Origin of the sequence: Streptomyces sp. NPDC015346, from assembly GCF_043078785.1 — a bacterium.
GTDB lineage: Bacteria > Actinomycetota > Actinomycetes > Streptomycetales > Streptomycetaceae > Streptomyces.
In genome coordinates, this window is the sequence record NZ_JBIBTW010000002.1 from 169646 (window position 1) to 226118 (window position 56473).

Sequence of the window (56473 nt, forward strand, 5' to 3'; positions counted from 1 at the left end):
TCCATCACGCCCACTCCTGGACCCGAATCACTTCGCCGGTTGGCACAGCGTTCCTCCTGCCTTGATGAGATGACGTCTCCACGTCACGTCAGAGTGAGGCGACGATGTCGCCGACCCTGTCCTTGGCGTCGCCGAAGAGCATCTGCGTGTTCTCGCGGAAGAACAGGGGGTTCTGCACGCCGGCGTAACCGGCGGACATCGACCGCTTGAAGACGATGACGTCCTTGGCGTTCCAGACCTCCAGGACCGGCATCCCCGCGATCGGGGAGGACGGGTCCTCGGCCGCGGCCGGGTTGACCGTGTCGTTCGCGCCGATGACCAGGACGACGTCGGTCTGACCGAAGTCGTCGTTGATCTCGTCCATCTCGAGCACGATGTCGTAGGGCACCTTGGCCTCGGCCAGCAGCACGTTCATGTGGCCGGGGAGGCGACCCGCGACCGGGTGGATGCCGAACCGGACGTCGACGCCCTTGGCCCGCAGCTTCGCCGTGAGGTCCGCCACCGGGTACTGCGCCTGTGCCACCGCCATGCCGTAGCCGGGCGCGATGACCACTGACGAGGCGTTGGCCAGCAGCTCGGCGGCCGCGTCGGCCTGGATCTCGCGGTGCTCGCCGTAGTCCCTGTCGTCCAGAGCGACGCTCGCCTGGCCGAAACCGCCGGCGATGACCGAGACGAACGAGCGGTTCATCGCCTTGCACATGATGTAGCTCAGGATCGCACCGGACGAGCCGACGAGCGCGCCGGTGATGATCAGCAGGTCGTTGCCGAGCAGGAACCCGGCGGCGGCCGCGGCCCACCCCGAGTAGCTGTTGAGCATCGAGACGACGACGGGCATGTCGCCGCCGCCGATGGCGGAGACCAGGTGGAAGCCGAGCACGAGCGCGAGGGCGGTCATGGCGAGCAGCGGAAGCAGGCCGATGCCGTCACCGTGGTCGTTCTGGACCAGCGAGAACCACATGCCGAGGCCGACCGACACGAGGACGATCGCCAGGTTCAGCAGGTGCCGGCCCGGCAGGGTCAGCGGCGCGGACTTCATCTTCGCGCTGAGCTTCAGGTTCGCCACGATCGACCCGGTGAAGGTCACGGCGCCGATGAACACGCCGACGAAGACCTCGATGTCGTGGACGGTGTCATGGCCGGCGCCGTGCTGCAGATACGAATTGATGCCGACCAGCACCGCGGCCAGACCGACGAAGCTGTGCAGCAGCGCGATCAGCTCGGGCATCCCGGTCATCTCGACTGTCCGGGACCGCCAGGCGCCGATCATGGCGCCTGTGGCCATCATCGTCAGAACGACGAAGACGGCGACCCCCAGGTGAGGCACGTCGGCATTGCTGAGTTCGTTCTGCTGTGCCATGAGCAGGACGGTCGCGACGAGGGCGAGCGCCATGCCGACCATGCCCAGGATGTTGCCCTGTTTAGCGGTCTCGTGCTTCGACAGGCCCGCCAGCGCACCTATGAAGCACAGACCGGCGATGATGTAGCAGCCGGTGATGAGGCCGTGCAGGTGCGGTGAGGTGAGGAACTCGTTCATTGTCGATCAGGCCTTCCGGAACATGTGGAGCATGCGCAGAGTCACCAGGAAGCCGCCGAAGATGTTGATGCTCGCGATCAGAACGGCGATCGCGGCGAGGATCAGGATCAACGCGTTGCCGGCCGTGCCGACCTGGATGATGCCTCCGACGAGGATGACGCCCGAGATCGCGTTCGTCTCGGCCATCAGCGGGGTGTGCAGGGCGTGGGCCACGTTCGAGATGACGTAGTAGCCCGCCACGACCGCCAGCGCGAGCACGGTGAAGTGCGAGAGGAACTGGAACGGGGAGAACGCCGCGAGCAGCGCGAACAGCACACCCGCCAATCCGACGGCGTACCACGTGCGACGGGGGTCGGCAGGCTTCTTCTCCTCCTTGACCGGAGCGGCTACGGCCGGCCCGGCGGCCGGCGCGGCCGACACCTGCACGGCCGGCGGCGGCCAGGTGAGCTCGCCCTCCTTGACCACGGTGATGCCGCGCTGCACCACGTCGTCGAAGTCGAGCGTGAGCACGCCGTCCTTCTGCGGGGTCAGCAGCTTGAGCAGGTTGACGATGTTGGTGCCGTACAGCTGCGAGGTCTGCGCGGCCAGGCGACCGGCCAGATCGGTGTACCCCAGGATGACCACGCCGTTATCGGTGACGACCTTCTGGTCGGCGATCGTGCCGGCGACGTTGCCTCCGTTGGCGGCGGCCATGTCCACGATGACCGAGCCGTTCCGCATCCCCGCCACGGTCTCGGCGGTGATCAGGCTCGGCGCCGGGCGGCCCGGGATCAGCGCGGTGGTGATCACGATGTCGGCGGCACGCGCCTCCTCGTCGTACAGCGCCGCGGTCGCGGCCTGCTGCTCCGCGGTCATCGCCTTGGCGTAGCCGTCGGAGGACACCTCGGACTCGAAGTCGACCTGGACGAACTGGGCGCCCATCGACGCGACTTGTTCGGCCACCTCCGGACGTACGTCGAAAGCGCGCACGATGGCGCCCATCGCGGAAGCCGCACCGATGGCGGCCAGACCGGCGACGCCGGCGCCGACGACGAACACGCGGGCCGGGGGGATCTTGCCGGCGGCCGTCACCTGGCCGGTGAACATCCGGCCGAACTCGTGGGCGGCTTCGACCACGGCGCGGTAACCCGCCACGTTGGCCATGGAGGACAGCACGTCCATCGACTGGGCACGGGAGATCCGCGGGACGGCGTCCATCGCGAGCGCGGTGATCGGACGGCGCGACAGGTCGGCGACGAGTTCCTCGTCCAGCCGCGGATTGAGCATCGCGATGAGGGTGGCGCCGGGCTTCAGCCGGTCTCGCTGAGCGAGGGTCGGCGCGTTGACTCCGACGACCACGTCGGCCGCCAGCGGGTCGCCGAGTGTGGCGCCCGCCTCGGCGTACTCCTGGTCGGAGACGCGAGCCAGTTCGCCGGCACCGGGCTCGACGACGACCTCGTAGCCGAGCTTCAGCAGCTGCGTCACGGTCGCCGGCGTCGCGGCGACTCGTGTTTCGCCGGACCGCTCTTCTTTGAGGATTCCAATGATCACCGGGCCTCCCCCAGACCCTGTCCGCCGTGACCTTCGGGGAAGGCTGCCACCTGCTCGATCATGTCGCTCATGCCTGTGCCTTCCGCCTCGCTGCCTGGCGCCGGAGCTCGCTCTTCGCGAGGGCGTTCTTGTGGACCTCGTCCGGGCCGTCGGCGAACCGCAGGGTCCGGATGTGGGCGTACATGCCGGCCAGCAGGAAGTCCTGGGACAGCCCGCCGGCGCCGTGGACCTGGATCGCCTTGTCGAGGATCCACTGCACCGTGGCCGGGGTGGCGATCTTGATGGCCTGGATCTCGGTGTGCGCGCCCTTGTTGCCGACGGTGTCCATCAGCCAGGCCGTCTTGAGCACGAGGAGCCGGAGCTGCTCGATACGCACCCGGGACTCCGCTATCCAGTCGCGGATCACGCCCTGGTCGGCGAGGGGCCGGCCGAACGCGACCCGCTCCTCGGCGCGGGCGCACATCAGCTCGACGGCCCGCTCGGCGATCCCGATCGAGCGCATGCAGTGGTGGATCCGGCCCGGGCCGAGGCGGGCCTGCGCGATGCTGAACCCGTCGCCCTCCCCACCGATCAGGTTGGTCGCGGGAACCCGGACATCGGTGAAGGAGAGCTCGGCGTGCCCGCCGTGCTCGCGGTCGTCGTAACCGAAGACCTCCATGCCGCGGTGGATCTCGACGCCGGGGGTGTCCCGCTCGACGAGGATCATCGACTGCTGGCGGTGCCGGTCGGCGTCGGGGTCGGTCTTGCCCATGACGATGAAGATCTGCGCGTTGGGGTTCATCGCGCCGGTGATCCACCACTTGCGGCCGTTGAGCACGTAGTCATCGCCGTCGCGCACGATCGACGTGGCGATGTTGGTCGCGTCGGAGGAGGCGACGTCCGGCTCGGTCATCGCGAACGCCGACCGGATCTCGCCGTTCAGGAGTGGCTGGAGCCAGCGCTCCTTCTGCTCGGGGGTGCCGAACATGTGCAGCACCTCCATGTTCCCGGTGTCCGGCGCCGCGCAGTTCATCGCCGGGGGCGCGAGGTGCAGGCTGCGTCCGGAGATCTCCGCCAGCGGGGCGTACTGGAGGTTCGTCAGGCCGGCACCGTCCTTACCGGGGAGGAAGAGGTTCCACAGCCCGCGGGCGCGGGCCGCGTCCCTCAGCTCCTTCATGACCGGGACCGAGTCCCACGCCCACGGGTCGTCGAGCGCCGCCTGCTGCTCGTGGAAGACGGTCTCGGCCGGATGGACCTGGCTGTCCATGAAGTCGAGGAGGTTCTCGCGCAGCCTCTGGGTCCGCGCGTCATACCGGAAGTCCATCATCGGTACTCCTTGAGTGCGTTGAGGCCCGCGTCCAGCAACGGGTGGATCGCGTCGCCGATGCGGTCGAAGCCCGCCCCGACGGTCTGTCCGTTCAGATGGCGGTAGTGGATGCCTTCGAGGATCGCGGCGAGCTTGAACGCGGCGAGGCCGAGGTAGAAGCCGAATCCGGAGAGGTCCCGGTCACTGCCGCGCGAGTACTGCTCGATCACCTGGTGCTCGTCGAGGAACCCGGGTGCCGTGGAGACGTCGCTCAGGTCGCTGATGCCCGCGCTGCCGAGGCGGAAGTAGACGAGCATCAGCGCCAGGTCGGTCAGCGGGTCGCCCAGCGTGGCCATCTCCCAGTCGAGGACGGCGGTCACCTGGTCGGCTTCGTCGACGAGTACGTTGTCGAGCCGGTAGTCGCCGTGCACGATGCCGACGGCGGACTCGGCCGGAACGTTCGCGGACAGCAGCCGGTGGAGCTCGTCGGCTGCCGGCAGGTCACGGGTCCACGACGCGTCGAGCTGCTTCTTCCAGCGGCCGACCTGGCGTGCGAGGAAGCCCTGCGGCCGGCCGAAGTCGCCCAGTCCGACCGACGCCGGGTCGACCGCGTGCAGCGTGGCGAGCGTGTCCACGAGCCGCTCGGAGATGGCACGGGTGCGCGCCGGGCCGAGGGAGGCCAGCTCGGCGGCCTGCCGGTACGGTGTGCCGGCGCACCGCTCCATGACGTAGAAGTCGGCCCCCAGGACCGAGGCGTCGCCGCACAGGGAGTACGTCCGCGGGACGGGCACGCGGGTGTTCTGAAGCGCGGACATCACGCGGTACTCGCGGGCCATGTCGTGGGCCGTGGCCAGGACGTGTCCGAGCGGCGGTCGCCGGACGATCCACTCCTGCGCGCCGTCGGTCACGACGTAGGTGAGGTTGGACTTCCCGCCGGCGATCAGCGTCGCCCGCAGCCGGTCACCGGCGTCCGGGATCTCAGCCGCGAACCATGCGCCGAGGGCGTCGAGGTCGAGACCGGGGGGCATGTCGGTCGTCGCCATCACGGCACCACCACGGCAAGCATGTCGACGACGCACGCCGGCTTGTCGCCGCCGTCACGCTCGATCGTCACCCGGGTGGCTACCTGGTAACCGAGGGCGTTCGGCGTGACCGCCGTCAGCTCCACGCCGGCTCGGACGCGCGAGCCGACCGGCACCGGCGAGGGGAAGCGGAGCTTGTCGGCACCGTAGTTGACGCCCATCCGGACGCCTTCGACGGTGTACACCTGCCAGGTGAGCATCGGCACCAGGCTGAGGGTGAGGAAGCCGTGCGCGATGGTCGAGCCGAACGGCCCCTGGGCGGCCTTCTCGGGGTCGACGTGGATCCACTGGTGGTCGCCCGTCGCCGCGGCGAAGGCGTCGATCCGGTCCTGGGTGATCGTGTGCCAGTCCGAGTGGCCGAGATGCGTGCCGACGGCCTTCTCCAGCTCGGCGACGCCGTTGAAGACCTTCATGCCTGCGGCCCTCCGGCGACGTACAGCACCTGGCCGGAGACGAAGCCGGCGCTCTCGCCGGCGAAGAACGAGACCGCGTTCGCGATGTCGGCCGGGAGACCTCCGCGGCCGACCGGGATGTTCTTGACGATCGCGGCCCTGAAGTCCTCGAACGAGTAGCCCATGCGCTCCGCGGTGGCCTTGGTCATCTCGGTCTCGATGAACCCGGGGGCGATCGCGTTGGCGGTGACGCCGAACTTCCCGAGCTCGAGGGCGAGGGTCTTGGTGAAGCCCTGAACGCCGGCCTTGGCGGCCGAGTAGTTCGCCTGACCGCGGTTGCCCAGCGCGGAGGTGCTGGACAGGTTCACGATCCGGCCCCAGCCCGCCTTGGTCATGTACCCCTGGACCGCGCGCGTCATCAGGAACGCGCCGCGCAGGTGCACGTCCATCACCGCGTCCCACTCGTCGACGCTCATCTTGAACAGCAGGTTGTCGCGGATGATCCCGGCGTTGTTGACCAGAACGGTCGGCTCACCCAGCTGTGCCGCGATCCGCTCGACCGCGGCCTCGACGGCGCGCTCGTCAGCCACGTCGACGCCGACGGCGAGGCCACGGCCACCCGCCGTCTCGATCCCCTCCACGACCGCCTTGCAGGCGGTCTCGTCGAGGTCCAGTACGGCGACGGCGAACCCGTCGGCGGCGAGGCGGCGCGCGACCCCGGCGCCGATGCCGCGCGCGGCTCCGGTCACTATCGCGATCCGCGGCGTGGTGGGTGTGGTCATGTGATGTCTCCTGTCGAGTGAGGGTTGAGGTCCGGCACGAGGCCGGCGAGCGCGGCGCGCGTCGACGAGGCGTCGACGTGCAGCAGGCCGTGCAGGCCCACGCTTCGCGCACCGAGCACGTTGGGCTCGGCATCGTCGAGGAAGAGCACCCGGTCGGGGGGTACACCGAGCCGGTCCAGGGCCAGCTCGTAGATGGCGGCGTGGGGCTTGCGCAACCCCACTTCGCCGGAGATCACGACCGGGTCGAAGAACGCGTCGATCCACCGGCGCGGGTAGGTGTTGCCCCAGCTGTTGGAGAGCAGGCCGACCCGCACGTCGTGCCTGCGCAACTCCTCGGCCAGCGCGAACATCGCGGGATCCGGTCGCATGCCCGCGAAGAAGCGGCCGAGGATCCCGGAGGCGATGACGGGACGTCCGTCGGTGGTCCGCAGTTCGGCTGCGAACAGCGCCTCGAACTCCTCGACCGGGAGCTCTCCGGTCTCCAGCCGGTGGATCGGCGTACCGTCCGGGGCGTCGCGGGACAGCCACGCCCGAAGGGTGTGCGAGAAGGACTCGGGTGCGATCGCGTCCGCGACGAGCCAGTCGGCGATCGCACGCTTCACCGGGCCTGTGAGCACGCCTCCGTAGTCGAACAGGACGGCGTCGATCTCGCGCACCGGGTCACTCCCCGGCGCCGGTGAGGCTGACCCCACCGTCGATGAGTACGGTCTGGCCCGTGAGCCAGGCGGCCTCGTCGGAGAGCAGGAAGGCCACCACGCTGCCGATGTCCTCGGGCTCGCCGAGCCGCTTGAGGGGGTACGCCGCGGCGATCTCGTCCTCGCGTCCTTCGTAGAGCTTGGTCGCGAACTTCGTCTTCACCACGGCCGGCGCCACGCCGTTGATCCGGATGTCCGGCCCGAGTTCGACCGCCATCAGTTCGGTGAGCGAGTTCAGCATCGCCTTGCTCGCGCCGTAGAAGCCGATTCCCGGCGCCGTGCGGACGCTTGAAAGCGAGGAGACGTTGACGATCGCACCGCCGTGCTCCTTCATCCAGGCACGGTGGACCTGCTGCACCCACGAGACGGCGGCGATGCAGTTGACCTCGACGATCTTCCGCGCCACCGCGAGGTCGAGCTCGACGAGCGGTCCGTACACCGGATTGATGCCGGTGTTGTTGACCAGGAAGTCGATGCTGCCGAAGGTCTCGATCGTCTGCCGGATGACGTCGGCCTGGTGGTCGCCGTCGTCGGCGCGGCCCGCGACGGCGAGGGCCACGTCGGGCCCCCCGAGGTGGGCGACCGCCTCGTCCAGGGCGTCCTGCTTGCGGGCGGTGATGACGACACGGGCGCCGTCGGCGACCAGTCGCTCGGCGATGCCGAGACCGATGCCGCGGCTCGCTCCGGTGACGATCGCCGTCCTGCCCTCGAAACGCTTGCTCATGTCCGTTCCTCTCAGCTCAGCCGCTCGATGACCATGGCCATGCCCATGCCGCCACCGACGCACATGGACTCCACGCCGAACTGCTTGTCGTGCCACTGCAGGGAGTTGATGAGAGTGGAGGTGATACGGGCACCGGTCATCCCGAAGGGGTGGCCGACGGCGATCGCGCCGCCGTTGACGTTGAGCTTCTCCAGCGGAATGCCGAGCAGCTGGGCCGAGCCGAGCGACTGGACGGCGAACGCCTCGTTGATCTCGAACAGGTCGATGTCGTCCACGCCCAGGCCCGCGTTGCGCAGGGCGGCCGGGATGGCCTCGACCGGGCCGAGGCCCATGATCTCCGGCGACAGCCCGGTGACGGCCGTGGACACGATCCGAGCGAGCGGGGTGAGGCCCAGCTCCCTGGCCCGGACGTCGCTCATGATGACGAGCGCGGCAGCACCGTCGTTGAGCGGGCAGGCGTTGCCCGCGGTGACCGTGCCGTCGGGGCGGAAGACCGGCTTGAGCCCGCTGACGCCTTCGAGCGTGGTGCCGGGGCGGGGCCCGTCGTCGGTCGAGACGACGGAACCGTCGGGCAGGGTCACCGGGGTGATCTCGCGGGCCCAGAAGCCCTCCTCGATCCGCCGGCATGCGAGGTTCTGGCTGCGGACGGCGAACTCGTCCTGCTCCTTGCGCGACATGCCGATGGTCTGGGCGACGTTCTCCGCGGTCTGGCCCATCGCGATGTAGAGGTCCGGCAGCGCCCCGGTCGTCCGCGGGTCCACCCACGCGTCCGCTCCTCCGCTCGCACGCTTCTCGGTACGCGCCTGCGCCTCGGCGAAGGCCGGGTTGTGCCCCTCGGGGTTGTCCGCGAAACCGTTCGCGTAGCGGCTCACCGTCTCGACGCCGGCGGAGATGTACGCATGTCCCTCACCGGCCTTGATGGCGTGGAGCGCCATACGCGTGGTCTGCAGGCTGCTCGAGCAGTACCGGTTCACGGTGACGCCCGGGAGGCCGTCCATGCCGGCCAGCACGGCGACGGCGCGGCCGAGGTTGTTGCCCGACTCGCCCGCCGGCTGGCCCACGCCGAGGATCAGGTCGACGATCTCGGCAGGGTCCAGCTCGGGCACCTTGGCCAGCGCGGCCCGCACCATCTGGACGGCGAGCTCGTCGGGACGCATGTCCTTCAGGGAGCCCTTGCCGGCGCGTCCTATGGGGGACCGTGAGGTGGCGACGATGACTGCTTCAGGCATGCTTTCTCCAGGGATACTAAGCGGTTGGTCACCCGCCACTCTCGGCATCGGGACGCGGGGCGTCAACGGTCAGGCAACAGGAGTGACCCAGGTGGGGGATCCGCGCCGAGACGATGACGCTCATCCCGCGGACACGACCGGATCCATGGGGCATCAGTGACCATGCGCGTGTGACGCGAAGCACGGATCGCCGGAGAGCGACGAGGCGCCCGACCGGGGGAGGCGGAGGCAGCCCACGCGATTCCGGGCGCACGACGCGCGGACGGGCCCGCGACATGTGTCGCGGGCCCGTCCGCGAGCTTCGGATCAACGGCCCCTGGGCCTGGCGTCCGCCCCGGTCAGGAGCTTGTATTCGTCGCGCCGGAATTCGGCTTCGGACTGCCCTGACGACCTCATGCTGCCGAGCCACCCCAGCAGGAATGCCGTCGGTACGGAGATCAGGCCCGGGGTCAGGAAGGGATACCAGTTGAAACCGGCCTGCGGGAAGAGCGCGTCATCGGTCCCGGAGACGAAGGGTGAGCAGGCCATGAGGATGACGCAGGCCGACAGTCCCCCGTAGACACACCACAGCAGCCCTGTGCGATTGAACCCGCGCCAGAAGAAGGAGTAGATCAGCACGGGGAAGACGCACGACGCCGCAACGCTCATGGAGAACGTCATCAGGAACTCGAACGGATGGTGAACGGTGGCAGCGGACACCGACAGCGCCGCGGCGCACAGGATGACGACGGCCAGACGCAACGCCCACACCTCTCCGGTGCCGGAGCTTTTGGCCCGCGAGGTTTTCGCGTACACGTCGTGGGCGAAGGAGACGGCGGCAGCGAAGGCCACACTGGCCACGGTCGTCAGCACGGCCAGGAAGACCAGACACGCCATCACGGTGACCAGCACAATGCGCGCCGTCGGATGGTCTGGAAGTACGGCCGAAGCCAGCAGGATCGGGGACGACTGACCGTCGGCGTCGACCGCGCTGATGGCTCCGCTGCCCACGACGGCCGCCGCCGCGAAACCTGTTGCGATCAGCAGGACGGTGTAGACACCGCTCAGCCCCACGGCGGTGCTCATGGATCGCCGCGCCGAGCGCCCTGTGCGGGACGCGCTGATACGCAGGATCAAGTGAGGCGCCACGGCCGTACCGAGGATCACGACCAGGTGATCACCGATCAGGTTGAACGGTCCCAGGGCGGTCGCGTCGGACCATATTCCCCCGCTCAGATACTGCTGCGGCGCAACACTCTTGTTCACCGCGGCCGAGAGGACGCTTCCCGGGTCCCACTCGAACTGCTTGAGGGCCAGGAGGCTGACCACGGCAAGCGTCACCAAGGCAAGGGGGACCTTGATGACGTGCATGAAGCCAAGGCCTCTCAAGTCGGCCACCCCGGCGAAGCACGCGACGAGGAAGGCCATCAGAACCGTGCACACGATCTGGGCTCTCGGGGTCGACATCCCGACCAGGAAAGCCGTGGTGATGCCGGCGGCACGCAGCTGAATCGCGAGGATGGGAACCGTGACGATCAGCGTCACCAGGGATGCGGCGACGCGGGGCGCCACTCCTGACGCACGCAAGGAGAAGAGGCCGCCGAGAGTGTAACGGCCGCTGTTGCGGATCTTCTGAGCGAGGAGCAGCAGCACGCTGAAGGCGACAAGAATGTCGATGGCATAGAGGTAGCCGTCGTAGCCGAACAGAGCGATGCCCCCGGGGACCGCCAGCAGGGTGAGGACCGATATCTGCTCTCCGGCCACGGCGAACCCGTTGAACACCGGTGAGAGGGACCGGTCGGCGATGTAGAGCCGTTCCGGGTCGTCCTCCTGCGCTGACACGAGGACGAAAGCCCACAAGAGCGCCAGTCCCAGCAGGACCAGACAGGCGACGACAACGGTGGCCCGGACGTCGGCACCGAGCGGGGCGACCGCGCCCGACGCCAACGTGCGCAGGGTCACCACTTCACCGCCCCGTCGACGGGAGAGGCACCCGACGCCTCGGCCTGGCGTACTCCCTCGACCAGGGCCCGCTCGACGGGATCGCACAGACGCTCGGATCGCCTCTCGTACCACCAGGCCATGGCGACGAAGAGGCCGCATTGCGCGATGCCCCAGACGACGCCCAGGGTGAACTGACCGAACAGGGGCAGGCCGGGGAGGGTCGAGAAAGGGAACAGAACGACACCGACGGCGAGGGGAACGCCGTTGACGACGAGAAAGACGAGCTGGGAACGGTGGACGGCCTGGCGCAGGTGCTCGACGCGAGCCCGCTGTGGCGCATCCTGCGGCACGTACGGCCCCGGTCGGCTTCGCGACGGATGGTTGGGGAAGTGCACGGAAATCTCCGGCCTGTGAGGAGGGATGACTGCGCGACGCATCGGCGGAGTGCCGGCCTGTCGGTCGCGCAGGTCGCCCGCTGTCAGTTGGCGCCCGCCACCGGGGTGAATGCCGCGAAGAACTCCCGCACCGGAGCCTTGACGACCCAGGTGCTGGTGATCCCAGGGGTGAGATAGACGACGTCCCCGGCACCCACCTTCGAGGTGTGCCCGTCGGAGGTGATCGTCGCCGCACCCTCCAGCAGATGGATCACGGCCGCGTGATCGGCGCGGTAGTTGAACGTGCAGGGGTCGAAGAGCGCGACTCCCGACCAGACATGATCGTTCTCGCAGAGAGTGTGTATCCGAGCGTTCGCGTCGCCCTCGACCGGCTCCCAGCCGCCTTCCTCGGGCGCCAGGGGCACGAACTCGGCGTCGTCGATGCGGCCCGTCACAACGGGGAGGATCATGGCGTTCCCTTTCACTTGGCTTGGCGGCACGCTAGCGGTGCGCGCATGCGGGCTCGCGGGGAGCGAGGGCGTCCTGCCCGCATGGGGGATGCCCCGGCCCCAGCGAGCTTTCCAACTCATCCGACAAGCCAGCATGGTTGAGGGCCTGACTGCCGAACGGCACCGAGTTCTTCCGGGGCTCGACAAGTCCACGGGACTACAGCAGTGCTGCGTCCAGGTCCCGACAGAGCGACTCGCGTCGCGAGACGACGTCCAACCAGGCATGGATCTTGGGCAGTTCGTAGCCGAAGAAGTAACGCATCGCGGCGAGTTTGCCGGGAGCCTCAGCGTGGTCACTGGCCTGGGCGGACACGGCGACGTCCAGCCAGATCCAGGCCAGCACCACGTGGCCGAAGCCTTGCAGGAACAGGGTCGCGTTGGCGAGCGCCTCGGTCGGGTCGCCGCTCTCCCACGCTGACGAAGCTGCCGAGACCGCGCGCGTCCAGGCATCGACAAGCCTGTCGGCGTACTCACCCAGACCACCGTCTCGGGCTCGTTCAGCTGTCGCCCGCACCCGTTGCGCCAGTGCCTCCACGCAGGCTCCATCCGCCAGCAGCATCTTGCGCCCCAGCAGGTCGAGGCCCTGGATGCCGTGCGTGCCCTCGTGAATCATGTTGAGCCGGTTGTCCCGCCAGTACTGCTCCACCGGGAAGTCGCGGGTGTATCCGGCGCCGCCCATCACCTGGATGGCGAGGCTGTTCGCTTCCAGACACCACTCGCTGGACCAGCTCTTCACGACCGGCGTCAGCACCTCGAGAACCCGGCCGGCATCCTCTGCCGCCGCCGCGTCTCCGGTGGCCTGCTCGTCGAGCAGGCGCGCCGCGTAGAGACCGAGTGCGATGCCACCCTCGGAGTACGCCTTCTGTGCCAGCAACATCCGCTTGACGTCAGCGTGCTGGACCAGCGGCACCTGGGGCGTCGCGGCGTTCTTGCCGGCACGTGTGAGCGGGCGGCCCTGCCTCCGTTGCTTGGCATAGTCCAGCGAGGCCGCGTATCCGGCGAAGCCGAGCGCGGCGGCCCCCAGCCCGATGGCGATCCGCGCCGCGTTCATCATGTGGAACATCTGCCGCAGGCCATCGCCGGGCTTGCCGACCAGATAGCCGACCGCGCCTGCCTCACCGTTCGGCCGCCACGTACCGTCGCCGAACGCGAGGGCGGTGTTGGGTATGCCTCGGCAGCCGAGCTTGTGGTTCAGCCCCACCAGCACGACGTCGTTGCGCTCCCCGAGGTTCCCGTCGGCGTCGACCAGGAACTTCGGGACCACGAACAGGGAGATTCCCTTGGCGCTCGGGTCGAAGGTTCCGTCCGGGCCGGCTGTCTTGGCGAGCACGAGATGGACGATGTTCGCGGCCAGATCGTGCTCGCCGGCGCTGATCCACATCTTGTTTCCGGTGACCCGGTAGCGCGGCCCGAGTGGGTCATCGGCGTATCCGTCGCCGTCCGGAACAGCCCGTGTGGTGATGTCGGACAGCGATGAGCCCGCCTGGTTCTCGGACAGGCACATCGTGCCGGCCCATTCACCATGCAGCTCACGCGAGGCGAACACCTGGCGTTGCCTCTCGGTTCCGTGAGCGAGGAGCAGGGAGGCGTTGGCCTCGGTCAGCATGGCCGGGCTCATCCCGCCCGAAGCCGCACTGAACAGCACGTTGGCCGCGAAATCGGCGGTGCGAGGAAGCTGCATGCCACCGTCGGCCTCATCATGCGAGGCCAGCATCATGCCGAGGCCGACGTAGGCGTCCCAGGCCTCCTGCGTCTCTTTCGGCAGGATCACCTTGCCGTCATCGAAGACGGGCTCGTGCTCGTCGATGATCCGGTTGGCCGACTCGAACCGTTCGGCGGCGACCGCGGACGCCGCACGCAGCAACTCGCCTATTCCGTCGAGGTCATGGGCGGAAAACCGAGGTCGGGCGAGCAGCGATCCCAGGTCGAGCCACTCCTGAAGCAGATACTCCAGAGTCGGCAGCAACTTCTCCTGCAGCACAGTCATTTCCTGACGTTCCTTCCACCATCACTCCGAGGACGCTCCACGGACCGAGCTGCGGTCCCACGCGAAGCGAGAGTCGTCCCCGAGCATCCGTTCATTCATCGACGACCACACGTCCGACGCCGAGGCCATCCGCCCACCGCACCGCCAACCGACAACCGCTGCGCATCAAGCACGAGGCCGGTCACGCGCCTCTCTTCGGTCAGGAGACCGAGATGGCGCCGTCGATGACGATCGTCTCGCCGCTGATGTAGCTGGATGCGTCGGAGGCGAGGAACACCACAGCGTTCGCGATCTCCTCGGGCTGGCCGACACGGCCCAGCGGAACGGTGCGCGAGATGTACTTGGCGGTGTCGACGTCGACGCTCAGGTCGGGCAGCATCGCGGTTTCCACGTAGCCGGGTGCGACGGCATTGACGCGGACACCCTTGCGAGCCCACTCCAGGGCAACGGCCTTCGTGAGACCGATGACGCCGTGCTTCGCAGCGATGTACGCGGCGTCGTCGCGGGCCGCGATGACGCCGAGGACCGACGAGATGTTGACCACGCTGCCACCGCCGTCCTTCAGGTGTGGGCCGGCAGCCTTGAGCATGACGAAGATCGTCTGCAGGTTCACCTCGATGACTTGCTGGAACTCGGAGAGATCAATCGACTCCAGCCGACCCATGAAGTCGTAGCCGGCGTTGTTCACCAGGATGTCGAGGCCACCAAGGGTCTCCACGGCGCTGGTCACACACGACTCGATCGACTCCGGCGAGCGAAGGTCGACGGCATAGGGAACAAAGGTCCCGGCGAAGCCCTCGACAAGGTCGGCGGTTTCCTTCAGGCCGGCTTCAGTGCGGGCTGCGCCGACGACGTGGGCGCCGCGACGAACAAGCTCGACGACGATCGCCTGGCCGATGCCACGGCTCGCGCCGGTGACGACGGCCCGGCGGCCGGCAAGATCGAATGGGTCGGTCCAGGCGTCGTTTGACGACGTGATGTCAGTACTCATGCCGGGATCGTGGCCCCCTCGTTCGCGGACCCTCGCCGTCGGTCGACCAACTGCACCCACTTGGGCTACGTCGCCCCACCGGGGAGCCAAGATCCGCCGAGCCGACCCCAGCGCTCGACCGGGCGGCCCGCCACGCGAGGGCATGGCCGGACCGGGGCCCACCACCGTCAGCTCCCCCAACCGGGCAGGGATGGCCGCGACGCCGTGGCTGGGCCGGCAATGCACCTCAAGGTACTGCCATGGCACTTCACAAGATCAATCCCGACACGCTCGCCCAACCGCACGGCTTCGCCCAGATCATGGTCGGCACCGGCAGCAAGATCGTCGTCACCTCCGGGCAGGTCGGCGTCGACAAGGAGCACAAGCTCGTCGGGAGCGACTACCGGTCGCAGGCGCGACAGGCAGCTGAGAACGTCTACCTCGCGATCGCCGCGGCGGGCGGAACTCCCGCCGACATCGCGCGTCTGATGCTCTACGTCGTCGACGCGAGCCCGGCCAACCTGGAGGAGGTCTACGCCGGTCTCGGCGAGGCAGGTGCCGCGGCGGGAGGGAAGGCGACCACGATGACGCTGATCGGGGTCACGGCCCTGTCCGACCCGGCCTGGCTGGTCGAGATGGACGCCACCGCCATTCTCGACTGATCCGACCTGATCTCTGTTGCCCGGGGCATGCCTGTGCCCCGGGCAACAGGCATTGACCTTCCTTGCCGGCGGCGGGGACCCTGAACGACGGCAGTGCGGGTGGATCCGGCAACCGGTATCAGGCGTGAGGATCGTGCGTGACACATCCGTCAACGGAACCGGCGTCAACGCTGCCGGCTGAGGTCACGAGTTTTGTGGGTCGACGGCATGACATATCTGCGGTCCGCCACTTGTTCGCATCGGCGCGTCTGATAACCCTGACCGGCATCGGCGGTGTCGGCAAGACCCGCTTGGCACTCAGCCGCCCATGACGTCCGCCGCGCGTTCAAGAACGGTGTGTACTTCGTCCAACTGGCCGGTCTCGCCGAGCCCGGCCTCCTCCCGCAAACCGTGGCCTTGACAGTTGCGAGCATCTGGTCGAGGCGACCGCCGGCCTGGTCGATCGCGTGCTACGCGCCGCTCAGGGGTGCGTGTTCTCGCTGCCAGTCGGCAAGCGCTGCGCAACGACGGTGAGCACCTCTACCCGGTCGCGCCGCTGCTGACCCCCTCTCCCAGCACCGCAGGCGACGGAACGGCGGCCAACTACCCGGCGGTCGAGCTGTTCACGGATCGCGCCGTCGCCGTTGTACCCGATTTCAAGATCACCGCTGCCAACGAGGAAGCTGTCGCCCGTCTGTGCCGACGGCTCGAAGGCATCCCCCTTCGCCCTGGAACTCGCCGCGGTTCGCCTGCAGGTGCTGTCGCTCGAGGAACTGGCCGAGCGGCTCGACGATCGGTTCCAACTCCTCCGAGAGCACGACGCACAGATCCGGTTCCGGATGCTGGACACGATCCGCGAGTACGGCCAGGCGCGCCTCGCGGAGGCCGGCGAGGGCGGTGATCTGGCCCTTCGGCACCGGAACTGGTTCGCCGAACTCGTCGCTGTCGCCACCCGCGAGTGGGCCGGCCCGCGCCAGGTGGAGTGGGCCGCCCGCCTCCACCTGGATCACCCGAACATCCGCCTCGCGCTCGAGTACTCCATGGCACGGCCCGCCGAGATGGGAATCGGCATCGGCATTGCGGCGCAGCCTTGGTTCTGGGCTTCGATGGATCACCTCAACGAGGCTCGGATGTGGCTGGACCGCGGACCGCGGCCGCCACGGGTGAGGCCGAACGTGCCACGGTGGTGATCGGCGGCGCGGACCGCGTCTGGAACAGCATCGGCTCCCCACACCTGCACGAGAAGCGCGCGCTACGCGGATGCCGCGTGCACTCGGCTCGGCGCGGCGGCATTCGACGCCGCTCGCGCGCGCGGCCGCGGCATGCAGGTGGATGAGATGATCGGATTCGCGTCGCGGGAGAGTGCCGGTCTTCGCGCCTCCGCCGCATCCAAGAATCGCCTTACGCGGCGTGAGAGGGAGGTCGTCGACCTCATCGCCGAAGGCATGTCCAACCAGCAGATCGCGACGAGGCTCGTCATCTCGGTACGCACCGCCGAAGGTGACGTGGAGAAGATCCTTGCGAAGCAGGGCTTCAAGACACGGGCCCAGATCGCGCCCGGGTCGCCCGGCAAGACGCCCCGTGACCGCACGGCCGCTGACCGTGTTCGTGGACGGCGCCGGTCTCCACGTCACGCAGGCTCGCTGGCGCCATCGCCGGCGGACACCAGGCCCAGTTCCTGCGCCCTGATCGCGGCTGAGGCCCGGTTCGGCACCCCAAGCTTGCGGTACACCGCACTGGTGTGCTGCTTTACCGTGTGTCGCGAGAGGTTGAGTCGGCGAGCGGTCTCCGGGTTGCTCAGCCCCTTCGCGAGGTGCTGGAGCACATCCAGCTCGCGCCTGGAGAGCTGCACCTGCGGAGCCGCCGCGCCTTTGGGGAAGACCCTCGAACCTTCGGCGACGCACTTGAGGGCATTGACGAGCGCACGTCGCGACATGTGCTTGGACAGAGCTCCAACAGCTCCCAGCGAGGTGGCGAGAGCCCCCGGGATGCGCCCTTCGCCGGACATCAGCACGACTTTGACGTGCGGCATCCGCTCCTTGAGCCACTCGCACAGCTCCGGGCCGGAGCGTCCACCGAGGGAGGCGCTGACGAGCACGACCTGTGGTTGGTGACGCCGGACGATGTGGATGGCCTCCTCGATGGAGCCGGAAAGAAAGCACGTCGCGACCCATGGCGCGTCGTCCAGCAATGAGCGCAGGCCGGCCTGGATCAACTCGTTCTCGTCGACGATCAGAACCCGCTGCGGCCGACAGGCATCCTGCCATTCGAGCACTCCCACGGGCGCGTCTGCCACCACTGTCATCGAAACTCCTCCGCTCGTCCCCCAACAGGTGAATTTCTGTTGAAGACAAGGTGGTCCAACCAGCAGCGCGGGGCACCCGTGGAACTACCCGTTTCGCCACCCGCAGCACGTGGGCGGGTGGCGTCCCGTGGTCGTTCGCCCGGCCTCGGCGACTCGCGCCCCGCATGGTCTCCCATCAGGAGGTGCCGCGGGGCGCTACGACGTGACTCCGGATCGTCACATGGACCACGTCAGGGCCGGCCGGGCCTGGTCAGGTGAAGTCGATGACGGTGCGGATTCCCTCGCCGCGCTTCATCGCGTCGAAGGCGTCGTTGATGTCATCGAGAGGGACGCGCGAGGTGATGAGCGAGGCGAGATCGAGCTGGTCGGCCTGAGCCAGGCCGAGAATCCTCGGAAAGTCGATCGGCGGATTCGCCGACCCGTAGTTCGAGCCCACGATGCGCAGCTCCATCATCGCGATGAGCGTCGGGTCGGCCTCGAACCTGACACCTTCGGGCGCCATTCCCACCAGTACCGCGGTGCCCCGGGTGCCCAGCATGCCCAGCGCCTGTTCGATCGTCGCCTTGAGCCCGATCGCCTCGAAGGCGAAGTCCGCTCCGCGGCCGCCCGAGAGTTCCCAGATCGCCGCCACGGGGTCCGTCTCCCGCGCGTTGATCACGTGGGTGGCGCCGGCTCGCTTGGCCATGGCGAGCTTGTCGTCGTGGACATCGACCGCGATGACCTTGCCGGCGGACTGAGCCGCGCATCCGAAGAGGACGGAGAGACCGACGCCGCCCAGGCCGATGACGACGACGGTGTCACCCGGGGCTATGCGCACGGTCTTCGTCGCGGCTCCGAACCCCGTCGTGACAGCACATCCGACGACCGCGGCCACGTCGGTCGGAACTCCGGACGGCACGGCGACCGCGCCGGTCTCGGGGACGACGGTGAACTCGCCGAACGACCCGGTGCCCATGTACGTGTAGATCGGCCGCCCGTCCTTGCGCATCCGGGTCGTGCCGTCGTACATGACGCCCGCGTGCACGGTCTCCGCCAGCTTCTCGCACAGGTTGGGGCGCCCGACCAGGCAGAACCGGCACCGCTCGCAGCCCGGGGTCCAGGAGAGCACCACGGGGTCTCCCACCCTGTGCCTCGTGACGCCCGGGCCGACGGCCTCGATGGTCCCTGCCCCCTCGTGCCCGAGGACGATCGGCACCGGGGGCGGCCAGGCGCCGTCGAGGGCGTGGAGATCGCTGTGGCAGACGCTGCTGTTCGCCAGTTTGACCATGACCTCTCCGGGCCCCGGCTCGGCCATCTCCACCTCCTCCACGACCAGAGGCTGACTGACCTCGTACATCACCGCCGCACGCATGGTGCGTCCTTGGAATCCCATGATTCTTGCCCTCTCCCTACTCACATGTCCGGATGAGCTTGCGGTTGGCGAACTCATCGACCCCGAAACGCCCCAGCTCTCGCCCGAAGCCCGAACGCTTGACACCCCCGAACGGCAGCTCGGGGCCTTCACCACCCAGGACGTTGACCGAGACCATGCCCGCGTCGATCTGGTCGGCGACGCGCATCGCCTGCTCGAGATCTGTGCTGAACACGTACGCGCCGAGTCCGTAGGGCGTGTCGTTGGCCAGCTCGATCGCCTCCGCTTCGGAAGCCACTCGGTAGACGTGCGCGAACGGGCCGAAGAATTCCTCGCGTGCGGGCTCGTTCGCGGGGTCGATGTCCACGAGCACCGTCGGCTCGAAGAACGCGCCCTGTCGCCCTCCGCCCAGTGCGACCGTCGCGCCGCCGTCGACCGCCCGCTGCAACTGGTCGGACAGCCCTTCCGCCGCGGCCACCGACGACACCGGGCCCAGCAACGTCTCGCTACGGGTCGGGTCGGACGGCCGAAGTTCCTTCAGCGCGGCGGTGAACTTCTCCATGAACGGCTCGTAGACGTCGTCGGCCAGGATGTACCGCTTGGCGCCGCAGCAGACCTGGCCCGCGTTCTCGTAGAACCGGGCCCACAGCGCGTACTCGACGGTTGCGTCGAGGTCGTCGGTGCTGAGCACGATGAACGGGTCGGAGCCGCCGAGTTCCAGCACGACCTTCTTGAGGTGGCGTCCGGCGGTCTGGGCCACGGCAGCGCCGGCCGCTTCGGAGCCGGTCACCGAGACGCCTTGCACACGGGGATCGGCGATGACGGCGTCGATCTGGGTGCTGGTGGCGTACAGCATCTCGTACGCGCCCTCGGGATACCCCGCGTCGGTGAACACCTGGGCGATCGCCGCGGCGGACTCAGGGCACTGCGATGCGTGCTTGAGAAGGATGGTGTTGCCGAGCATCAGGTTCGGAGCCGCGAAACGTGCGACCTGGTAGTAGGGGTAGTTCCACGGCATGACCCCGAGGAGGGCGCCTACCGCGCTGCGACGGACGACCGCCTTGCCAGGAGTCGCGAGGAGTTCCAGCGGTTCGTCGGCCAGGAACTGCTCCGCGTTGGCCGCGTAGTACTCGAAGATGTCCACGCACACATCGACCTCGCCGAGGGCGGACGTGATCGGCTTGCCCATCTCGCGCACGACGATCCGGGCGAGTTCTTCGCGCCGCTCCCGGTAGAGTTCGGCGACTCGCCCCAGGAGCGCGGAACGCTCGGCGATCGACGACGCTCGGCCCCAGGCGCGGTAGGCCGAATCGGCCCGGTCGATGGCAGCCGTAACCTCCGCATCGGTGAATGTCGCGAAGTCCTTGATGGTTTCGCCGGTGCTCGGGTCGGTAACGGCGTATGTGCTCATCTGATCCCTTACTCGTCAGCCGGACTGGGCGGCTGCGACCACCCATGGACGTTGAAACCACAAGCCGAGATCTCCGGGCCGTGTATCCGGCGAATCAGCACCCAGCCGGGGGAAGCCGGAGCCGGATGCCTACGCCGCTCCCCCACCTGGGTGTCACTTGGGTCCGTCAGGCCCCTTGACCCACTCATCACCCGAGCAAGATTGGGCACTTCCCCGATGGAAAGGCAACGCCCGATGACGCTGAAGATCGTCGCAGACCTCGCCGTGTGCAGAGGAACCGCGTGCTGCATGATGGAGTCGCCCGACCTGTGCGACGTCGATGAAGGCGCCGGCAAGGTCATCCTGCTCGTGGACGAGATCACCGACGAGCGCCGGGCCGAGGCGGAGGCCGCAGTCCGCGCATGCCCGGTCAAGGCCCTTGCTCTGCGGGACGGCTGAGCCGGACGCACCGGCTGATCGTCGGCGTTGCGACATGACTGCCGCGACGACGATCGCCTCCTGCCGGGTCGACCAGCCCCGGGCGCTGTGCGTCAACGCGTGGCGCCACCTCGTGCGGTCTCGGCAGGCCATTCACCATCGCGTCCCCTGGGCGGAGATCGTCACCCCTTGACCGCGGCAAGCGCGCGGCCCCAGTTCCCCGAGCAAAGATGGATTCTTCCGATGGCGTATGTGATCACACAAGGGTGTTGCAACGACGGCTCGTGTGTGCCGGTCTGCCCCGTTCAGTGCATCAGGCCGCGCCCTGGTGACCCCGACTTCACCCACACCGAGCAGCTGTACATCGACCCTGCCGCCTGCATCGATTGCGGCGCCTGCATGGACGAATGCCCGGTCGAGGCCATCCACCCCGATTGGGAGCTGCCGGAGAATCTCAGCGAGTACGCCGAGATCAACTCCGATTACTTCGAGACCCATCCGATAGCCGGTGCCAGCGTTCCGAGCTACACACGCCGCGTCCTCGCCGAGGGGCACGATTCACTCCGCGTGGCTGTCGTGGGATCCGGCCCCGCCGGTTGCTACGCCACTGGTCTCTTGAGCGAGATCCCCGGCGTCACGGTCTCGGTGCTGGACCGACTCCCGACCCCCTTCGGTCTCATTCGCGCCGGTGTCGCTCCCGATCACGTCCACACCAAGTCGATCAGCGAACGATTCAGCCGGTTCCTCGATCGCGCGAACGTCGACTGCTTCTTCAACGTCGAGGTCGGCAAGGACGTCTCACTCCAGGAACTGCTCGACTCCCACCACGCTGTGATCTGGGCGGGAGGTGTCGGCGCCGATCGCAAGCTCGGCCGACCCGGCGAGGACCTGGACGGCGTCTACTCCGCCCGCGACTTCGTCGCCTGGTACAACGGTCACCCCGACTTCGCCGACCGTGCTTTCGACATCTCCGGCGAACGAGCGGTCATCGTGGGCAACGGCAACGTGGCCCTCGACGTGGCGCGAACCCTGCTGCTCCCCCGCGACGTGCTGGCTCGAACAGACATGTCGGATCGTGCGATCGACGCGCTCGCGCGATCCGGTGTTCGAGAAGTCGTCGTGGTCGCCCGGCGAGGCCCCGAGCACGCGGCGTACTCCCTCGGCGAGCTGCTCGCGCTGTCGAACAGCGGCGACATCTCCCTGGCTGCCGAAGCGAGCGAGGTCGCCGCCGCGCCGGACCACGGTCGGCGGCACGACATTCTGCTCCGAGCCGCACAGAAGGCTGATGCGGACGACCCCGCCGAGCGCGTCGTGCGCCTGCGGTTCGGCCTGGAGCCGGTCTCGATCGAAGGAAGCGAGCGGGTGCGGTCGATCACGTTCCGACGGAGCGACGGCCGGCTGGAGACGATCGAGACGTCCGCCGTCTTTCGCGCCATCGGCTATCGAGGTCTGGAAGTCGAAGGACTGCCCTTCGACCCGCTCACGGCCACGATCCCCCACAACGCGGGGCGCGTCGTCGAGCCTCGATCCGACGAAGAGATCCCTGGCGTGTTCTGCTCGGGGTGGATCAAGCGCGGTCCACGAGGCGTCATCGGCACGAACAAGGTCGATGCCATGGAAACCGTCGACAGCATCCTCCAGGACCTCGCAGCGGACCGGCTCACACCACCGAAGAACGAACAACAACCGCTGGTGGACCTCCTCGCGGCACGCGGCGTGGACGTGGTCGACAAGGCCGCCTGGAAGCGGATCGATGCCGCCGAGAAGGAACGGGGCAGGACCCAGGGTCGGCCACGTCAGAAGTTCCTGAACTTCGGCGAGTTGATCGACGCGGCGCGCGGAGACAAGTGACGTGAGGAACTCCGGACCATGCACCGCATGGCCCGACAGGCCCAGCAACCCGGTTGCTGGGCCTCGCCGTGTACCGCCTCCGCGGTCGTACGTGGGACCTGGCAACCTCATGGCACACAGAACGGCCCTCCCGGTGTCGCGATCAACGACAGCGGGAGGGCGCTTTCCGATCATGGCCCCCGTGAGTTCGCCCGGTCGAGGCCGGACCCGTGGTCAGCCGAACGAGATGGGTGACGGGTCGTCGAGCTCGCGGATGACGAGCGGGTCCTTGCCTTCCGGCAGCTCGACGAAGTTCCCGTACAGGGCGAAGAAGTCGTCGGGTTCGATGGCCCCCTCGGGCGCGTGCACGCCCGTCCGGGTGATGCGGCCGCGACGGAGCAGTTCCAGACCGATGGCGAGCGGCACCCCGGTGCCGCCACCCATCTTTCCGCGCGGGACCGCCGCCGGTTCGACGGAGACGGCCACCGGGCGCCCGTCACGCAGGCCGTAGGCGGCAGCCCAGCACTGCGACAACGGATCCCGCGGGCCGAGGTCGGCGGGCACCGGCGGCTCGTCCAGCCGGCGCGCGCCCTCGGCGAGGCTGACCTCTCCGGCGGTGTAGGCCGCAGCGACCTTCCGCACGTGTTCGAAGATCCACTCCGGACCCGAGGTCAGGTTCGTCGACCTGGACACGCCCGCCACATACCGAGGGAGCGTGATCGCCTCGGGGTGCCCGACCGTGTAGGCATGGACACGCCCGATGCCCGGGTAGTCGAGCGACACCGATTCCAGGGGCGCGACATCCTGTTCGCGTCCGTCCCGCCAGGTGCGGATGCTGCCGCTGACCTGGATCAACCAGTGCTCGACCGCGGCGCTCGCACCAGCCGGAGCGGGGAAGGCGGCCTCTTCCTCGGTGACGGCGCCGCGAAGCGACCAACCGGTGAACAGCTCGTCTACCTTGTCCAGTTGGCGCGCCGCCACGAGAGCGCACATGTTGGAGAAGCCCGGGCTTCCGCCGATTCCCTTGATGACGTGCAGGCCCTTCTCACGCGCTGCGGCGTCGAGTTCGAACGCCTCCAGCGTCGACTCCCAGTCGTCGTCGATGTCCAGGTAGTCGCACCCGGATTCGATGGCGACCTCAAGGATCCGGCGAGCGAACAGCGAGAACGGACCCATCGTGTTGAGCACGACGTCGCACTCGGCGAACGCCTCCCGCATCGCGTCGGCATCGGTCGCGTCGAGGCGGATCGCTCGGCACGGCTCGCCGACCTCGTCGACCAGCCGTTGGGCCTTGTCGAGGTCGATGTCCGCGATCAGGAGCTCGGAGACCGAGCCCAGTCGCGCGATCGCGCGAACGGCCCATCGGCCCATGGCTCCGGCGCCTCCGATGATGATCGCCGATACCTCTTTGGTCGTTGTCATGTCTACTCCTACGAATAAGGGTGAACGCACTGGAAATGGTTCAGCGGAACATGAAGGGGACGTCAGTGCTCCCAGTCGGCCGGGCTCACGGCGTAGAACAACCGGGTCCCCGCGGTGCCGGCGAAGACGACGGTCGCCCCCTTCTCGAGGGTGATGAAATCTCCCGTCGAGCCCACGATCACCTGATCGCCGACCGTCAACGTGACCTCGCCCTCGATCACGTACAGCAACTCTTCGTACGGAAGCGTCGCCGGCTCCGCAGGCGTGGAATCGGTGAATTCGGCGAAGCCTCCGGCGAGATCGGTCAGAGCGGACGCTCGCGACCGACGGTCGAGGGCCAGCGGACCGTAGGCCTCGAGAAACCTCGGATCGCGCTGCTCGATGCGTACGGGAGTGTGGGTCATCATGCCGTCCTTCGCATGTCTTGGGCTGGGCGAGCGTGTTGCCGCGCGCCGCTGCTGATGGATTCGCAACGGCCGGAGTTCGGAGTGACGACAAGACCGGCCCCGGCGGTGACCCGCGCTCGGACCGGTCTTGTCGTCGTGCCGCTATCCCGCAGGAGTCAGGGATCGCTGCAGCAGCACCTCGTCCGCGGCGCGATCGCCCGAGCGCAGGGCCCCCTCCATGCTGCTCACCCAGTTGTCCGCGGTGTGCTCGCCGGCGAAGTGGATCATCCCCCAGCCGACGGCACGGGCGAGCAGCGCCGGCAGCCGCGGGAAGTCCGCCATCAGGCTGGACACGACGCCTCCGGCATACGGCTCCCGAGTCCAGTCCTGGAGCACGCCGGCGATCCGCTCGGCTTCCGAACCCGTCGCGATCCGGATCAGGTCGTCGAGGGCGTCGAGTGCCCGCTGCTCATCACGGAGGAAGCCGTCGCTCAGGTCGGGGGCAAGACCGTAGACGACGACCGTGTCCTGCTCGCTGACGGGTCCGGCCCACGCGAAGGAGATCGGTCCGTCGCTCGTGACGCTCGCGCCGAGGCGGCTTCGGAGTTCGGCTCCGTTCGCGTACTGCCCGGCGACCTTCCCGCCCTGGGACATCGGGGTCGTCACCAGCGCCTGGAGCTTCCACTCGGGCAGTACCGGATCGAAGGCGATGCCGCGCGTCGCGGTCACCGGGGTCGTCACGATGACGTTGGCGGCGGTGAACTCGTCGGTCGCGGTCTTGACGGTGATCTCGAAGGTCTCCTGATCCTGACGGATCAGTCGCACCGCCTGCTCGAACCGGACGTCCAGTCCCGCTGCCATCGCGGTCGCGAGGGAATCGGCACCGCCGGGAATCATCCAGCTCGTCTTCCCGGAATGCGGCGGGTGGATCATGGACATCTGAGTCTCTTCAGGCTCGTGTACCGGATTCGCTCCGGCCTGTGCCCGCACCAGCCGCCGGGCCAGCGGCGAAAGCCCGGCGCGCGCCGTCCACGACGCGATCGACTCCGTGGCCACCGGTGGGGAAGCGTCCAGCGCCGCACGAACCTCGTCGGCCACCTTCGCGCACTCCTCGGGCGTGAGCAGCCGCCCTTCGGCCACGACGGTGTTCCGCAGGACCGAGGACAGATCGATCCGCCCGTCCGGGCCCGGCTTGAGGATGTTGATGGTCGGCGTCAGCTTCACCCCGAACTCGGCGCACGCGCGCAGGATCCGGTCCTGGCCGAGGTCGATGAAGGAACCGCCCAGGTCGGCCGGCTGGCCATGGCGGAGGCGATCGCGCTCGGTACGCGTGCGGCCGCCGACGCGTGTCGTGGCCTCGAGGACGATGACCTCCTCGCCGCCCGCCCGCAGCTTGCGTGCGGCCGCGAGTCCCGCGAGGCCGGCTCCGACGACGACAGTGCTCATGCCTGCACCAACTTTGCTTCGATCTCCTGCGGGGACAGCCGCTCGGAGGCGCCCAGCACTTCGTCGGCGGCGCGCAGGCCGGACAGCGCCGCGCCTTCGAGACTTCCCTGGTAATAGACGTCGGTGTGGTCACCGGCGAAATGCACGCGGTGGTGCGGCACGGCGAACTGTGCGGCGAAACCGCCGCCACGGCCGGTGAACTCGGCGTAGGTGCTGACCGACCGGACGTAGGGGTCCGTCGTCCAGTTGTGCTGTCGCGTCGCGAGTCGGGTCACCGGGGCGCCCACGACAGCCTCGACGACGGCGTCGAGCTCGTCGGCCGCGGCGCCCTCCGTCTCCAGGATGAACCGTTCGTCACCTGTGATGAAGCCGCTGACGACTGCGGGGCCCTCGGTCGTGTACTGGTTGCTCACGAACGCCGTGTTGATCGGCCCGTCCGAGCACACCACCTGGGTCAGCGCCTTGCGTACCGCGTCTCCTTCGGCGTACTGGCACGCGACCTTGCCGCCCCGCGCGCGCTGCAGCGAGGACAGCGCCGCCGTGATGTTGGGCGGCAGCGGCGGGTCGAAACCCAGCGCGCCGAGGAGGGATGCCGGCACGGCGGCGATCACACGATCGGCCGGGATCCGCTCGCCGCTCTCCAGCTCGACCTCGACACCATCACGTCGCTGGCGTACCGCGCGCGCCGGCGAGTTCAGCCGTACGTCCAGGTTCTCGGCCAGTGCCTCGGGCAGAACCTGGGATCCGCCGACCACCCGCTGGATGGTGAAGTAGCCCGTCTCGACGAGCACACCGGAGACGTCCATCTGGTGCGTCTCGTACTGGACCAGGTGGGATATCGCTATCAGCGCCGCTTCGGCGTCGGGCGACAGGTCGAGGCGTCGGACCCACTGGCTGACCACCTCGTGGTGGGCCGGAGGAGTCTCCTGCACCGCCGCCCGGATCTCCCGGTCGACCGCGGCGAACCGCTCGCCGCGAAGTGCCTCTCCGCCGAGAACGATGTGGCCTTCGTGGAGCATGCCGTGCACGAACAGTTCGTCGGGCGCGGTGTCTTCACGCCACAGCCAGAAGGGCTCCGACATCTCGACGCCCAGGTCGGCGCAGAGCTTGGGAATGGCCTGGTACGGGCCCAGCAGCAGTTCACCACCGAGGTCGCACTGTTGGCCGGCGGCGAACCCCTCGCGCACGGTGTAAGCCCGCCCGCCGACGCGGTCGCTCGCTTCGAGCACGACGACCGGTACCCCTGCGGCGGTGAGCTTATGAGCCGCGGTCAGACCAGCCAGGCCTGCGCCGATCACCACCACTGGGCGCACGCCATCACCCGTCGTATCCACTGACAATCCTCCACTGCTTGTGACTCGGCGAGAAGGCCGCGGCCGCAGCCTGAGTCCCCCGCCTGTAATGGGCCCTGGACATGGCTGACTCAGCGCAGGCGAACCGGCATCGCGGTGTACTGGTTGAGCGTGTACGAGGTCGCCATCGGCGTCTCGCCGTCGAGCCGCACAGTCGGATAGCGCCTGATGGTTTCCTCGAGCATCACCCGAAGCTCGAGCCGGGCCAGCGCGGCGCCGAGACAGAAGTGCCGGCCGCCGCCGCCGAACGCGTGGTGTTCCGGGTTGCGACGGACGTCGAACACCTCGGGGTTCTCGTACCGGGTCTCGTCACGGTTGGACGACGAGTACCACAGGGCGACCTTCTCGCCGCTCTTGACCTGCTTGCCCCCGAGCTCGACATCACGCGTTGTCGTCCGGCAGAAGCTCGTGAACGGCGGGTACATGCGCAGCGCCTCTTCCACCGCGCCGGCGATCAGGGAGGGGTCCTCGACCAGCAGCCGCATCTGGTCGGGGTTCTCCATCAGCGCCTTCATGGTGCTGGTGTAGGTGGACTTCGTGCTGTCGTTACCGGCGGAGAGAATCAGCAGGATGTTCATCGCGATCTCTTCGTCGGTGAGCGGCCGGCCGTCGACGGTGCCGTTCACCATCACGTCGATCACGTTGTCCGCGACACCGACCGGAGCCGCGTCGGTTCGCCGGCGCCGGGGCTCGATCATCTTCGTCGCCTCTGCCACGAGGAACGGCACGAACTCGTTCACGTACTCCTCGAGGCCACCGGGGTTGTACCCGGGGTCCTCTCGCGCCATGTAGCGGTTCATGTACGCGGCCCATTTCGCGTCTTCTTCCTCGGGAATTCCGCACATGGCGTGAATGACCCGCGACACGATCGGCTGGGCGACGTCCTCCACCAGGTCGGCCGTCTCCCGCCCCTCGATCCGGCTGAATACCGTGTCGGCGACCTGACGGATCCAGGGCTCGTCGGCGGCGATTCGCGACGGAGTGAACCGCTCGAGGAAAAGCGCCTTCATCTTGTCGTGGAGCGGCGGGTCCATGTTGATGAACGTCTTGTTCTCAAGCGCCGTGATCACCGGATTGTCGAGATTGTCGACGCCGTTGATCGCCGACGAATAGGTCTTCCAGTCGCGGCTGATCGCCTCGATTTCCGAAGCTCGCGTCACCGACCAGAATCCCGGCATGTCCGGGGGGCCGGGAGGGCCCGACCAGTGCACCGGGCACTCACCCCGCATTCTCGCGAAGAGCTCGACCGGAGGTCCGCTCTGCCAAAACTCCGGGGCGCCGACGTTCGTCTCGTCGAGCGGCTTTTCAGCGGATGTCATCAGAAGCTCCAGGGTTCGTTCACCTGAGGGCACGAGCAAGTAGCTGTTATCTAAGCAACCGTCCGGGCTTCAGACGTGGCGCTGTCCGAGAAGTAGCCCACGTGGGGGAGGCTCTGAATGCGCGGAAATCCCCGCCAGACGAACCGGAAAAACACGACGCCCCTCTCGTGCCGCAACTGATTGGCCGCAGCACGAGAGGGGAATCCGGTCACGTGTTCAGAGCCCCGCGGCGCGGATCAGTCGATCAGTGGATCTCGTCCTGGGCGCCGATCCGGTCCCAGACCGCTGGTTTGGCCGACTTCAGCCATTGGGCGTAGAGGCTGCCGGCGACGGCAACCGCGCACAGCGCCGCCATGCACCAGTAGCCGGTCGCGGCAGTGCCGAACAACAGGTCGGCGTTCTTGAACGAGAGAAACAGGGTGAGGCCGAAACCAATGGCGCTCAGGATCGGGGCGATGAGTGTCTTGAACAGTGAGGCGTCGAGCTCTCTGCGGGACCGGAAGAACACGATGATCGCCACCGCGGTCCACGTCATCAGGAGGATGAGGCCCCACAGGCCAAGGCCCTGAAGAGCGACGTACCAGGTCACAGGGTCGACGTGCGCGACCGCAAGGACCAGGTCGATGGCGAGTACGGCCACGGCGACGGCTCCGGCTGCCGGCGTCGGAGACTTCCACCGCGGGTGCACCCGGGAGAGGGCGGACGGCAGGACCCCGTCACTGCCGAGGGCGAAGGTGTAGCGGGCGGAGATGTTCTGAACGGCGAGGACCGCGGCGAACAGGCTCGTCACGACCAGCACGTTCGCGACGTCGCCGGCCACGGTCGCCACATAGAGCTCAAGACTGTCGAAGAAGCTGCCCGCAGCACTCCCGGTCTGCGCGAGCGATGCTCCAATGCCGCCGGGGCCGCCGAACGCGACCTGGTAGATCCAGGAGTTGAACGCGTAGAACCCGGCCAGGATGATGATCACCAGGTAGGTGGCGCGAGGGATGGTGCGGTCGGCATCGCGTGTCTCCGACCGGAAGACCTGAATGGACTCGAAGCCGGTGAGACAGCCCACGGCCAGCAGCAGGGCGAGTCCCCATGAGCCGGTGGCCGGAACGGAGAGTTCCAGGCCTCGTCCCGCCGGTCCGCCGTCGAAGAACACCCTCAGGTCCCAGACGAGGACGACGAGGACCTCGACGCAGAGCAGCACACCGAGGACCTTGGTGGAGACGTCGATGTTCAGCAGGGTCAGCGTCGAGACGAGCGCCCACGCGATCAGGGCCCAGGCCCACCACGGAAGATCGGGGCCGTGCAGAATGCCGGTCGACACCGTGTTCGTCACGACGCCCATGAAGATGTAGGTGGCGGCAGCCAGGACCACGTAGGTCGCGAGCGCCGTGAACCCGGCGCCGAGGCCCATGGATCTGCCGAGGGCGTGGGTGACATAGGTGTAGAAGGCACCGGGCTTGGCCATGTGCTTGGCCATGGTGACCAGTCCTGCGGCGAAGAACAGCACCATCACCATCACGCCGAGGTAGATGAGTGGTGTGGGCCCGCCGATGCCCAATGTGATCACGACCGGTATGAACCCCGACATGATGCCGATCGGAGCGTTGAACGCAAGCACCGTGAACAGCAGTCCGCCGGTGCCGAGGCTTCCTTCGAGATGGGGGGAGTCGGCGTCGACACTTGCTGCGGCCGTATCCGAGGGGGTCGTTGGAGTGTTTTCCATGTGGCTCGATCCTTTCCCAGTTGGGCGCGGACCCTACGGCCGTCCCGGGATAGTGGCGGAGGCCACAACGGGCTTACACGCCCGATTGGGGGAGGTACGGAGCCGATGGCTCCGGCCGGTCGGTGAGCACTGCCGCGACACACCCAACCGGGCGTAATCCCGCGCTGGGGCGCGGAGGTGATCGGCCGCTGTCGACAGGGTGGTACGCGAAACAGTGGCACTGCTTCGTCCGTGGCCGCAGACGCCGGACGTCGCACGAACGACGCCCCGGAACGACACGGCGGCGGTTCGGCACACCCCCGGAGGAGAGCGAATGACGGATTCCGTGAACGGCATGGGCGGCCCAGAGGCCTCCGGCCTCTTCTCGCTGCATCACATCGGGATCGTCACCCCGCGCGAGCGGTACGACGACGTGGTCGCGAAGGTCATCGACTGCCTCGGCGGCTCCCTCGAGGAAGAGGGCGGAGACAAGGAACTCGACATCCAGGGCTCGTGGATCCAGGTGGGCTCCGGTCTGAGGCTCGAGGTGGTCACTCCTCGACGCGACATCGACAGTCCGATGACGAGGTTTCTGTCCAAGACGGGCGGCGGACTCCATCACGTCTCCTTCGAGACCACCGAGATCAGCGCGTGCAAGGCGCTGGCCTTGGCCGGAGGCGCCTCGATCATCGGGGAGTCCGCGGACCACGACGGCTGGGCGGAGCACTTCATCCACCCCGGGCACACCGGTGGTGCTCTCCTGCACTGGATGCAAGCGCTCGGGCAGTAGCGGACCAGGAGCGCTGTGGGCGCTGCCGTTACCGAGTGAGAGCGGTGCAACGACGCCGGGTCGAGCCGGACAATCCCCCAACCGGGTGCGGATCATGCGGTACGGCTCGGTTCGATGCGCACCCGTGCCGTACTCGGTGCCGTCGTGCCCTCCTGCCCGAGCCACCTTTCATCTGACGAACTCGGGGCGGTGCAGTGCACCGCCCAACCACCCGCAAAGGAAAGACGCATGCGCCGCACCGTGTTCAGCGAGGACCACGAGTCCTTCCGCCAGATGCTCCGCGCCTTCATCGAGGCGGAGGTCGTCCCCGTCTACGACGAGTGGTACGCGGCCGGCCAAGTGCCCCGAGACTTCTACTACAGGCTCGGCGAGCTGGGCGTCTTCGGCGTCAACGTCCCCGAGGAGTTCGGCGGCGCGGGCCTGGACACGCACAAGTTCGAGGCCGTCATGTACGAGGAGACCGCGCGTGCGGGCGTCCTGCTGGGATGCACCAGCGCGCATGTGCTGCTTTCCCTGCCGTACATCAAGATGCTCGCCACCGACGAGCAGAAGAAGCGCTACCTGCCGAAGTTCGTCACCGGCGAGGAGATGTGGGCGCTCGCCATGACCGAGCCGGGCACCGGCTCCGACGTCGCGGGCATGAAGACCACCGCCAAGCTCTCCGAGGACGGCACCCACTACGTCCTCAACGGCGCCAAGACCTTCATCACCGGCGGTGTGCACGCCGACCGCGTGATCGTGTGTGCGCGAACATCCGCGCCGCGCAAGGACGACCGCCGCTTCGGCATCTCGCTGTTCGCCGTGGACACCACGTCCGAGGGCTACTCCATCGGCCGCAAGCTGGACAAGCTGGGCCTGAAGACCTCCGACACCGCCGAGCTCGCGTTCATCGACGTGAAGGTGCCCGCCGAGGACCTGCTCGGCGAGGAGAACAAGGGCTTCTCCTACCTCGGCAAGAACCTGCCCTCCGAGCGCTGGGGCATCGCCTATGACGCCTACGCGCAGGCCAAGGCCGCCATCCGGTTCGCCCAGCAGTACGTGCAGGAGCGCATCGTCTTCGGCGAGCCCGTCGCCTCCTTCCAGAACACCGGGTTCGAGCTGGCCGCCTGCCAGGCCGAGGTCGACGCCGCCGAGGCCGTCGCCGACCGCGCCCTGGAGGCCCTGGACGCGGGCGAGCTGACGCCGGCCGAGGCCGCCTCCGCCAAGCTCTTCTGCACCGAGGTCGCCCACCGCGTCATCGACCGCTGCCTCCAGCTGCACGGCGGCTACGGCTACATCAACGAGTACCCGATCGCCCGCCTGTACGCCGACAACCGCGTCAACCGCATCTACGGCGGCACCAGCGAGATCATGAAGACGATCATCGCCAAATCGATGGGCCTCTGAAGCCGCCGCGTACAGCACCACATGGCGCCGCAGCCGACGGCAACACCGCCCTCGGCTGCGGCCTCATGGACGCGGCGATCCCTCGTCGTCGTCCTCCTGGCCCGGGACATGACGCACCTGTAATTCCCCTCGGTCGCGGCCCACTTGTGCCCCGGCAAAGCGGCCGCCCCCCGACCACACCGAACGTGGTCATGCCGCTTGCGTCAGCGCCGACACCGCGCCGGCCCAGCATCTGCTCGAACGTCTCCCGGCCCCGAAGGCCCCTGTGCGGCGCAAGCGGCCGCCGGAAGCGTGGGCACACGCCTCCGACCGCTCCGCGCGCCGTTCCCACAGGTCAACCCTCGGATCCTGCCCTCATCCGAGGCAGGCCCGATCGTCGCGCGAGACGACGACGATCAACCACACAGACACGGCCCTCTCAGCGCCGTCCGAGTTCGACGTTGGCATCCCAAGCACTGGCCGTGATCCCTCGCTCACGCACCCTGCGCTTCTCGATCCGCTCGGACGGCGTCTTCGGCAGACTGTCCACGACCTCGACGTAGCGAGGTACCGCGAATCGTGGAAGGTCCTTCTCGAGGAACGCCAGGAGTTCACGCGGATCGAGATCTGAACCCGCCGCCACGACGACGAGTACGGCGACGTCCTCTTCGCCGACCTCGGAGGGCACTCCGATGGCTGCCGCCTCGAGCACATCGGGGTGTGCGACCACCACCTGCTCGACTTCCCACGCAGACACGTTCTCGCCACGGCGCCGGATCGAGTCCTTCTTTCGGCCGATGTACTCGATCCAGCCCTCACCGTCCTGACGCACGAGATCACCGGTGTGGAACCAGAGGTTGCGCCAGGCCTCCACAGTTTCCTCGGGCTTGATCCAGTAGCCCTGCATCATCGCGTACTCGTCGCGGGGCCGGAACACGAGCTCGCCGGTCTCGCCGGCGGCGACTTCGGCGTCATCCTCGTCGACCACGCGGACTTCCATCTCCGGGAGCGGCTTGCCGATGGTCCCCGGTTTCGTCTCGTCGCACGGAACCGCGGTGATCAGCAGGCACTCGGTCATGCCATAAGCCTCGACGATCTTGACTCCGAAGCGCTTCTCGAAGTCGAGCAGGACATCCCCGGGAGTGGAGGAGCAGATCGCGATGCGCGCCGGAATGTCGGCGTCGTCGGGGCGGGGCGGCTGCTTGTGAAGGAGCCACAGCATGGTGCCGACCGTCCCGAAGACGGTGGCCCCGTGCTGCCGCACCTCGTCCCAGAAGGACCGGACACTGAATCGGCTCCCCAGGGCGACGACACCTCCGAAGCACAGCCCCGCCGACACGTAGGAACGCGCGTCGATGTGGAACAGGGGCTGGACCAGGTAGTACACGTCGTCCGAACGAAGCTTGAGCAGATGGTGCGCGTGGTTCGCGTTCGCCGGGTAGTAGCGCTGCGGCAGCATCACTCCCTTGGACGGCCCGGTCGTGCCCGAGGTGTACATGATCGTCGCGATCTCGCTCGGGCGCGGGAGCGGGAGCTCTCCGCCGGCCGCGCTGCCGTCGGCGAGGAGCTCCTCGAACGAGATGTGACGCGCGCGATCACCGAACGGGCGCAGCTCGGCTCCACAGCCGATGGTGACGACGACCTCCGGGTCGTAGGTGATCGTCTGCGCGAGTATGTCCAGGTAGTCCGCGGTTCCGATGAGCACGCGAGGTGAAGCGTCACTCACCAGGTAATCGAGCAGGCGGCCCCGCACCTCGGCGTTGAACGGCACGTCGACGGCCCGCGCGGCATTCGCCCCCAGCCACGCCCAGACCGCCTCTGGGCGGTTCTCACACATCACCCCCACTCGGTCACCCGGCTCGACTCCCAGGCTTCGAAGACCGCGAGCGGTGGCTTCGACCCGGTCGAGCACTTCCCGGTAGGTGAATGTCTGACCCGCGACCCGCAAGAACTCCGAATCAGGGGACCTTTCGGCGGACCGACGCAGCGCTTCATAGAGGCTGTTGGGAATGCTCACCGTTCCTGCTCCACTCTGGCTCGATGGCCTTCGCGTTGGCCGTCGCACGGACAGGCCTAGTTCGTGGCATGACCATGCATCCCATGGACGCCGAGTGTGCGGTCACCGAAGCCGACATAGCCCGGCTGGGGGACGGTCGGGGCGCCTTCACCACCGGCTCACCCGCTCTCGGCCACGTCCCCCCACGAGACTTGGTCGAGGATGGCCTTCTGGTAGCGCACAAGGAGCCGCGGCGCGTTGACGCAGAGCGCTCCGCGGATCACGTCGTCCCGGCCGAAGAGGGCCACCATCGAATGGTCACCGGTCTGCCTGACCTCGATCTGCCGCGCGCCGCTCGCAACGCCGACGAACCGCGCCGTCGCGTCGAACTGATCGGACCAGAAGTAGGGAAGGGCGGCGAACGCCTCGGTTTCGCCGAGCAGGCTGAGTGCGGCCCGGCCACCCTGTTCGGCCGCGTTGCGCCACTGCTCGACCCGCATGGTCTCGTCGAACAACGGGTGGTGCCAGCGAGCGACATCACCCGCCGCCACAACTCCGGGGACCGAGGTTCGCAGGCTCTGATCGCAGACAACGCCGTCGGAGACCTCGACACCGCTGCCGTCGAGCCAACCTGTGGCGGGAGCGACCCCGATGCCGGCGACGACCACGTCGGCAGCCAGTGTCGTCCCGTCTCCCAGTCGGATCTTGGTGCCGCCCTTGGTGACTTCGATCTGGTCCAAGGCGCTGCCGAGGTAGAGGTCGACCCCGTTGGCCTTGTGATGGTCTCTGAACCATCCACCGACTCGATCACCCAGCACCCTGGTGAGTGGCACCGGTGCCGTCTCGACCACGGAGACGTCCAGCCCCATCCGGCGCGCGGTCGCGGCCACCTCCAGGCCGATGAATCCGGCGCCGACCACCACGAGATGGCGCCCCGGCACAAGCTCCGCGTGCAGCGCCGCGGCATCCGCGAGAGACCGGACCACGTGCACCGACCCGGTCTCGTCCAGGTCGCCCAACGAACGCGGTGTGCATCCGGTCGCGATGACGAGCCCGTCGTACGCCAGCTCGCGGCCACCTTCGAGGAGCAGTTGTCGTTGCCGGACGTCGAGGCCTGCCGCGGCTCTGCCGAGGCGCAGTTCGACTCCTTGGTCGCCGTACCAGCCGGGTTCCCTCAGCAGGAGCCCGTCCAGCTCGGGACCGCTGCGCAATGCCTCCTTCGACAGGGGCGGCCGGTCATAGGGAAGGTGCGGTTCAGCACCGACGAGCGTGATCTCGCCCTCGTAGCCGTGCGTACGCAGCGCCTCGACGGCGTGGACCGCGGCCAGCGAGGCCCCGACGACCACGATGCGGTTCATCGCGTCGGCCTCTCTGCGCGATGTTCCCCATCCAGCCTCTTCGGCACCATGCTCGCTCTCCTTGGATGTGATCCGTTACGGCGAGGCCACTCTCCGCGTGATGTCGCCGAAGGCGGAGCGGCAGAGGCGAAACATGCCCGGATGGGGGGCGTGGCGGCGGCGAGAGGCGGTTACGTCCGGTCGGCCTGTTGCTGCACGACCCAGCTCGCGATCTGGGTGCGGGTGGCGAAGCCGAGCTTCGTCAGGATCTTTTCGACGTGCCCCTCCGCGGTCCGCGGGGAGATGACCAGCCTCGCCGCGATCTCCTTGTTCGACATTCCCTCGGAGACCAGATCGGCGACCTCACGTTCGCGGCGACTCAGCGCAGGTGCGGGAGGCTGGGTCTCGGGCGCCGGCTGTACGCGCTCGCGCAGGGCCAGGGCGAGCGTTTCCTCCGCCGTCAGCGCACGGCCCCGCCCGAACGCCGCGTCGAACGCGGCCTTGCCGATCTTCTCCCGTGCCGCCTTCTCGAACTGCTCGCGCCGGGCGATCATGTGCGTCGAGCCGACGAGCGGGGCTCCGATGGTCTTCCAGAGTGCGGCGGTTCCACCCAGCAAGGTGGCCGCTCGCTCGGCTTCGCCCTTGGCCACGGTGGTCCAGGCGAGCACTTCGAGCACGAGCGCCAGCCCCAGGGTGTCGTGGAAGGACCGCTTGATTCTCAGCGCTTCGCACAGGTCCGATTCCGCCGCGTCGACCTCTCCGCGGATCAGCTTCAGGAAGCCGCGCTCCCACAGGGCGTACGACAGTTGCCAGCGCTCTCCGGCCGCCTGACATCGCCGGAACAGATCGTCGACCACTTCCGCGGCCTTGTCGGCCTCGCCCAGCAGAATGTGGACGGATGCCAGCTCGATCCGGGCGAAGTTGGGGTACGCGGCCGGGACTTCGGCATCGGCGTACCGCTGGAGTGCTTCGGCGAACAGCGGGACGGCGCCGGGCAGGTCTGCCTCGGCCAGGCCCGCCCGGAGGCAGTGACACAGTGCCAGGACATGCGTGGCATAAGCGAGTGCGGCGCGATCGCCGAGCCGAGCGGCGAGGCTGCGGGCCTCTTCGGCCAGCGCTGTCGCCGTGGGCTCGTCTCCCTGGGTCATGGTGATGTAGGAGGCGGTCGCGAGCGCCCAGGCACGTTCCCGGCTCGGCTCCTGGTCGAGCGCCAGTGCCCGGTCCAGCCAGAGCTTGCCCTCGGTGACGTAGCCCATGGCCATCCAGAACCACGGGACCGCGGCCATGCGGAGGGCGACGCGCGCCTCACCGGGTCGGGACAGACAGTAGTCCAGCGCGCGACGCAGGTTCGCGTGCTCCAGCTCGAGCCTGCTCGCCCAGTCCTGCTGCTTGTCGCCGCCCCATTCCTCGTCGACCGTCTCGACGAGGCGCAGACACCAGTCACGATGCCGGCGCATCAGAGCCGGTTCGTCCCCCGACTCGGCGAGTCGGGCCTGGCCGTATGTGCGGATGGTCTCCAGCATGCGGAAGCGGACGTACTTGCCCTGCTCTTCACGGATGAAGATCGACTTGTCGAGCAGTCCGGCAACGGTGTCGATCACGGCGTGCGTCGGGAGGGTGTCGTCGGTGCACACCCTCTCGAGCGCGTCCATCCCGAACCCTCCGGCGAAGACGGATGCGCGCGCCCACAGTGCCTGCTCCGCCGGGCTGCACAGGTTGTGGCTCCAGTCGATGAGCGCCTGGAGAGTCTGGTGCCGCTCCGGCAGGTTGCGGCTGCCCTCCCGCAGCAGCTGGAACCGGTCGTCCAGGCGGTTCGCGAGTTCATCGACGGCGAGCACCCGCAAGCGCACCGATGCGAGCTCAATGGCCAGGGGGATTCCCTCCAGCCGGTGGCAGAGGCGGATGACCGCCGCCTCGTTGTCCGGCGTGAGCGCGAATCCCGGCACGACCGCGACCGAGCGTTCGGCGAACAGAGCGACCGACGGGTACTGAGTGGCCGTGCCGGGCTCCGGGGGGTCCTCGGGGTCGGGCGCGGGCAGCGGCGGGACCGGGTAGACATGCTCCCCGGCGATCCTGAGCGCCTGCCTGCTGGTGGCCAGAATCCGCACGTCGGGCGCGGCCCGCAGCACCTGGTCCGCCAGGTCCGCGGCGGCCTCCACCAGGTGCTCACAGTTGTCGAGGAGCAGGAGCATGCGCCGTTCGCGCAGGTGATCACAGACCGCGGTCATCGACGGACGGGCCGACGGTTCCGGAATGCCGAGGGCGTCGATCAACGTGGGAGGCAACAGGGCCGGATCCTTCAAGGAGGCCAGCTCCACCAGGCACACGCCATCCGGGAAAGCGCGCCGCAGCTCCCTGGCGACGCGGAAGGCGAGCCGGGTCTTGCCCACGCCGCCGATCCCGGTCAGCGTCACCAGACGGGCTGTGGCGAGGAGTTGGCGGACCGCGGCGATGTCCTGGCGGCGGCCCACGAAGCTGGTGAGATCCGCCGGCACGGCATTCGGCAGCCTTGCTGGCAGCGTAACCATCAGGTCCCCAAGGGCAGCTCAGGAGCGGCGGTGAACCCATCGTATCGCCGGCTCACCAACGAACCGAGAGCCGGGGCAGGAGTGTGCACAGGTGGTTCCGCGGTCGGGCATCGGCTCCTCACTCCAGTACGTCGAACAAGTCCGGCATTCCTGTCGGGCCCGAGAGGGGGACTTCGGCCCAGATCGTCTTGCCGTCCGGCGTGTAACGGGTGCCCCACCGCTCCGTGAGCTGGGCCACGAGAAACAGCCCACGGCCACCCTCCTCGTCCTGCCCGGCCCGGCGCAGGTGTGGAGAGGTGTGGCCGCCGTCCGAGACCTCGCAGATCAGGCTCTGGTCTCGGATGAGCCGCAGCCGCATGGGAGCGCCGCCGTAGCGGAGCGCGTTGGTGACCAGCTCGCTCACGACCAGCTCGACGACGAACGCCGCCTCGTCGTGTCCCCAGTCGACCGCCTTCTCGACGGCCAGGCCACGGAAGCGGGCGACCTCGGCGAAATCGGCGGGGAGATCCCAACTCGCCACTTGGCCGTCGCTGAGCGCGTGGACGCGGGCCAGGAGCAGGGCCGCGTCGTCCTCGGAGGGATGCGGCAGCATGGTGGTCAGGACGCTGTCGCCCGTCTCCTCCAGCGTGCGGCCGGGTCGGGACAGCGCGTCGCGCAGCCTGCTCAGGCCGACGTCGATGTCCTGCTCGCGGGATTCCACCAGGCCATCGGTGAACAGGGCCAGGAGGCTGTTCTCGGGAAGGTCGAATCCGGCGCTCTCGAAGGGCAGGCCGCCCAGACCGAGCGGCGGGCCGGCGGGGAGGTCGAGGATTTCCACGCGGCCGTCGGGCGTCACGAGCGCGGGAGGCAGGTGGCCGGCGCGGGCCATGACGCAGTGCCGCTCGACGGGATCGTAGATCGCGTACAGGCATGTCACGCCCACGGCCCGGTCGTCCTCGCCGTCCAGGGACTGTGCGACGACCAGGTCGTCGAGCCGGGCGAGCAACTCCTCCGGCGCCAGGTCGAGCGCCGCGAGTGCCGCCACGGTGGTCCGCATCCGCCCCATGGTGGCGGAAGCGCGCAGGCCACGGCCGGCCACGTCACCGATGACCAGGCCGACGCGTGCCCCGGAGAGCGGGATGACGTCATACCAGTCTCCGCCCACCCCGACCGGCCCGGCGGCCGGCCGATAGCGGTGGGCGACACTCACGGCCGTGGGCTCTGGAAGACGACGTGGCAGCAGGTCACGCTGCAACATCAGCGCAGCCGCATGCTCCCGGACATACCGGCGACCGTTGTCCACGCAGACGGCGGTGCGGGAGACCAATTCCTCCGCCAGGTGGACCTCCTCGGGATCGAATGTGTCCCGAGGCGGAAACCTTTGAAAGGTCACCAGACCTAGCACGGTTCCCCGCGCACGCAAGGGAACGGCCAGCATGCGATCGCCGACGACGGGACGCCCTTCGGAGAGGCAGCGCAGCTGCGGCGAACCGGCTGGATATTCGGCCAGGCGCGACGGCATCGCTCCCGCCACGCTGTCACCGGCGGCTCGCTCGGCCATCCGCCGCAGGTGGGGCGCCGTCCTGCCGTTCGCCTCGCCGGGGTCCTCGCCACGGAGCACTGGTTCGAAGAGGTCCACGCTGGTGATGGCCGCGAACTCCGGAACGGTCAGCTCTGCCAGGTCGCCGGCCGTCCGTTCGATGTTCAGAGTCTGTCCGATCTTGCCGCCCGCCCGGCTCAGCAGTGCCAGGCGTTGTCTCACCACGTAGCGGTCGGTGATGTTGACGGCCGTCTCGCACACACCCAGCGGCCGGCCGTCGACGTCCTCCAGCCGGAAGTACGAGGAGGACCAGAACTGGTAGTGAAACGGATCGAGGTCCGTCGGGCTGCGGTACCGGAGGTCGACGAGAGGTTCCCCGGTGTTCAGCACGTGCTCGAAGGGCTGGTCCATCGGGGGCGGTGGGCTTCCGGCCTCGGAAAGGTAGTCGCCCTTCGGAAGCACGTCCGAGATGTACTGTCCGCGGCACTCCTCCAAGGTCAGGCCGAACTCCTTCTCGACCGCCCTGTTGATCCACTTCACGCGCAGTTGAGTGTCGAGGACGGAGATCATGATCGGCGACTGCTCGCTGAGGCCGTTCAGCATGGCCTGATCACCGGCCCACTGGTCGAGGCGTGGGGTGCTCACGGCCGCCACCAGCCAGGTGGCACCGCCCTCGTCGTGCCCCAGCGGGCTGACCGCCAGCGCCACCCGCAGAGGGTGGCCGTCCCGGTGAAGCGCCGAGCAGGTCGGGTACCTCGTCCCGGATTCCAGCAGCGCGGCGACTCCCGCGGCGTCCGCCAGAAGATCGCCCACCGGCCTGCCCAGCGTCTCTCCGGGCGGGTAACCGAACAGCGCCTCGGCCGCGGGACTCCATCCGATGATGATCTCTCGGGCGTCCAGCACCACCGTCGCGGCCGTGGCGACGTCGAAAGGGCCGCCGTGCTCTGTGGCCCCCATGTTCTCGGCGCTCATAGAGACCTGCTTACCTGGTGAAGCCACGGGGCGCCCGGAGTACGCCTCTACCAAGGTCAATCTACTGCGCGGCGATCCGGGCGGCATGCGCAGCATGCAGGTGCCGCACATGCCGCGGTTCCTGCTGCGGTGCAGCCGGCGGGAGCGAGCCCGACTCGCAGCCAGCCCACCCCCTCAGCCGCCCATGCCTCCACGCCCCGGTACTGACGCACCGGCTCAGTGACGCCGGCGGTCCACACCTGCCCGGCGAGACCCGCCGGCCTACGGCCGGCAGCTCGACGGCCAGAAGGGCGTGCGCCTCGTCAGCGAGGAGTGAGGAGGCAGAACTCGTTGCCCTCCGGATCGGCCAGTACCGTCCAGGAGATCGCGGACTGGTCGATACCAGGGTCGGTGGCGCCCAGGGCGCGCAGTCGGGCTTCCTCCGCTGCCAGGTCGTCACCGGGGTAGGGGGCGACGTCGAGGTGGACGCGGTTCCACACGGTCTTGGTGTCGGGGGTGCGGACGAACTCCAGGTAGGGGCCCACGCCTTGGGAGGATCGCATGACCGCGTGGTCGTCGGTGACCTCGTGCGGAGTCCAGTCCATCGCCTGGCCCCAGAACCGGGCCATACCTCGTGGGTCGGTGCAGTCGACCACCACCGCGGCGATCGGCCCGGTGTCCTGGTAGATCGGGCGGGGCTCCAGGACGCAGAACTCGTTGCCCTCCGGGTCGGCCATGACCGTCCAGGGGACGTCGCCCTGACCCACGTCGGCGAGCGTCGCGCCGAGGTCCTTCAGGCCCGCGACCAACTCCGCCTGATGGGCGGTCGAGTGGGTGGCCAGATCGAGGTGCACCCGGTTCTTCACCGTTTTGGGTTCCGGGCGGGCGACGAGGTCGACGCAGACGGCCGCGGGGTCGGGGTAGGCGAAACCCACGGGTTCGAGGTTGGTCACGCCGGGTCCCTCGCTGTCGACACCCCAACCGAGTGCCTCCGCCCAGAACCGGCCGAGCACGGAGTCGTCCTGGGCCTTCATATTGATCTGCACGAGTCGTGTCGCCATGCCGCAGATCCTAAGAGCTGCCGCCGACGAGGGCCGCCGAGACTGCGCGCACGTCGTTACCGGACCGAAGTGCTTGGCCGAAAAGCGCACTCCCCGGTGGGCGGAGGACCGTGGCGGGCAGACTGGCGAGGACTGCATGGGGGAGCGAGCGTAGGGGGGCGTGCGGGATGGGCATACGGGGGCGCGTGGCGGTGGGTCGGTGACGGCGTATCACATCAAGCATCTGCCGCCCGGGACTCTGCCCGGCCACGGTGTCGCTGTCTGGTCCGTGACCGGGGACGGTGTCGCCTCCCGGTCCGTGTCCGGAGGCGACGTCGCCACCTGGGCTGTGGCCGACGCCGAGCGGTGGCGGAAGGCGGCGGTCCCGACCGTTCTCGCCCCGGCCGTGGGCGGCTGGATCCTGGCCGTCCTGGTGGCGGCGGCGTACGTCCTGCTGTTCGGGCTCTCATCCGCGTCCGCGGCCTGGCACAGCGAACCCGGGACCGGGACGGACTGGCTGAGGTATCCGGGTCTGATCCTGCTGACCGCCCTGCCGCTGTGGTATCGGGACGTTCCGGTCGCGGCCATACCGGCGGCTGTGTTCGTCCTGTGGAAGCGGTTCTGACTCTGGCCCACCCCGGCGACCTGGATCATCCGGCGAGGGCCGGCCGGCTGGTCGTCCTCGCCGCCTGCGCCGTCGCGTTCACAGGAGGCTGTCTGCGGCTGCGGGCCCGACGCCGACAGCGGGCCCTGGCCCTCGCCGCCGCGGGAGAGCGCCGCTTCCCACTGCCTCACGGCACCCCGGAATCGGACGACCACCGCGGACACCAGCAGGTCTACCTCGGGCTGGCGCTCTGCCTGGTCGCCGCGGCGATCCTCGCCGACGGCCTGTTCGGGGAGCCGACAGCGGCCGGCGTCGCCTACGACGCTGTCGGACATCAGGGCGTCGGTCTGGTGCTCCTTGTGGCCGGTACGACCTTCTACGGCCGAGGCCAGCTCGCCTACCAGGCGGCCCGGCGGCTGCACGGGGAGCCACAGCCGGCCTTGATCGTAGGCGTGCGCGCCGGGGCGGACGGGCGCCACTGGGTGTGCGCGGACGCCCGCACCCGCTCGGCGGCCCCCTTGATCGCGTACCTTCCCCGCGAGAGCGACACCCGCGCCAGGACACGGCTTCTGGGCAGCGGCTCGGCGTACGGGGTGAGGAACGGGCACCACGACATCGACCCGAAGCACGAGCCCTTCGAAGCGGTCCTGTACGGCACCCTCGCGGAGGGCGACGAAGTCGCCCTCGAATACGCCTGTGCCGAATACCACCGCCACCAGGAGATGGGGCGGATGTACGCGACCGTGACCACTGCCCCGCTCCGCCCGGACCGCCGCCACGGGTTGGGCCCGTGGGAACCGGTGGACGGCCCTGCCCGGCAGCGCGAGCGGCTCCGCGAGGCCCGCGAGAAAGCGGAGCGCTACCGGGAGGAACAGCGCAAGGCGGAGGAGCGCCACAGGAACGCACCTCGCGGCTCGTCGGCCCGCAAGCGCGGAAGGGACTCCGGAACCCGGCACGACGGGGCCGGCTGCGGCTCCAGTTGCGGGGGCGCCTGAGCCCCGGCAGCCGAAGAGCCGTGCCATGAACGTCGGTTTCTGTGGCGAAGACGACCGCGTCGAGGCGAGCCGCGCAGGAGCGACGGAGCGGGTTACGAGGCGAACAGCACGTGTCGGGCGACAGGCGGGACCGACCGGTCCACGCCGGCGGTCTCCGGCCGGCTGATCTCCGCCCAGACCGCGTCGAGGGACAACCCGAGGGTGTCGGCGATCGCTGCGATGGTCGGAAAGGCGGGGGTGGCCACGCGGCCGGATTCGATCTTGCGGAGCGTCTCCGGCGAGATGCCCGCGGCGAGCGCGACGTCGAGCATCGAGCGGCAGCCCCGGGCCCGGCGGAGCAGGGCGCCCAGGCGCTGTCCGCGTTCGACCTCGGCGGGAGTGAGCGGCAACCTGACCATCCGCCCATTCTAATACCGGTACAGTTAGACCGGTATAGTTATTGGAAGAGCGTGAGAGGCCCCCATGATTGAGATCCTGAACTCCACCCTGCTCGATCGGGCGAAGGACACCGGAGCGCTGGTCGGCGCCATCCTGCACACGCTGAAGCAGCGCAGCACGCCCGGCACGAACCTTCTGGACATCGACCAGTGGGCCAAGGAAATGATCACTGAAGCGGGGGCGCAGTCCTGCTACGTCGACTACGCGCCGTCCTTCGGTCGCGGCCCGTTCGGCCACTACATCTGCACGGCCGTCAACGACGCCGTGCTCCACGGCCGCCCCCACAACTACACGCTCGCCGACGGCGACCTGCTGACTCTCGACCTGGCCGTCTCCCTGCGCGGAGTGGCCTCGGACGCCGCGATCAGCTTCCTCGTGGGCAAGGCCCGGCCCGCAGAGAGCGTCGCGATGATCGAGACGACCGAACGCGCGCTGGCCGCGGGCATCGCCGCAGCCAAGCCGGGGGCACGCATCGGCGACCTCTCCCACGCCATCGGCACGGTCCTCAGCGAAGCCGGCTACCCGATCAACCTTGAGTTCGGCGGTCACGGCATCGGCTCGACCATGCATCAGGACCCGCATGTCCCGAACACCGGACGGCCCGGCCGGGGCTACAAGCTGCGCCCCGGACTGCTCCTGGCCCTGGAGCCCTGGGTCATGGCCGACACCGCCACGCTCGTCACCGACGCCGACGGCTGGACGCTGCGCAGCGCGACGGGCTGCCGGACGGCACACAGCGAGCACACCATCGCCATCACTGACGCCGGAGCAGAAATCCTCACCCTGCCCCCGCAGGCGTAGCGGCCAGGGGCAGCGCCCGCAGTCCACCCTGGAGACGTGGTCGAGCCGACGTTCCGGGGCGAGGCCGACCCATTTACCCTACGGGTCGTCCCGTATGGTTATGTCATGACGAACGTCAGCCCGCAGCGTGGGCGCCCCCGAGACAGCAGAGCTCATCAAGCGATCCTGACGGCCACCGCCGAACTCGTCACCGAACTCGGCTATGCGAACACCTCCATCGGCGCGGTCGCATCCCGGGCCGGCGTAGGCAAGGACACCGTCTATCGACGCTGGTCGGGCAAGGCGGAGTTGGTGTACGAGGCGGTCTTCACTCAGGCCGAGGCGGCTCCGGTTCCGGACAGCGGCACGCTGATGGGTGACCTCACGGCCCTGCTGCAGGCCCTTCTCCAGGAGTTCACCGCGCCGGCGGCCGCCGCCGCGTTGCCCGGCCTGCTGGCCGACTTCGCCGCCACACCGGAGTTGCGGACCCGCATCCGGACCCAGTTCCTGGCCCCGGCCAAGGACGGCCTGGTGGCGGTGTTCGAGCGAGCCGCCCAGCGCGGCGAGTGGGACCGCGGCGTACCGGTCGATCTGGTCCTCGACACCCTCGCCGGCGCCGTCTTCTTCCATGTCGGGCTCGTCGGCGAACACCCCGGCCCCCGACTCGCCTCTCAACTGGCCACCATCGTCAGCCGCGGAATCGAGACCCGATGAACGCCTGGTTCCTCAGCGCCGGCATCACGGCCGCCGCGGTCGCCGTGATCCACGCCGTCGCGGGCGGCAGGGACGTCGCCCGGCCCCTGTCGGCGAGCGATCTCGCCGACGAACCCCGACGAACGCTTCATGCCGTCTGGCACATGGTGACCGCCGACCTGACTCTGGCCGCCGCCGCCCTGATATGGCTCAGTCCGGGCAACCGACCGGGCGGTGACACCATCGCCTGGCTGTTGGCCGCCCACTTCGTCGCCTACTCGGCCGTCTTCCTCACGGTGACTCTGAGGGCCAACTGGTCAAGACCCCTGGTACGTCTGCCCCAGTGGTTGCTGCTGCTGCCCGTCGCGGTGCTGGCCGCGGTGGGTACGGCGTGAGCCGGGACCGGATCCGGCCTGCCCCTTCGACACCAGCGCGGCGCACCGGAAGGGTTCAGGTCGGCTGGGGGGCAGCGGTGTGGTGGGCGTTCAGGGCTTCGTCGGCGGTCGGGTAGGCGGGCATCAGCGTGCTGACGCCGGTGAGGTCGAGCATCCGGGTCAGCCGGTCGGGTACGGCGGCCAAGGCCAGGGAGCCGGAGGCTCCCTGCGCGCAGCGCAGGATGCCGATGAGGGCGTTGAAGCCGGAGGAGTCGCAGAAGGCGACCCCGGCGAGGTCCAGGATCAGACGGGGGTGGCCCTGGGCGATGACATCGAGTGCGCCGGTGCGCAGGGTTGGGGCGGTGTGGATGTCGATCTCGCCGACGACGGAGATCACGGCGAGGGTGCCGTCGGTGTGTCGGGTGGTGAGTGTGAGGTCGTCGGTCATGGTGGTCAGTGCTCCTGGCCGGTGCGAGCGGCGTCATGGGAGGGGGAGGGATCGGGGGCGGCGGCGGTGTGCGTGGTGATGGCGGCGGTGGGCTGCGGGTCCGACCGGTCGGGAACGGACAGGGCCAGGAGGGCGACGTCGTCGCCGGCGCCCTCGGGCAGATCGGTGATCAGAGCCACGGTGTCCTCCACCAGGTCGGCGGCGGCCGCGGTGGACCGGGAGGCCAGGAAGGCGGCCACGCCCTCCTCCCCCAGCATGCTCCCGTCGGCCAGACGGGCCTCCGTGAGCCCGTCGGTGTACAGCAGCAGTCCCTGGCCGGGTGCCAGGCGGAGGGTGTGCGAGGCGAACTGGGCCTGGTCGAAGGCGCCGACCAGCATGCCGCCCTTGGGTCGGACACCCTCCACCCGGATCTGACCGCTGGTCCCGCAGGTCCCCCTGGTCCCGCTGGTCTCCGGTGTCAGGTGGAAGATCGGTGGATGGCCACCGCCGGCCACCGTGACGGTGAAGCCGCCGTCCGGGTGCGGGACGAGGGTGCCGAAGACGCAGGTGCAGTACCGGCTGCCGACCGAGGGGTCGAGCAGGAGGGCCGTGTTGAGGTCGGCGAGCACGTCGGTGGGGTCGGTGTGGTGCTGGGCGGCGGCGCGCAGGGTGTAGCGGGTCAGCGAGGTGACCACGGCGGCTTCGGCGCCCTTGCCGCACACGTCGCCGAGGAAGAACGCCCACCGCCCGCCGCCGAGGGGAAAGACGTCGTAGAAGTCGCCGCCGACGTCGCGGGGAGAGTCGGTCTGGTAGTGGCAGGCCAGGTCGAGGCCGGGCACCACAGGCAGTGCCGGCGGCAACAGCGTCCGCTGGAGGGTCGAGGCGAACGCGGCTACCGCCGCCCTGTCCCGTTCGGCCCGCTCCCGCGCCTTTTCCTGTTCCTTGCGCCGGTCCTGCTCCGCGCGCAGTCGGCGCAGTGCCGAGAGACGCAGTTCCATGGCGTCCAGGACCATGGAGGCGAGATCCGCCAGGGTCGCGGTGTCGGCCTCCGTGATCAGGCGCGGCTTGGTGTCGATGATGTTGACGGTCCCCAGCCGGTAGCCGTCGACGGTGATGATCGGCGCGGCGGCGTAGAAGCGCACTCCCATCGGGCCGGCGACCAGCGGGTTGGCACAGGCCACCGGGTCGGCCAGAGTGTCGGGGATCACCAAAGTGTCGTCGCGCAGGATCGCCGAGGCGCACAAGCCCGGATCGCGGCCGATCTGGGTGACGCCCTCCAGTCCATGGGCGGCCTTGAACCAGATCCGGTCCTCGTCCACGATCGTCACGCTCGCCACCGGCACGTCGAACAGCCGCGCGGCGATCGCCGCCACGCGGTCGAACGCCCCGTCCGGCGGGGTGTCGAGGATGTCGTAGCGGCGTACGGCCGCCATCCGTGCCGCCTCCGCCTCCGCCTCGGCCGAGGGCGCGCACCTCGCATCCGTCCCGCCTTCGGCCGGCGAAGCCGCAGGTACGCGTGTCGACATCGGTCCTGTCCCGCCTTCCCCGCACCACCGGCCCTCGCGGCCGGACGTCAGGGACGACCATACGACAAGGGTTTCGGAGCGACGGGCCGCGGCCGGCGTGAGTGGAAACACGCACCAGGCGGCGTTTCCCTTTTCGCCACGTCACGACGCCCGCCGCAGGTGGTCAGGCGCTTGAACAAAGCCCCCCTCGGCCGCCGTGGGGTCTCACCGGTGACCGTTGACAGTGTCCCGCGCGGAGGTCGAACGTGAGCGTGAACCCGACCTGGCCCAGTCGCCGGTCATACGGGTATGGGGCGCCGTGTGCTTCCGCCGACGGCTCTCCGTACGACCGACACATGAGGTGAATCACGCATGCCTGCCTTTACGGACCCGTTCCGCCGACCGCGTACCCGCTCGCTCCTCGCCGTGGGTTCCGTCGCCGCGGGTGCCCTCTTCCTCGCCGCGTGCGGCGACGGCGCCTCCTCCGAAGGTGCCGGGAGTGACGGCGCCACGCCGGCCCCGGCCGCGCTGCACAGCCATATCCACGGACTGGGGGTCGACCCGGAGGACGGCAGGCTCTACGTCGCCACCCACGAGGGGATCTTCACGCCGGACGGCACCGGAAGCCCGCGGCTGGTCGGGGACAGCCGGGACGACTTCATGGGCTTCACCGTGGCCGGGCCCAAGACCTTCCTGGCCAGCGGCCACCCGGCCCCCGGCAGCGACCAGCCGGCCGACCACGGGTTGATCAAGAGCACCGATGCCGGAAAGTCGTGGAAGACCGCTTCGCTCAAGGGCCAGGCGGACTTCCACAGCCTGGACCACGCCAAGGGCGTCATCTACGGGTACGACAGCACACGGGGCCTGCTGCGGGTGAGCGAGGACGGCACCCACTGGCAGAACCGCGCCCGGCTGCAGGCCCTTGATTTCGCCGTCGACCCGGAGGACCCGAGCAAGGTCGTCGCCACCACGGCGGACGGCGTCGCGCGCAGTACGGACGGAGGCGCGAGCTTCGGTCCCGGCGAGGGGCCGGGCATGGAGTACCTGTCCTGGGCGACACCGGACTCGCTGTTCGGCGTCGACTTCACCGGTGCTCTGAGCGTCAGTTCCGACGGCGGCGCCACCTGGAAGAAGACGGCTACCGTCCCCGGAGGACAGCCCCAGGCGCTGACCGCCGTCGACGAGCGGCACATCCTCGTGGCCACCCAGGACGGGATCTACGAGTCCCGGGACGCGGGGAAGTCCTTCACCAAGCGCCTCTCCGTGGCGAACGGCGATCACCACTGACGACGACCGACGAGGTCTTCGAACTCGGTCGACCGGTAGGGGCGCGGAGTTCCGGACCACCGGCGGACAGGCGGCTAAGATAACGGCGTGATGACAGGCCGGTCGCGCCCGCGTGCGCCACATTCCCGCGTCTCCGCGGGGCTGCGACGCCTCCTCGGCCTGGCCGCACTCCTGTTCGGCCTGCTGGCCGGACACGGTGTGGACGCGGACGGGGTCCCGGAGTTCACCTCACCGACCCTGACCGCCGCCTCGCAGAGCATCGTGGACAACTCCGGCGGACACCTGCCGACGCACCCGACCCACGAATGCTCACCCAGGCTTCCCGAGGGAACGCCGACGCCCAGCGCGCCCGGCGCATCTCGGCAGTCCGAGGCGCCACGCGAACGCCCCTGCGGTCAGCAGGCCGGCACCGATTCGGTGAGAGACAGCGCGCTTTCATCAACGTCCCTCAGAAATCCCGCAGTTCTGCAGGTGTAGAGACTCCCCCGCCTCCTCCCCCGGTCGACGCGTGACCACGCGCCCGGGAGTCGAGCGGCCGTCTTCTCCCGCACCCCCCAGAACTGTCGCGGGTGCCGCTCCGTCCCGTCGCCACGGGACCCGAGCCGCGCACCCCGGAGGACCTATGCCACCTCGCGTTCGCTTAGGCACAACGACCGGATTTCCACCCGCCCTGAGCCACGTGCTCACCGGCATCGTCGGCGCCCTCCTGATGTCGGCGGCGCTCTGCTTCTCGCCCGTCGGCGACAGCGCGCACCGAGGGCTCGACACGGCCGTGACGGCCCCGGTGACCGCCACGGTCGCAGCGCCAGGCGGGGGCCACACCCAGGACCGAGCACCACATCACCATGGTCACGGTCATGGAGCCGGCTGCACCTTCCCCGGCCTGTCCCCCCAGGCGTCCGTCACGGCGCAGCACTCCGAAGCCGGTGCCGCACCTCTCGCCCCGCCCGCGCGCAGCGACGTGACGACTCCGGATCCCACCACCTCACGAACGGTCGCCCCCGAAGCCGCCATAGCCAGGTCGGGCCGCTCGACGCAGATCAGCGTCTGCCGGTGGCGCGTCTAGGCCGTTCCTTCGCAGCCGCGTGGCGCGGCCGCCGAACGGACGAGTACCTGACGCGCACACCGACATGAGAGCGGAACCATGCATTCCTTCACCACGGACGTCACACCCCCCACCCGCACGGCCCTGTCCGGGCTTGTGGGCAACACCCCGCTCCTCCACATCTCGGAGCCGCTCGCCCCCGCGGGCCGCGGCTTCTGGGCCAAACTGGAGGGCTTCAACCCCGGCGGCATCAAGGACCGCCCGGGCCTGCACATGGTCGAACGGGCCCGCGCCCGTGGCGAGCTGCGCCCCGGGGCCCGGATCATCGAGTCCACCAGCGGCACCCTCGGGCTCGGGCTCGCCCTCGCCGGCATGGTGTACGGCCACCCCGTCACCCTGGTCACCGACCCGGGCCTGGAGTTGTCCATGACCCGGCTGCTGACCGCGTACGGCGCCCAGGTCAACGTGGTCGCCGAACCGCACCCCACCGGCGGCTGGCAGCAGGCCCGCCGTGACCGCGTGACCCAGCTCCTCGCGCGGCACCCCGGCTCCTGGTGCCCGGACCAGTACAACAACCCCGACAACACCACCGCGTACACGCCGCTCGCCCTCGAACTCGCCACCGAACTCGGCCACATCGACGTCCTGGTGTGCAGTGTGGGCACCGGCGGGCACTCGGCCGGCGTCTCCCGTGTCTTGCGCCGGCTCTACCCCGACCTGACCCTGGTCGGAGTCGACACCATCGGCTCCACGATCTTCGGCCAGCCGGCCCGCACCCGGCTCATGCGCGGGCTCGGATCCAGCATCTACCCGCGCAACGTCGCGTACGAGCAGTTCAGCGAGGTGCACTGGGTCGCGCCGAGCGAGGCGGTGTGGTCCTGCCGTCAACTCGCCACCTCCCACTACGCCACGGGCGGCTGGAGCGTCGGCGCCGTCGCCCTGGTCGCGGGATGGCTCGCCCGCTCCCTGCCCGAGGAGACACGGATCGCCGCGATCTTCCCCGACGGCCCGCAGCGCTACCTCGGCACGGTGTACGACGACGACTACTGCGCCGCCCATGGTCTGCTCGACGGTCCGCCCGCACCGGAACCGGACGTCATCGGACGCCTCGACGAGAAGGAGGTCACCCGCTGGACCCGCTGCGCCACCGTGGTCGACCCCCTCACGCTCGCCGACTCCCCGGAGGAGCAGGTCCGATGAAGGGCACGATCACCCAAGTCCGTTCGTACGACCGCAGCGTGCGGCTGTTGATGGTGAACCAGTTCACCATCAACCTCGGCTTCTACATGCTGATGCCCTACCTGGCGGCCCATCTCGCCGGGCCTCTCGGCCTCGCCGGCTGGCTCGTCGGACTCATCCTCGGCGTACGGAACTTCAGCCAGCAGGGCATGTTCCTCGTCGGCGGCACCCTCGCGGACCGGCTCGGCTACAAGCCGATGATCATCGCCGGCCTCGTCCTGCGGACCGTCGGCTTCGCGACCCTCGGCCTGGTGGACTCCGTACCCGCGCTGATCGCCGCCTCCGCGGCGACCGGCCTGGCCGGCGCCCTCTTCAACCCGGCCACCCGCGCCTATCTCGCCGCCGACGCGGGCGACCGCCGGGTCGAGGCGTTCGCACTCTTCAATGTCTTCTACCAGGCGGGAATCCTGCTCGGACCGCTGGTGGGCATGGTGCTGACCGGGGTCGACTTCCGCCTCACGTGCCTCGTCGCGGCCGGGATCTTCGCCGTACTGAGCGTCGTCCAGATCCGTGCCCTGCCTGCCCGCCGGGCCCCGGAGACGAAGGAGAAGGAGGGACAGAGCGTGCTCGGCCAGTGGCGTGGCATCCTCGCCAATCGTCCGTTCCTGCTCTTCTCCGTGGCCATGATCGGCTCGTACGTCATGTCCTTCCAGGTCTACCTGGCGCTGCCCCTGGAGGTACGGCGCCTCGGCGGCGAGGGCACCTTCGGCACGGCGGCCGTCGCCGTCCTGTTCGCGGTCTCCGGGCTCAGCACCATCCTCTTCCAGACGAGGGTGACCGCCTGGTGCAAAGCCCGCATGGAGCCCGGACGCGCCCTCACCTGGGGCCTGCTCACCATGGGCGTGGCGTTCGTGCCTCTCCTCGCCGCCACCGCGGTTCCCGTACCGAGCGGAGGCATCGGGCTGTGGCTGCTGGCCGCCGTACCGCCGACGCTGGCCGCACTGCTGCTGGCGATCGGGACGATGATCGCGTACCCCTTCGAAATGGACACCATCGTCCGGCTCTCCGGCAACCGCCTCGTCGCCACGCACTACGGCCTCTACAACACCATCTGCGGAGTCGGCATCACCCTCGGCAACCTGCTGACCGGCGCGGCGCTCGACGCCGCACGGAAGGCGGGGGTCTCCGCGCTGCCGTGGCTGGCGCTCACCGCGCTCGGCCTGGCGTGCACCGCCGCGCTGTACGGGCTGCGTCGCACGGGCCGCCTCGCCGCACCACCGGCCGAGGCCCAGAACCGGCCGCGACCCGTGGGCGTCTGACCCGACCGCCATGTGTCGCTCTGCCCGGCCAGGAGCCGGGGAAGCGCTCGGCGATCAGGTCGACGCCGTGCCTGGCCTCCGGCTCCTCCAGGAAGTGGAGCATGTGCTGGGCGCGGCGCTGCGGTACGACAGCTGCCGACACCACCGAGGTGTGGCTCGCCCTGCGCGCGGCCCGCACGTCCGGCCGGCTGCCGTGACGCGGCAACGGGCACCGGCACCGGCACCGGCACCCAGGCAGCACCGGGCCCCGCACGCCCGAACCGGGCCAGAGGCGAGGGTCGTTCAGGCCTCGGTCAGCAGGTGGCCGAAGGTCTCCCGGCCCAGCGTCTCCGCCTGGTTCCGCGGCAGCACCTCCGTGTGCGCCTCCGGGTGGGCTTCCTGCCAGCGCCGGGCCGAGTCCGCCCCGGCGAAGAAGTTCAGCGCGGAGCAGCACACGTCCACCGCCGGCCCCGCGCAGGGGCCCGTGACGGCGAGCACCACTGCGGACGCCGGCCGCCACACCGCCGTACCGGCACGGAAGTCGACCACGACCGGCTGTCCTGTGACCGGGTCCGCCGAGCGGATCTCGACATCGCGGCCGAGCATCGGCGCGATACCCAGGGCGTCCACCGCGCACATGGCCCACACCTGCGGTCCGTCGGCGATACGCACCCGGTGCGCGGTGGGGACGGGCGAGAAGGGATAGGCGGCACGCACCCTGCCCGCGTCGTCCACGCTCAGGTAGTCGGCTGCCGAGAGTTCGGCCAGCACCCGTTCCACCGAGACCCCGAACGGAGCGGTCACGGCGGCCAGTTCGGCCTCCGACGGCTCCCGCCCACGGGTCGCGAAGCTCCGCAGCACCGCCTGCTGCACCGCACGCCGCCCGCCCTCGACCGGCGCCAGCCGTCCACGGCCGCCCCGCCCGACCACCTCGGTGGCGCCGGCTCCGGCCAGGGCCGCGCGGAGCTCGGCCGCGGACGGCACTCCCCCACCCACCCGGCACGACAGGCTCGCCGACTCCCCTTCGCGTACGAAGGGGTCGGCCCCGTTCAGCAGGAGGGTCGGGGAGCCGTGCATGCCCAGCCGTACGGCCTCGGCGTCATCGGACACCTCCCGCCACACGACCCGCACGTCGCCCCGCCCGGTCAGCGCCTCGGCCAGCCGCTCGCGCAGCACCTCCGCCGTCGGACACCCGGGCACCATCAGCACAGTCACTTCGGTCGGCCTCATCGTCTCCATGCCTGGACGCTAGACCTTCCAGTGCGGTGGAAGGTCAAGGCGTACGCTGGAGACATGCGTATCGGAGTCCTCGCCGGCACGGCCGGAACGAGCACCAAAGCCGTCCGCTTCTACGAGCAGGCGGGCCTCCTGCCCGCACCGCCCCGCACGCCCGGCGGCTACCGCGACTACCCGCCCCACGCGGCGGACCGGCTGGCCTTCATCCGCAACGCCCAGGCCGCCGGACTGACCCTCGCCGAGATCCGCGAGATCCTCACCATCCGCGACAGCGGCCAGGCCCCATGCGCCCACGTCCGTGCGCTCGTCGCCGAGCACATCCGGCAGATCGAGGCGCGCATCGCCGAACTCACCGAGGCACGGACCGCCCTGCTCGACCTCAAGGACACGGCCGCCGCCACCGACCCCGCGTCCTGCACGGAGGAATCGATCTGTCGCGTCTTCCAAGCGAGTTGACGCGCCGCACGCACCGCGCCGGACGCACGCGCCGGACTCAGTGCGCCCGTACCCGGCGGGCGACGCCCGCCGCCGCACACGCCAGGACCGTGGCGGCGGTGAGACGGCGCATCGCGGTACGGCGGCGCCCGCCCCACCCGCCGTGGACCGCGCCCGTGCCCGGCGCCGGGACGTGCAGGTTGCCGTGACCGGCCGGGGCCGGCTCGTCGCGCGACAGATGCGTCTTGTCCACCTGCCGGGCCATCATCCGCTCCGCCATCCCGGGCATGACCCGCGACTCCAGCACCATGGAACGGCCCATCGGACCGACCACGACCTCGCGCCGGGGCACCCGCACCAGGTCCACGACGGTCCGCGCCACCCGCTCGGGACTGTAGACCGGGGGCATCGGAAGCGGCTTACGTCCCGTGTAGTTCGCGGCGTGCTCGAACAGCGGTGTGTCGATGGTGGCGGGCAGCACCGTGCAGACGTGGATGTCCCTCGCCCCGCCCAGCCGCAGCTCCTGACGCAGGCTCGCGCTCAGCGCCCGGACGGCGTACTTCGACATGCCGTACGCGTGCGTGTACGGCTGGCTGACGACGCCCACGATCGAGGAGACGTTGATCAGCGTTCCGCTGCCCTGCCCGCGCATGACCCGCAGGGCGGCGCGGGCGCCGTGCACGTACCCCATGACGTTGACGTCCAGGACCTTGCGGAAGTCTTCCAGCGGGGTCTCCTCGAAGGGGCCGAACGCGGTGACGGCCGCGCAGTTGACCCAGACGTCGATGCGGCCGAAGCGCTGCACCGCGCGCCGGGCGAGCTCGTCGACCGCCGCGGGATCCGTGACGTCGGTCGGTACGACGAGCGCCTCCGCACCACGGTGGCGTTCGCACTCCCGCCTGACCGCCTCCAGCGCCTCCGCTCGCCGCGATGCCAGGACCACGGGGCATCCCTTGCGTGCGAAGGCGAGGGCGGTGGCCCGGCCGATGCCGCTGGAAGCCCCGGTGATCACGACCACGGAATCACGCACCCGCATGGAGAACCCCTTCTTCGCGCCATGTTCCGATGAGTCACTCAATCACCGGATCGCTTCCCCCACCGCTCGGCGGGGGCCCTTCGGGTGCTTCCCCACGCCACCCGTCTGCCGGGCCGAGGCACGACGCGGGCTCAGCCTTCGACGCCGGTGGCCGTGTGGGAGGCTCCGACGGGCTTGGACTCCGGTGAGCCGCGCTGCCTCAGGTAGATCGAGAGAATCGCCATCGAGGCGACCGCCAGCAGCTCGGACTGCCAGTTCTGCAGCGTGCGGCTCCAGAAATCCGCCGATGACAGGTAGTCGGCCCACGTCATGGGAGCCTCCAGCCGGCGCAACTGCTCCTCGTTGTAGGCCGCGACACCGGTGACCGACTGGGTGAGCCAGGAGAGCAGGAAGATGGTGCCCATGACCAGACCCAGCGAGCGGGAGAACACGAGACCGCGCCAGTCCTTGTACGCGGCCCAGCGGGGCGAATCCTCCCTGGCGTGCTCGCCGACCATCTGGTCCTTGTCCGACTCGGTGCCCGCCCTGTCGAGTTCCTTGGACTCCGGCGACCCGCGTTGCAGTAGCCAGACGGTCGCGAAGATATAGAGGAAGAACTGCAGATACTCCGACTGCCAGTTCTCGGTGACGTCGACGGCGAAGTCCGACGTCGTCACATAGGCGCCGAAGCTCACAGGTGCCATGCCGTCGCTGATCAGCTGGTTGTTGAACTCCGCGTGCCCCGCCACCGCTTGACCCACGAGGGCCAGCAGAAACGTCGTCATGAAGAACAGCCCCAGGCTGTTGTGCCGCAGAAAGCGCCGCGCCCGGCCCGTTTCGCGGCTCATCGCTGCATCAGCCCCAGCGTCATGAAGTACGCCAACCCTCCGAAGATCACCAGCAGGGTCACGGTGAACAGTGTCCGCACAGCCCCTCACCCACCCTTGATCTCACACGCGTACGGCCGCTGCGGACGCGGCAGACACCCGGCCGCCGTCACCTTCCACCCGGCCGGAAAATGCGCCAGGAACACGGTGTCCCGTT

At 69.2% G+C, this 56473-nt stretch carries 52 protein-coding genes and 1 pseudogene (2 of these 53 cut by a window edge); 17 read left to right on the top strand and 36 right to left on the bottom strand.

Features of this window, described 5'->3' with window-relative positions:
- From ACF06X_RS06760 to ACF06X_RS06830, 15 genes are all read right to left on the bottom strand, one after another.
- On the bottom strand, nt 1-5 hold the 5' portion of the coding sequence (locus tag ACF06X_RS06760) for an acyl-CoA thioesterase (RefSeq protein WP_392286873.1). Its footprint begins 382 nt before the window's first position; the window shows 5 of its 387 coding nt (coding positions 1-5); it begins with the start codon at nt 3-5; the stop codon falls past the left edge of the window.
- 83 nt (nt 6-88) lie between these two features.
- A complete protein-coding gene (pntB, locus tag ACF06X_RS06765) occupies nt 89-1534 on the bottom strand; it encodes a Re/Si-specific NAD(P)(+) transhydrogenase subunit beta (RefSeq protein ID WP_392286133.1) in 1446 nt (481 codons plus the stop codon).
- 6 nt (nt 1535-1540) lie between these two features.
- Complete coding sequence (locus ACF06X_RS06770; protein WP_392286134.1) at nt 1541-3064, bottom strand: Re/Si-specific NAD(P)(+) transhydrogenase subunit alpha; 1524 nt, start codon at nt 3062-3064, stop codon at nt 1541-1543.
- A gap of 67 nt (nt 3065-3131) precedes the next feature.
- Nucleotides 3132-4367 (bottom strand): acyl-CoA dehydrogenase family protein, encoded by a 1236-nt coding sequence (locus ACF06X_RS06775; protein WP_392286874.1) that lies wholly within the window; start codon nt 4365-4367, stop codon nt 3132-3134.
- Nucleotides 4367-5392: a phosphotransferase family protein gene (locus tag ACF06X_RS06780; protein WP_392286135.1), complete on the bottom strand. Its 1026-nt coding sequence runs from the start codon at nt 5390-5392 to the stop codon at nt 4367-4369. The genes ACF06X_RS06775 and ACF06X_RS06780 overlap by 1 nt, the downstream gene beginning before the upstream one ends.
- Nucleotides 5392-5844 carry a MaoC family dehydratase gene (locus ACF06X_RS06785; RefSeq protein ID WP_392286136.1) on the bottom strand — a complete coding sequence of 151 codons (453 nt, stop codon included), beginning with the start codon at nt 5842-5844 and terminating at the stop codon, nt 5392-5394. Before ACF06X_RS06785 ends, ACF06X_RS06780 begins: the two co-directional genes overlap by 1 nt.
- Entirely contained in the window at nt 5841-6605 is a 765-nt protein-coding gene (gene fabG / locus ACF06X_RS06790; RefSeq protein WP_392286137.1) for a 3-oxoacyl-ACP reductase FabG, read from the bottom strand. The genes ACF06X_RS06785 and fabG overlap by 4 nt, the downstream gene beginning before the upstream one ends.
- On the bottom strand, nt 6602-7261 hold the full coding sequence (locus ACF06X_RS06795; RefSeq protein WP_392286138.1) for an HAD family hydrolase: 660 nt from the start codon (nt 7259-7261) through the stop codon (nt 6602-6604). Before ACF06X_RS06795 ends, fabG begins: the two co-directional genes overlap by 4 nt.
- Before the next feature lie 4 nt (nt 7262-7265).
- On the bottom strand, nt 7266-8024 hold the full coding sequence (locus ACF06X_RS06800; protein ID WP_392286139.1) for an SDR family oxidoreductase: 759 nt from the start codon (nt 8022-8024) through the stop codon (nt 7266-7268).
- Between the two features lie 11 nt (nt 8025-8035).
- Nucleotides 8036-9253 (bottom strand): acetyl-CoA C-acetyltransferase, encoded by a 1218-nt coding sequence (locus tag ACF06X_RS06805; protein ID WP_392286140.1) that lies wholly within the window; start codon nt 9251-9253, stop codon nt 8036-8038.
- 306 nt (nt 9254-9559) lie between these two features.
- Nucleotides 9560-11194 carry a transporter gene (locus ACF06X_RS06810; RefSeq protein WP_392286141.1) on the bottom strand — a complete coding sequence of 545 codons (1635 nt, stop codon included), beginning with the start codon at nt 11192-11194 and terminating at the stop codon, nt 9560-9562.
- Nucleotides 11191-11526 carry a hypothetical protein gene (locus ACF06X_RS06815; RefSeq protein ID WP_392286142.1) on the bottom strand — a complete coding sequence of 112 codons (336 nt, stop codon included), beginning with the start codon at nt 11524-11526 and terminating at the stop codon, nt 11191-11193. The genes ACF06X_RS06810 and ACF06X_RS06815 overlap by 4 nt, the downstream gene beginning before the upstream one ends.
- 128 nt (nt 11527-11654) lie before the next feature.
- Nucleotides 11655-12020, bottom strand: coding sequence for a cupin domain-containing protein (locus ACF06X_RS06820; protein WP_392286143.1), 366 nt, complete (start codon nt 12018-12020; stop codon nt 11655-11657).
- Nucleotides 12021-12216: 196 nt separating this feature from the next.
- Complete coding sequence (locus tag ACF06X_RS06825) at nt 12217-14046, bottom strand: acyl-CoA dehydrogenase (RefSeq protein WP_392286144.1); 1830 nt, start codon at nt 14044-14046, stop codon at nt 12217-12219.
- A gap of 199 nt (nt 14047-14245) precedes the next feature.
- Nucleotides 14246-15037 carry an SDR family NAD(P)-dependent oxidoreductase gene (locus ACF06X_RS06830; RefSeq protein WP_392286145.1) on the bottom strand — a complete coding sequence of 264 codons (792 nt, stop codon included), beginning with the start codon at nt 15035-15037 and terminating at the stop codon, nt 14246-14248.
- A 239-nt stretch (nt 15038-15276) separates the two neighbouring features.
- Here ACF06X_RS06830 and ACF06X_RS06835 point away from each other — a divergent pair, with 239 nt between their 5' ends.
- From ACF06X_RS06835 to ACF06X_RS06845, 3 genes and pseudogenes are all read left to right on the top strand, one after another.
- Nucleotides 15277-15678, top strand: a complete 402-nt coding sequence (locus tag ACF06X_RS06835; protein ID WP_392286146.1) for a RidA family protein — start codon at nt 15277-15279, stop codon at nt 15676-15678.
- A 623-nt stretch (nt 15679-16301) separates the two neighbouring features.
- Nucleotides 16302-16847 carry a hypothetical protein gene (locus ACF06X_RS06840; RefSeq protein ID WP_392286147.1) on the top strand — a complete coding sequence of 182 codons (546 nt, stop codon included), beginning with the start codon at nt 16302-16304 and terminating at the stop codon, nt 16845-16847.
- A gap of 147 nt (nt 16848-16994) precedes the next feature.
- Nucleotides 16995-17201: pseudogene (locus ACF06X_RS06845) on the top strand (response regulator transcription factor); the annotation flags it as partial.
- Nucleotides 17202-17287: 86 nt separating this feature from the next.
- Here ACF06X_RS06845 and ACF06X_RS06850 read toward each other — a convergent pair.
- The 3 genes from ACF06X_RS06850 to ACF06X_RS06860 all read right to left on the bottom strand — a co-directional run bounded on the left by ACF06X_RS06850 (nt 17288) and on the right by ACF06X_RS06860 (nt 20724).
- A complete protein-coding gene (locus tag ACF06X_RS06850; protein ID WP_392286148.1) occupies nt 17288-17962 on the bottom strand; it encodes a response regulator transcription factor in 675 nt (224 codons plus the stop codon).
- 250 nt (nt 17963-18212) lie between these two features.
- Entirely contained in the window at nt 18213-19334 is a 1122-nt protein-coding gene (locus ACF06X_RS06855; protein ID WP_392286149.1) for a Zn-dependent alcohol dehydrogenase, read from the bottom strand.
- A 16-nt stretch (nt 19335-19350) separates the two neighbouring features.
- Nucleotides 19351-20724 (bottom strand): NAD-dependent succinate-semialdehyde dehydrogenase, encoded by a 1374-nt coding sequence (locus tag ACF06X_RS06860; protein ID WP_392286150.1) that lies wholly within the window; start codon nt 20722-20724, stop codon nt 19351-19353.
- A gap of 234 nt (nt 20725-20958) precedes the next feature.
- Between ACF06X_RS06860 and ACF06X_RS06865 the strand changes: the two genes are divergently transcribed.
- Both ACF06X_RS06865 and ACF06X_RS06870 read left to right on the top strand, forming a co-directional pair.
- Nucleotides 20959-21162, top strand: a complete 204-nt coding sequence (locus tag ACF06X_RS06865) for a ferredoxin (protein WP_392286151.1) — start codon at nt 20959-20961, stop codon at nt 21160-21162.
- Nucleotides 21163-21384: 222 nt separating this feature from the next.
- Entirely contained in the window at nt 21385-22992 is a 1608-nt protein-coding gene (locus ACF06X_RS06870) for a 4Fe-4S binding protein (RefSeq protein ID WP_392286152.1), read from the top strand.
- A 213-nt stretch (nt 22993-23205) separates the two neighbouring features.
- Here ACF06X_RS06870 and ACF06X_RS06875 read toward each other — a convergent pair whose 3' ends face one another.
- The 6 genes from ACF06X_RS06875 to ACF06X_RS06900 all read right to left on the bottom strand — a co-directional run bounded on the left by ACF06X_RS06875 (nt 23206) and on the right by ACF06X_RS06900 (nt 30613).
- Complete coding sequence (locus tag ACF06X_RS06875) at nt 23206-24393, bottom strand: saccharopine dehydrogenase family protein (protein WP_392286153.1); 1188 nt, start codon at nt 24391-24393, stop codon at nt 23206-23208.
- A gap of 62 nt (nt 24394-24455) precedes the next feature.
- Nucleotides 24456-24797 (bottom strand): cupin domain-containing protein, encoded by a 342-nt coding sequence (locus tag ACF06X_RS06880; protein ID WP_392286154.1) that lies wholly within the window; start codon nt 24795-24797, stop codon nt 24456-24458.
- 144 nt (nt 24798-24941) lie between these two features.
- On the bottom strand, nt 24942-26225 hold the full coding sequence (locus ACF06X_RS06885) for a flavin monoamine oxidase family protein (RefSeq protein WP_392286155.1): 1284 nt from the start codon (nt 26223-26225) through the stop codon (nt 24942-24944).
- Complete coding sequence (locus ACF06X_RS06890; RefSeq protein WP_392286156.1) at nt 26222-27559, bottom strand: flavin monoamine oxidase family protein; 1338 nt, start codon at nt 27557-27559, stop codon at nt 26222-26224. The genes ACF06X_RS06885 and ACF06X_RS06890 overlap by 4 nt, the downstream gene beginning before the upstream one ends.
- Before the next feature lie 89 nt (nt 27560-27648).
- A complete protein-coding gene (locus tag ACF06X_RS06895; RefSeq protein WP_392286157.1) occupies nt 27649-28896 on the bottom strand; it encodes a cytochrome P450 in 1248 nt (415 codons plus the stop codon).
- Between the two features lie 244 nt (nt 28897-29140).
- Nucleotides 29141-30613 (bottom strand): APC family permease, encoded by a 1473-nt coding sequence (locus ACF06X_RS06900; RefSeq protein ID WP_392286158.1) that lies wholly within the window; start codon nt 30611-30613, stop codon nt 29141-29143.
- Between the two features lie 313 nt (nt 30614-30926).
- Here ACF06X_RS06900 and ACF06X_RS06905 point away from each other — a divergent pair, with 313 nt between their 5' ends.
- Both ACF06X_RS06905 and ACF06X_RS06910 read left to right on the top strand, forming a co-directional pair.
- A complete protein-coding gene (locus tag ACF06X_RS06905) occupies nt 30927-31382 on the top strand; it encodes a VOC family protein (RefSeq protein ID WP_392286159.1) in 456 nt (151 codons plus the stop codon).
- Between the two features lie 228 nt (nt 31383-31610).
- Nucleotides 31611-32768 (top strand): acyl-CoA dehydrogenase family protein, encoded by a 1158-nt coding sequence (locus tag ACF06X_RS06910; protein WP_392286160.1) that lies wholly within the window; start codon nt 31611-31613, stop codon nt 32766-32768.
- 418 nt (nt 32769-33186) lie between these two features.
- Here ACF06X_RS06910 and ACF06X_RS06915 read toward each other — a convergent pair whose 3' ends face one another.
- The 5 genes from ACF06X_RS06915 to ACF06X_RS06935 form a co-directional block, all read right to left on the bottom strand.
- Complete coding sequence (locus ACF06X_RS06915) at nt 33187-34764, bottom strand: AMP-binding protein (protein WP_392286161.1); 1578 nt, start codon at nt 34762-34764, stop codon at nt 33187-33189.
- 158 nt (nt 34765-34922) lie between these two features.
- The gene (locus ACF06X_RS06920; protein WP_392286162.1) at nt 34923-36101 is read right to left on the bottom strand and encodes an NAD(P)/FAD-dependent oxidoreductase; all 1179 of its coding nucleotides are present in this window, start codon (nt 36099-36101) and stop codon (nt 34923-34925) included.
- A 170-nt stretch (nt 36102-36271) separates the two neighbouring features.
- Complete coding sequence (locus ACF06X_RS06925; protein WP_392286163.1) at nt 36272-38494, bottom strand: ATP-binding protein; 2223 nt, start codon at nt 38492-38494, stop codon at nt 36272-36274.
- 232 nt (nt 38495-38726) lie between these two features.
- Nucleotides 38727-41099 carry a SpoIIE family protein phosphatase gene (locus ACF06X_RS06930; protein ID WP_392286164.1) on the bottom strand — a complete coding sequence of 791 codons (2373 nt, stop codon included), beginning with the start codon at nt 41097-41099 and terminating at the stop codon, nt 38727-38729.
- 302 nt (nt 41100-41401) lie between these two features.
- Entirely contained in the window at nt 41402-42139 is a 738-nt protein-coding gene (locus tag ACF06X_RS06935) for a VOC family protein (protein WP_392286165.1), read from the bottom strand.
- 199 nt (nt 42140-42338) lie between these two features.
- On the opposite strand from ACF06X_RS06935, the gene ACF06X_RS06940 reads away from it, so the two are divergent.
- Complete coding sequence (locus ACF06X_RS06940; RefSeq protein ID WP_392286166.1) at nt 42339-42743, top strand: hypothetical protein; 405 nt, start codon at nt 42339-42341, stop codon at nt 42741-42743.
- Entirely contained in the window at nt 42728-43717 is a 990-nt protein-coding gene (locus tag ACF06X_RS06945; RefSeq protein WP_392286167.1) for a hypothetical protein, read from the top strand. The genes ACF06X_RS06940 and ACF06X_RS06945 overlap by 16 nt, the downstream gene beginning before the upstream one ends.
- Nucleotides 43718-43809: 92 nt before the next feature.
- Here ACF06X_RS06945 and ACF06X_RS06950 read toward each other — a convergent pair whose 3' ends face one another.
- On the bottom strand, nt 43810-44115 hold the full coding sequence (locus tag ACF06X_RS06950; RefSeq protein ID WP_392286168.1) for a helix-turn-helix domain-containing protein: 306 nt from the start codon (nt 44113-44115) through the stop codon (nt 43810-43812).
- Nucleotides 44116-44179: 64 nt separating this feature from the next.
- Between ACF06X_RS06950 and map the strand changes: the two genes are divergently transcribed.
- The 3 genes from map (at nt 44180) to ACF06X_RS06965 (ending at nt 46023) form a co-directional block, all read left to right on the top strand.
- Entirely contained in the window at nt 44180-44956 is a 777-nt protein-coding gene (gene map, locus ACF06X_RS06955) for a type I methionyl aminopeptidase (protein ID WP_392286169.1), read from the top strand.
- Nucleotides 44957-45061: 105 nt separating this feature from the next.
- Entirely contained in the window at nt 45062-45649 is a 588-nt protein-coding gene (locus ACF06X_RS06960) for a TetR/AcrR family transcriptional regulator (RefSeq protein WP_392286170.1), read from the top strand.
- On the top strand, nt 45646-46023 hold the full coding sequence (locus ACF06X_RS06965) for a hypothetical protein (RefSeq protein ID WP_392286171.1): 378 nt from the start codon (nt 45646-45648) through the stop codon (nt 46021-46023). The genes ACF06X_RS06960 and ACF06X_RS06965 overlap by 4 nt, the downstream gene beginning before the upstream one ends.
- 55 nt (nt 46024-46078) lie before the next feature.
- Here ACF06X_RS06965 and ACF06X_RS06970 read toward each other — a convergent pair whose 3' ends face one another.
- Both ACF06X_RS06970 and ACF06X_RS06975 read right to left on the bottom strand, forming a co-directional pair.
- A complete protein-coding gene (locus ACF06X_RS06970) occupies nt 46079-46450 on the bottom strand; it encodes an STAS domain-containing protein (protein WP_392286172.1) in 372 nt (123 codons plus the stop codon).
- Nucleotides 46451-46455: 5 nt separating this feature from the next.
- Nucleotides 46456-47862 (bottom strand): PP2C family protein-serine/threonine phosphatase, encoded by a 1407-nt coding sequence (locus tag ACF06X_RS06975; protein ID WP_392286173.1) that lies wholly within the window; start codon nt 47860-47862, stop codon nt 46456-46458.
- Nucleotides 47863-48306: 444 nt separating this feature from the next.
- Between ACF06X_RS06975 and ACF06X_RS06980 the strand changes: the two genes are divergently transcribed.
- The 4 genes from ACF06X_RS06980 (at nt 48307) to ACF06X_RS06995 (ending at nt 52764) form a co-directional block, all read left to right on the top strand.
- Nucleotides 48307-49221 carry a F510_1955 family glycosylhydrolase gene (locus ACF06X_RS06980; protein ID WP_392286174.1) on the top strand — a complete coding sequence of 305 codons (915 nt, stop codon included), beginning with the start codon at nt 48307-48309 and terminating at the stop codon, nt 49219-49221.
- A gap of 679 nt (nt 49222-49900) precedes the next feature.
- Complete coding sequence (locus ACF06X_RS06985; protein WP_392286175.1) at nt 49901-50287, top strand: hypothetical protein; 387 nt, start codon at nt 49901-49903, stop codon at nt 50285-50287.
- 78 nt (nt 50288-50365) lie between these two features.
- On the top strand, nt 50366-51466 hold the full coding sequence (locus tag ACF06X_RS06990; protein WP_392286176.1) for a PLP-dependent cysteine synthase family protein: 1101 nt from the start codon (nt 50366-50368) through the stop codon (nt 51464-51466).
- Nucleotides 51463-52764, top strand: a complete 1302-nt coding sequence (locus ACF06X_RS06995) for an MDR family MFS transporter (protein WP_392286177.1) — start codon at nt 51463-51465, stop codon at nt 52762-52764. Before ACF06X_RS06990 ends, ACF06X_RS06995 begins: the two co-directional genes overlap by 4 nt.
- 282 nt (nt 52765-53046) lie before the next feature.
- On the opposite strand, the gene ACF06X_RS07000 is transcribed toward ACF06X_RS06995, so the two are convergent.
- A complete protein-coding gene (locus ACF06X_RS07000; protein ID WP_392286178.1) occupies nt 53047-53982 on the bottom strand; it encodes an alkylmercury lyase family protein in 936 nt (311 codons plus the stop codon).
- A gap of 54 nt (nt 53983-54036) precedes the next feature.
- Here ACF06X_RS07000 and ACF06X_RS07005 point away from each other — a divergent pair, with 54 nt between their 5' ends.
- Complete coding sequence (locus ACF06X_RS07005; protein ID WP_392286179.1) at nt 54037-54435, top strand: heavy metal-responsive transcriptional regulator; 399 nt, start codon at nt 54037-54039, stop codon at nt 54433-54435.
- Nucleotides 54436-54472: 37 nt separating this feature from the next.
- Here ACF06X_RS07005 and ACF06X_RS07010 read toward each other — a convergent pair whose 3' ends face one another.
- The 3 genes from ACF06X_RS07010 to ACF06X_RS07020 form a co-directional block, all read right to left on the bottom strand.
- A complete protein-coding gene (locus tag ACF06X_RS07010; RefSeq protein ID WP_392286180.1) occupies nt 54473-55450 on the bottom strand; it encodes an SDR family oxidoreductase in 978 nt (325 codons plus the stop codon).
- 131 nt (nt 55451-55581) lie between these two features.
- The gene (locus ACF06X_RS07015) at nt 55582-56277 is read right to left on the bottom strand and encodes a DUF6766 family protein (protein WP_392286181.1); all 696 of its coding nucleotides are present in this window, start codon (nt 56275-56277) and stop codon (nt 55582-55584) included.
- A gap of 86 nt (nt 56278-56363) precedes the next feature.
- Nucleotides 56364-56473: the final stretch of a hypothetical protein gene (locus ACF06X_RS07020; RefSeq protein ID WP_392286182.1), read on the bottom strand. It continues 280 nt past the right edge of the window; the window shows 110 of its 390 coding nt (coding positions 281-390); the start codon falls outside the window, past its right edge — the gene reads right to left on this strand; its stop codon occupies nt 56364-56366.

What these genes read in the sequence shown, in the direction of transcription:
- pntB (WP_392286133.1), bottom strand. Translation starts at nt 1,534, where the DNA reads ATGAACGAGTTCCTCACCTCACCGCACCTGCACGGCCTCATCACCGGC.
- ACF06X_RS06775 (WP_392286874.1), bottom strand. Translation starts at nt 4,367, where the DNA reads ATGGACTTCCGGTATGACGCGCGGACCCAGAGGCTGCGCGAGAACCTC.
- ACF06X_RS06780 (WP_392286135.1), bottom strand. Translation starts at nt 5,392, where the DNA reads ATGGCGACGACCGACATGCCCCCCGGTCTCGACCTCGACGCCCTCGGC.
- ACF06X_RS06785 (WP_392286136.1), bottom strand. Translation starts at nt 5,844, where the DNA reads ATGAAGGTCTTCAACGGCGTCGCCGAGCTGGAGAAGGCCGTCGGCACG.
- fabG (WP_392286137.1), bottom strand. Translation starts at nt 6,605, where the DNA reads ATGACCACACCCACCACGCCGCGGATCGCGATAGTGACCGGAGCCGCG.
- ACF06X_RS06800 (WP_392286139.1), bottom strand. Translation starts at nt 8,024, where the DNA reads ATGAGCAAGCGTTTCGAGGGCAGGACGGCGATCGTCACCGGAGCGAGC.
- ACF06X_RS06805 (WP_392286140.1), bottom strand. Translation starts at nt 9,253, where the DNA reads ATGCCTGAAGCAGTCATCGTCGCCACCTCACGGTCCCCCATAGGACGC.
- ACF06X_RS06820 (WP_392286143.1), bottom strand. Translation starts at nt 12,020, where the DNA reads ATGATCCTCCCCGTTGTGACGGGCCGCATCGACGACGCCGAGTTCGTG.
- ACF06X_RS06825 (WP_392286144.1), bottom strand. Translation starts at nt 14,046, where the DNA reads ATGACTGTGCTGCAGGAGAAGTTGCTGCCGACTCTGGAGTATCTGCTT.
- ACF06X_RS06830 (WP_392286145.1), bottom strand. Translation starts at nt 15,037, where the DNA reads ATGAGTACTGACATCACGTCGTCAAACGACGCCTGGACCGACCCATTC.
- ACF06X_RS06835 (WP_392286146.1), top strand. Translation starts at nt 15,277, where the DNA reads ATGGCACTTCACAAGATCAATCCCGACACGCTCGCCCAACCGCACGGC.
- ACF06X_RS06850 (WP_392286148.1), bottom strand. Translation starts at nt 17,962, where the DNA reads ATGACAGTGGTGGCAGACGCGCCCGTGGGAGTGCTCGAATGGCAGGAT.
- ACF06X_RS06855 (WP_392286149.1), bottom strand. Translation starts at nt 19,334, where the DNA reads ATGGGATTCCAAGGACGCACCATGCGTGCGGCGGTGATGTACGAGGTC.
- ACF06X_RS06860 (WP_392286150.1), bottom strand. Translation starts at nt 20,724, where the DNA reads ATGAGCACATACGCCGTTACCGACCCGAGCACCGGCGAAACCATCAAG.
- ACF06X_RS06865 (WP_392286151.1), top strand. Translation starts at nt 20,959, where the DNA reads ATGACGCTGAAGATCGTCGCAGACCTCGCCGTGTGCAGAGGAACCGCG.
- ACF06X_RS06870 (WP_392286152.1), top strand. Translation starts at nt 21,385, where the DNA reads ATGGCGTATGTGATCACACAAGGGTGTTGCAACGACGGCTCGTGTGTG.
- ACF06X_RS06875 (WP_392286153.1), bottom strand. Translation starts at nt 24,393, where the DNA reads ATGACAACGACCAAAGAGGTATCGGCGATCATCATCGGAGGCGCCGGA.
- ACF06X_RS06880 (WP_392286154.1), bottom strand. Translation starts at nt 24,797, where the DNA reads ATGACCCACACTCCCGTACGCATCGAGCAGCGCGATCCGAGGTTTCTC.
- ACF06X_RS06885 (WP_392286155.1), bottom strand. Translation starts at nt 26,225, where the DNA reads ATGAGCACTGTCGTCGTCGGAGCCGGCCTCGCGGGACTCGCGGCCGCA.
- ACF06X_RS06895 (WP_392286157.1), bottom strand. Translation starts at nt 28,896, where the DNA reads ATGACATCCGCTGAAAAGCCGCTCGACGAGACGAACGTCGGCGCCCCG.
- ACF06X_RS06900 (WP_392286158.1), bottom strand. Translation starts at nt 30,613, where the DNA reads ATGGAAAACACTCCAACGACCCCCTCGGATACGGCCGCAGCAAGTGTC.
- ACF06X_RS06905 (WP_392286159.1), top strand. Translation starts at nt 30,927, where the DNA reads ATGACGGATTCCGTGAACGGCATGGGCGGCCCAGAGGCCTCCGGCCTC.
- ACF06X_RS06910 (WP_392286160.1), top strand. Translation starts at nt 31,611, where the DNA reads ATGCGCCGCACCGTGTTCAGCGAGGACCACGAGTCCTTCCGCCAGATG.
- ACF06X_RS06920 (WP_392286162.1), bottom strand. Translation starts at nt 36,101, where the DNA reads ATGAACCGCATCGTGGTCGTCGGGGCCTCGCTGGCCGCGGTCCACGCC.
- ACF06X_RS06930 (WP_392286164.1), bottom strand. Translation starts at nt 41,099, where the DNA reads ATGAGCGCCGAGAACATGGGGGCCACAGAGCACGGCGGCCCTTTCGAC.
- ACF06X_RS06935 (WP_392286165.1), bottom strand. Translation starts at nt 42,139, where the DNA reads ATGGCGACACGACTCGTGCAGATCAATATGAAGGCCCAGGACGACTCC.
- ACF06X_RS06950 (WP_392286168.1), bottom strand. Translation starts at nt 44,115, where the DNA reads ATGGTCAGGTTGCCGCTCACTCCCGCCGAGGTCGAACGCGGACAGCGC.
- map (WP_392286169.1), top strand. Translation starts at nt 44,180, where the DNA reads ATGATTGAGATCCTGAACTCCACCCTGCTCGATCGGGCGAAGGACACC.
- ACF06X_RS06960 (WP_392286170.1), top strand. Translation starts at nt 45,062, where the DNA reads ATGACGAACGTCAGCCCGCAGCGTGGGCGCCCCCGAGACAGCAGAGCT.
- ACF06X_RS06965 (WP_392286171.1), top strand. Translation starts at nt 45,646, where the DNA reads ATGAACGCCTGGTTCCTCAGCGCCGGCATCACGGCCGCCGCGGTCGCC.
- ACF06X_RS06970 (WP_392286172.1), bottom strand. Translation starts at nt 46,450, where the DNA reads ATGACCGACGACCTCACACTCACCACCCGACACACCGACGGCACCCTC.
- ACF06X_RS06975 (WP_392286173.1), bottom strand. Translation starts at nt 47,862, where the DNA reads ATGGCGGCCGTACGCCGCTACGACATCCTCGACACCCCGCCGGACGGG.
- ACF06X_RS06980 (WP_392286174.1), top strand. Translation starts at nt 48,307, where the DNA reads ATGCCTGCCTTTACGGACCCGTTCCGCCGACCGCGTACCCGCTCGCTC.
- ACF06X_RS06990 (WP_392286176.1), top strand. Translation starts at nt 50,366, where the DNA reads ATGCATTCCTTCACCACGGACGTCACACCCCCCACCCGCACGGCCCTG.
- ACF06X_RS06995 (WP_392286177.1), top strand. Translation starts at nt 51,463, where the DNA reads ATGAAGGGCACGATCACCCAAGTCCGTTCGTACGACCGCAGCGTGCGG.
- ACF06X_RS07000 (WP_392286178.1), bottom strand. Translation starts at nt 53,982, where the DNA reads ATGGAGACGATGAGGCCGACCGAAGTGACTGTGCTGATGGTGCCCGGG.
- ACF06X_RS07005 (WP_392286179.1), top strand. Translation starts at nt 54,037, where the DNA reads ATGCGTATCGGAGTCCTCGCCGGCACGGCCGGAACGAGCACCAAAGCC.
- ACF06X_RS07010 (WP_392286180.1), bottom strand. Translation starts at nt 55,450, where the DNA reads ATGCGGGTGCGTGATTCCGTGGTCGTGATCACCGGGGCTTCCAGCGGC.
- ACF06X_RS07015 (WP_392286181.1), bottom strand. Translation starts at nt 56,277, where the DNA reads ATGAGCCGCGAAACGGGCCGGGCGCGGCGCTTTCTGCGGCACAACAGC.